Genomic DNA, 57,671 nt, shown 5'->3' with positions numbered 1-57,671 from the left:
ACAAAATCTTTTAAGTTTGCTGGAATTCATGAAAAAGATGAGCTGCTAATAAAAATGATTGAAGGCATAAAAAAGCATTATAGCTATGTTGATTTTGTTAAAGAATATATTTCAAATAATTATATGCATAAAATACTTTTAAGTGATTTGGCATCAGTGTTACATGTATCGAGACCATATTTGAGTACACTTTTTAAAAATGAAGTAGGTTGTACTTTCCCAGAATACTTATCTCAGTTTAGGTTAAATAGAGCAAAGGAAATCTTAGAAAAAGAAAATATTCAAATAAGCGAAATTGCCCATATTGTAGGATATAGTGATTATGCTCATTTTAGTAAATCCTTTAAAAAACAAACAGGTTTATCTCCTAAAGAATATAGAGAAAAGAATAAAACGGTTACAAATATTACAAAATAACATGAACATATTACAAGATAACATGTATATTTTAATTTGTTAGTTGTATTATCAAGTTAAAGTAAAGAAAAAAATTATTAAGGAGGTTAACTATGAAGACAATTGCAATCGCAGGAACTTTTGATTCTAAAGGTGAAGAATTCAGCTATGTTAAAGACATAATTGAAGGTTTAGGGTTAAAAACTTTTATGATTCACACAGGGGTTTTTGAACCTAAGTTTACACCAGATGTATCTAATGATGAAGTGGTAAAATCCGTAGGTGGTGACATTGAAGAAATTGTAGCAAAAAAAGATAGAGCATTAGCTACAGATATTTTGTCAAGAGGAATGGAAAAGCTATTACCAAAGCTTTATTCAGAAGGAAAATTTGATGGAATTATTTCCTTTGGGGGAAGTGGTGGTACTTCAATCGTTACTCCTGGAATGAGAGCACTTCCAATAGGGGTACCAAAGGTTATGGTATCTACCGTTGCAGCTGGAGATATATCTATGTATGTAGGAACTAGTGATATAGTTATGTATCCATCTATTGTTGACGTAGCAGGATTAAATTCTATTTCAACAAAAATTTTTACTAATGCTGCTTTTGCTATAGCTGGCATGGTAAAATTTGAAAGCAAAATTGATTTAAATAAAAAACCTTTAATTGCTGCAACTATGTTTGGCGTTACTACTCCTTGTATAAATAAATCTAGAGAATATTTAGAAAAGCTTGGATATGAGGTTTTAATATTCCATGCCACAGGAACTGGCGGAAAAGCTATGGAAAGCTTAATAAGGGATGGTTATATAGAAGGTGTTTTAGATATTACAACAACGGAATGGTGTGATCAACTGTTTGGAGGGAATATGGCAGCAGGAGAAGATAGACTTGAAGCAGCTGTACTTAATAAAATACCTCAAATTGTTTCAGTTGGAGCATTAGATATGGTTAATTTTGGCCCCATATCATCTGTTCCAAGTAAATATGCAGGACGTAATTTTTATAAACACAATCCAACGGTTACATTAATGCGTACTACAATAGAAGAAAATAGACAATTGGGTTTAATCATTGCTGAGAAGTTAAATATGGCTCAAAGAAAAACGGCTCTATTACTTCCACTAAAAGGAGTTTCTCTTTTAGATTCAGAAGGTCAACAATTCTATGGGGTTGAAGAAGATGCCATGTTATTTAAAACATTAAAAGAAAATATAACTAATCCATTAGTAGAGATTATAGAAATAAATTCAAATATTAATGATGAAGAATTTTCTATTACTGCAGGAGAAAAATTAGTTCAATTATTAAATGAAAAATAGTTAGGAGGAATTTTAAATGTCAAAATCACGTAGTGAAATTCTAAATAAATTAAAAGATGAAATTAAATCAGGAAAAGTAATTTTAGGAGCAGGTGCTGGAGCAGGCATTTCTGCTAAAAGTGCTGAAGCTGGTGGAGTTGATTTAATTATAATATACAACTCCGGAAAATATAGAATGGCAGGAAGAGGATCTCTTGCTGGGTTATTATCCTATGGTGATGCTAACCAAATCGTAGTTGAAATGGGAAGTGAAGTGCTACCTGTTGTTAAAGATACTCCTGTATTAGCAGGGGTTTGTGGAACAGATCCATTTAGAGTAATGGAACCATTTCTAAAACAACTTAAAGAACAGGGCTTTGCAGGAGTACAAAACTTCCCAACCGTTGGGCTTATTGATGGGGTTTTTAGACAAAACCTTGAGGAAACAGGAATGGGATATGGTTTAGAAGTAGAAATGATTAGAAAAGCTCATGAATTAGATTTAGTAACTTCACCATATGTATTTGATAAAGAACAAGCTATTGAAATGGCAAAGGCAGGAGCAGATATATTAGTAGCTCATATGGGGTTAACTACAAAAGGAACTATTGGTGCTAAAACAGCGCTTACATTAGATGATTGTGTTGTAAAAGTACAAGAGATATGTGATGCTGGTAAGTCAGTAAATCCAGATATTATAATTTTATGTCATGGTGGCCCAATAGCAGAGCCAGAGGATGCTCAATATATAATATCAAAAACTCATGGTGTTGAAGGTTTCTTTGGAGCATCAAGTATAGAAAGATTTGCTACTGAGGTTGGTATAAAAAATCAAACTGAAGCATTTAAAAATATTAAGAAATAAATACAGAAAAAGCGATAGGACATTAAACCTTTCGCTTTTTTTGTATTTAATATTAATTAACTACTTAAATTTTAGATTCATTAATTAACTGTCATTAAATTTATCATATAAATTTTACCATAATTAGCCCCTCAATTGATAATTTATACTAAGAATTTCTTATGATGTTTTGTTCTTTTAGCAGCTATGACGAAAATTAATTTTTATACTTTAGATAATTTGTGAAATATTTATCTAGTTTTAAGAAATCTTATAATTATACCACCAAATGCAATTATAGTTAAATTTAAGAGTGATGATTATTTATAAATATTGTATTATATAATAAAATTTAACGAAGAATTAAAGAAAAACTGCTTGTAAATAAAAAAATATCACCAATATTTGCTTGATAATAGCATAAAGTTGCATTATATGCTATCATTATTTATAATAATACAAAAAATAATTTAAAATCTAAGTGATATATTTCTAAAATTATAACAGAACTAGTTAAAAAATTAATAATTAATTTTAAAGAATAAATTAAATTTATATTAATTACTTAATTTATGTTATAATAAATTATCATGAAAAGGAGGGAGAGATTTTGAGAAAAGCAAAGATATATTTAGTAATAATTAATATAATTCTTTTAATAACAATAAAAACCTTAAATTTAGACTTATTTGAAATTAAACACAAAATTTCTTCCTTGAATATTAAAAATATAATCGATTTATATAGAGAAAATTCCTACCTACCATCTAAGAGTAAAGTTATTCCATATAAACTTAACAATTTAAAAATTAATTTATTAAAGCTTAAAAGAAATGATATTCCATATAGACATAAAAATATAGAATTTATTATCAAGGAAGAAAATCATTATATAGAAAATTGTGAATTATTATACAATCATTTAACATTTTTTCAGAATAATTTAAATAGATACAATATTACCCACCTATTTAGTCCACTTATTTTACTTTTAGATCATAGGAATAAAATTAGAAATCTATTAAAAAATAAATTTAACGGGAGTAATTATAAAGAAATGTATCTAATTTAAACTATAAAAGTAAGCGGGAGGTATTAATCCAATGATTACAGAACAAAATTATCAACTGTGGATAATAAAAAGAACATTATCGATTGCCTTAATACTATCCATGTTAATTTTTATTATAGTTTCAAATCCAAAGGAATATATATATGGCTTACTTTTTAGTACATGCATTACGGTTTTAAACTTTAGACTTATGTGCATTAGCATAGAAAGGTCTTTATATATGGCACAGAAAAAAATAAAATTTTTTACATTAGGAAATTATGCCATGAGAACCTTCATTTATGGTGTTGTCATATTTATTTCGTATATAGCAGATTATTTAAATTTTTATACTGCTATACTGGGTTTATTTTCTGTAAAGATAACTATAATTTTTAGTGTCTTTTATAAGAAGGGTTTGTTTAAAATTATAAAAAAACAATAAAGTTTATATAATTAAATATTTTGAGCGGTAGTGTCAAAATGATATAGATTCACCGTAATATTAGGAGGTGAATAGCGTGAATGTGAACATAAATTTCCTATTGTTCGGCAAGGAAATATGTTTAAATGGTAGTGCTATAAATTCTTGGATAATAGTGATACTGTTATCTATATTTTCAATTATTGTTGGTAGAAAGATAAAAAATACAAAGATTGATGAGAAGCCAAGTTCCATAGTTACTATTGCAGAGTTTTTTGTAGAGACCGTTGAATCACTAGTAAAAAATACTATGGGTGAAAATAGAGTGGGTTTTGCCCCTTATATAGGGACAATAAGTTTATTTTTAGTATTCGCTAATTTGCTTGGCCTTTTAGGCTTAGAGGCTCCCACAGCTGATTACAGTATAGTTTTGGCCTTGGCAATGATTACTTTTATGTTGATACATTTAAACAGTATAAATAGCAATGGCATAAAGGATTATTTAAAAAGTTTTATGGAGCCTACGCCAATAATGTTACCCATTAATTTAATAAGTGAAATGGTAATACCAATTGCATTATCTTTTAGATTATTTGGAAACATGATAAGCGGTACTATAATAATATCTCTAGTTTTTAGTGCATTAAATAGTATATCCATGATTACTATACCTTTTATAGCACCGTTTTTAAACATATATTTTGATGTTTTTGTAGGCATTGTTCAGACATTTATATTTGTAATGCTTACTATGGTGTTTATAAGCAATAAAGTTAAAAGAACTAAGTAAATATTAAAATGAAGAATTGATTATTTAAGGAGGAATATAGATATGCAAGGAATTTCAAGTGAAGCATTTGTATTAGGTTGCTCAGCGATAGGAGCAGGTATAGCTGTATTGGCAGCTTTTGGACCAGGATTAGGACAAGGATATGCGGCAGGTAAAGCAGCGGNNAGCGGTTGCAGAAACAAGTGGAATTTATGGGTTAATCGTAGCTATTATTTTGTTAATTGTACGTCCTTTATTACAAGCATTATAAAATATAAGGCGAAGTATAATGTATTTTATCAATGCTCGTGTATGGGTATGTTACTTTATTCATACTTATGCACAGAAAGGAGTGCTTAATTTATGAATTTTCAAATAAATATTATGCCAGACTGGCCTATTTTCATATCTCAGTTGATTTCAACGGCGGTTCTATTTCTTGTAGTTAGGCATTTTTTATTTAAACCAGTTTCCGATATGGTTAATGCTAGAAAAAACAAAATTGAAAATGATATCCTTGAGGCTGAAGTTCAAGCTAAGGAAGCTAATGTTTTAAAAAATCAATATGAGCAAAAAATAGAGGAATCGAAAAACGAATCAAGAACAATTATAGCTTTAGCTAAACAAAGAGAAGATAAAATAAAGCAGGAAGTTCTTGAAGAGGCAAAGATTGAAGTTGATGGTATGTTTATAAAAGCTAAAGAAAGTATTGACAGGGAGAAAGAAAAAACTATGGCAGGTTTGAAACATGACATAGTGGAGATGGCCATGTTAGTAGCCTCAGCAGCCATTGATAAAAATTTAGACGAAGATACTCACCAAGAAATGATAAACAAGTTTATCGATGAGGTAGGTGAAGTGGAATGGACAGAGTAACTTATAAAAAATATCATGAAGTTTTAAATGAGTTAATGTTTGATGAAGATAAACTTGATGGATTTAGAGATGAGCTTAAAGTTATATCAGATGAGATAAAAAAAGAACCGCAATTTCAAATTATACTTGAACATCCAGAGCTTTCAAAAGAGGATAAAAAAGATATGTTAACTTCTGTTTTTAAGGAGAATGTGTCTNNACTATTTTAATAGAATTGGTAAGGATTTTGATGATAAGGTAAATGATAAATATGGAGTTATTGAAGCTGTGGTTTATACTGTACTCCTCATAAATGATGATAGTATGAAAAAACTTAAAGAAATTTTAACCAAAAAGCTTCGAAAAAGAGTTATTCTCTCCAATAAAGTTGATAAGTCTATAGTTGGTGGAGTTGTTCTTAAAGTAGGAGATAAACTCATTGACGTAAGTGTTAAAGGAAGACTAGAGGATATTCATAGGTCTATAAACAATTAAATTATGATAGGAGAATAAACTTAATGAATTCTAGAAAAGATGAAATTAGCTCCATCATAAAGGAGCAAATTGAGAAGTATGAAAAGAAACTAAACTTAACTGAAGTAGACTATGATCTTAAATCTTGTGAAATAAATGCATTAAAAATAAATTCAATAATAAAAGAACAAATTAAAAAATATGAAAAACAACTTAATGTGTTAGATATAGGTACTGTTGTTCAAATTGGAGACGGCATTGCAAGAATTCATGGATTAGAAAAATGTATGGCTTCAGAATTATTAGAATTTCCCAATCAAGTATATGGTATGGTTCTCAATCTTGAAGAAGATAATGTAGGTTGTGTACTATTAGGACCTAGCGAAAATATAAGAGAAGGAGATATAGTAAAAAGAACGGGAAGAATTGTAGAAGTCCCAGTAGGAGATGCATTGGTAGGACGAGTAGTTAATGCTCTTGGCGAGCCAATAGATGGTAAAGGAACTATTAATACGGACAAGTTTAGACCTATTGAAGCGGAGGCGTCTGGAGTTATTGAAAGAAAATCTGTAACTGTACCTTTGCAAACAGGAATAAAGGCTATCGATTCTATAATTCCTATTGGTAGAGGCCAAAGAGAGCTTATTATAGGTGACAGACAAACTGGGAAAACTGCATTGGCAATAGATACAATTATAAATCAAAAAGATCAGGATGTTATATGTATTTATGTGGTCATTGGACAAAAGAGATCTACGGTAGCTCAATTGATAGATACTTTGGAAAAGAATGGAGCTATGGAATATACAATTATAGTATCTGCTACAGCAAGTGAGGTAGATGCAATGCAATATATAGCCCCTTATTCAGGAGTGTCTATAGCAGAAGAATTCATGTACAATGGGAAGGACGTGTTGATTGTATATGATGATTTATCAAAACATGCAGTTGCCTATCGTACCATGTCTCTTCTTTTGAGAAGACCACCAGGACGTGAAGCATATCCAGGGGACGTATTTTATTTGCATTCCAGGTTACTTGAAAGGGCGGCAAGGCTTAATGATGAAAATGGTGGAGGATCTATAACGGCATTGCCAATAGTAGAAACTCTTGCAGGAGATATCTCAGCCTATATTCCAACAAATATAATATCTATAACAGATGGCCAAATATTTTTAGAGCAGGAATTGTTTTCCTCAGGACAAAGACCAGCAGTGAATTCTGGATTGTCAGTATCAAGAGTAGGTGGTGCTGCTCAAACTAAGGCTATGAAAGGGGTATCTAGTGGACTCAAGCTTGAACTTGCGCAATATAGGGAACTTCTATCCTTTGCACAGTTTGGATCGGAGCTTGATAAGGAAACCCAAAAAACATTGTCATATGGTGAGAGGATAATGGAAATATTAAAGCAGCCTCAGTATTGTCCTATGTCAATGGAAAGACAAGTAATGATTCTATATGTGGTATGTAATAAATACATTAATCATATTCCTATAGAAAAAATTAAGGTTTTTGAAAAGGAATTTTTAGAATTTATGAAAAATAATTATTCACATCTAGAGAAAGAAATAGCTAGTGCTAAAAGGCTTAGTGAAGAAATAGAGTCTGAGCTTATAAAAGCTATAGAGGAATTTTTGGGGCTCTTCAAATGAAAGTGATGTAAGAAGAGAGGTGGAAGTATGGCTCAAGGGATGAAAGAAATTAAAAGAATGATAAAAAGTGTGAATAGCACAAAAGAAATAACCAGAGCAATGGAGCTTGTTTCATCATCTAAACTTAGACAGGCTAGAGAGCGCTTAGAGAGATTAGAGTCATATCAAAAAATCGTGCTTAAAAGTATTAATGGACTTCTTCCATCTGTAGCTAAGCTAGCTGATTCCGAGGATGGAAAAAGAGAAGCAAAATGCAAGCTATTTATTGTAATAACTTCTGATAAAGGTCTGGCAGGTGGATATAATAATAATGTGTTAAAGCTTACTGAAAATATTATTGAAGATAAGGAGCATGCATTAGTTATACCTATAGGCCAAAAAGGTATAGACTATTTTACTAGAAATAACTATAAAATAGTAGAAAGTTTTGACCTTATATCAGAGAATCCACAATTCACAGATGCAGTTACTATAGGCAATCTTGCTATAGATTTATATAAAAAGCACCAAGCATACGAGATAAATTTGGTATATACTACTTTTAAAAATGTATTATCTCAAATACCTACTTTAGTAAGACTATTCCCAGTAGAGACTGTGGAATCTGAAAATGCTAATAAAAATATTCAGATAGAATGCGAACCATCGCCAGAAGCGGTGCTAGATTATTTGATTTCTAAATTTATTCATATTTCTATATATGGTGCTTTGGTTGAATCTTCTGTTAGCGAACAAGGAGCAAGAAGGGTATCTATGGAGTCAGCAACTAACAATGCTGAAGAAATGATAGCTGATCTTGAATTAAAATATAATCGAGCTCGACAAGCCTCAATAACTAGAGAAATAACAGAAATTGTAGGTGGTGCAGAAGCTCTTAAATAAATAAGCAGAGGAGGAGATCGGATGTTAGAAAAGAACACGGGCAAAGTAGTTCAGGTTATTGGACCTGTGTTAGATATAAGATTTAATAAGGATAATGTGCCTAAGCTTTTAAATATTATTGAAATAAAAGATGATAATAATAAAGTATTAGCAGAAGTGGCTCAGCATATAGGTGAAGATACAGTGAGATGCATTGCCATGTCTTCAACTGATGGGCTTATAAGAGGTATGGAAGCAATAGATACAAAGGCGCCAATCAAAGTTCCAGTGGGTGATGTAACTTTAGGAAGACTTTTTAATGTACTTGGAGAAACCATCGATAAGAGTGGTGAATTAATTGCTGATGAATATATGCCTATCCATAGAGGGGCACCGCTGCTTGAAGAACAACAAACAGCTACTGAAATATTTGAAACTGGAATAAAGGTTATCGATTTAATGACCCCTTATGCGAAAGGTGGTAAAATTGGTCTTTTCGGTGGAGCGGGAGTTGGAAAGACAGTTTTGATTCAAGAACTTATTAACAACATTGCAAAAGAGCATGGAGGGTTATCTGTATTTACTGGTGTTGGAGAAAGAACCAGAGAAGGTAATGATCTTTATCATGAGATGAAAGATTCAGGAGTTATAGATAAAACTGCCTTGGTATTTGGTCAGATGAATGAACCACCAGGAGCAAGAATGAGAGTTGCACTAACAGGACTTACTATGGCAGAATATTTTAGAGATAAGAAAGGGCAAGATGTTCTACTATTTATAGATAATATCTTTAGATTTACTCAGGCTGGATCTGAGGTATCAGCACTTCTGGGACGTATTCCAAGCGCTGTTGGTTATCAACCTACTTTGGCAACAGAAATGGGACAGTTACAGGAAAGAATTGCATCTACAAAAACAGGTTCCATTACTTCTGTTCAAGCAGTTTATGTACCAGCAGATGACTTAACAGATCCAGCTCCAGCAACAACATTTTCTCATTTAGATGCAACTACTGTTCTCTCACGTACGATTTCAGGACTAGGAATATATCCAGCAGTAGATCCTTTAGATTCGACATCTAGAATTTTAGATCCTCTAATTGTTGGAGAAGAACACTATAATGTAGCTCGTGAAGTGCAAAGAATTCTTCAAAGGTACAAGGAGCTACAGTATGTTATGGCAGTATTAGGGATGGATGAGTTATCAGAATCGGACAAATCAACCATAGCTCGAGCTAGGAGAATTCAACGGTTCCTATCCCAACCATTTAGCGTAGCAGAGCAATTTACAGGAATACCTGGAGAATATGTACCTTTAAAGGAAACAATAAGAGGATTTAAGGAGATACTTGAAGGAAAGCATGATGATCTTCCAGAAGCAGCATTTTTATTTGTAGGTACCATAGACCAAGCTATAGAAAAAGCTAAAAAAATAAAAAATTAGGAGGATTTAAATGTCTTTATTTTCACTAAAAGTAATAACTTCTAATGGGATTTTTTTTGACGAAGATGTAAATATGGTTATATTAAGATGTGTAGATGGAGATCTTGGAATATTAAAAGGTCATGCTCCATTAATATCTCTTATAGGTATCGGAAAACTAAGGATTAAGCAGAATGGAAAGTTTAAAGAAGCAGCTATTGCTGGCGGGTATGTGGAAGTAAATAAAGAAAATGTATTAATAGTTTGCGATGCTGTTGAATGGCCGAATGAGATAGATATAGAGAGAGCTAAAAAAGCAAAAGAAAGAGCTGAAGAGCGATTAAGAAATCCTGAGGGAATTGATATCGAAAGGGCAAAAGTAGCTTTGAAAAAGGCTAAAAATCGAATTAATATAGCAGGGATTCAATAAAATTAAGACCACCCTTAATAAGGGTGGTCTTAATTTTTATATTTGCCGCAAGCTTTAAGGAAGTCTTCCTTCATACATTATGGATAGTTCTCCATAAACTTTACCCAATTTCTAAGTGGTAAACTCCACTTTTTTGTAGCTTCAAAAGTTGCTAAGTACAATGCTTTAAGCAAATAAGTGTCACCTGGAAATACACTTCGCTGACGATTAAATCTACAATAAATACTATTAAGGCTTTCAATAGCATTAGTTGTGTATATAAACTTGCGTACATCAGCAGGAAACTTAAATATAGAGTTTATAACATTTCAATTAACTGACCAGCTTTTCATTAGTTACGCTCCAGTTCATCTTTTTATATATTATACATTAGCATTATAATGCATGTAAGTCATAGGTAATTCAACCTAATAATTTAATTATTTTATAAAATTATTGTACTTATTATAATGATTGATGTTCCTATTTTCGGATAAACTGGAGCTTTTTTTATTTCGATAGTACTTTATATTTTAAATTTATTTATTTCTTCATTCATCACTTTAGTCATTTCGCTTAATCTCTCCGCAGTTACAGATACATCTTTTGAACGATTATGCATTTCCTCTGATGATGCACCTATCTCTTCTGAAGATGCACTTATTTCTTCTGAAATAGCTGAACTTTCTTCCATCTTAGATAAAACATTATCTTTTTCTTCATTTATAGAATATGCTGAATTATTAACATTTTGTATTTTAGGAACAACATTTTCAATTGCGTCTATTATGTCTTTAAATACATGTATTGTTTCTTTTACTATTTCAGATTGGCTATCTAATTCTCCTTTCATCTTTCCAGTGCTGTCTATAATATCTTTTTTATCTTTAGCTATATTTTCTACCAGTTTATTTATACTTTCAGAAGAATCTCTACTTGTTTCTGCTAACTTTCTTATTTCATCTGCTACCACAGCAAATCCTTTTCCTGATTCTCCTGCTCTTGCTGCTTCAATTGCTGCATTTAGTGCTAAGAGATTAGTTTGATCTGAAACACTATTTATTAAATCTGTCATCTCACTTATTCGGTCTATGTTATAATCAAGTTTAGATATTAAATCTAAAGAATCTTTAAAAAATTCTCCTACATTTTTCACTGATACCATCATGTTTTCCATCTTTTTATTGCTATCATTAGCCATAAAATTTATGTTGACGGAATTTTCATTTATTGAGGATAACTCATTTACAACTACATCAAGACTTTCTCCAAAACTTGATAAAATCGAAGTTGCTTTTACAAGTTCTCCTGCTTGGTTTGAAATTCCTATAGCCACTTCCTGTATGGCATTTGATACCTCATTTGAGGATCCAGTCATTTCTTCTGAAGCTGATAATAACTTTTCTCCCTCTTGTGAAACCACTTCAGAACTTTCTTTTACCTTTGATAGCATAGATTTTATAGAACCCTGCATCTTATCTAATGATTTTATAATATCTCCAATTTCATCTTTCAATTTAAAATATTTTTCTTCTATTGGAATTGTAAAATTTCCTCTTCCCATTTCTTTTATATATTCAGCTGCATATTTAATAGGGCTTGATATTTTGTTTGCTATAAGTATGCATACGAATGCTGCAATTATAGCAAATATAATAGTAGAAATTAAGATCATAATCCCTATGCTATTTGCAGATTTTACAAGTTCTGCTTTTTCTACAAAGGATATATAGTACCATCCTAATTTTTCATTGGATGATTTTTTTACATTTATTAAGTATTCCTTACCATCATCCATTTTTGTAGTAAAATTATTATTAGTATATGTTGACAGGTCATCCAGCTTTTCCACATTAAGTTCTTTTATACTTTTAGAAACAAGACTTTCATCCTCGCCATTAGCTACTATTGTACCCTCTTTATCTGTTACAATAAGATAGCCATCTTGGCCTATTCGTATATTCTTACTCATTTCAGATAATTTTTTTAAATTTATGTCCAGAGCTATGACCCCTTTGAATTTTGAATTTGTATCCTTAATTGGGCTTATAGCCGACATTACCATAGAACCAGATGATGTTTTATATACATCTGTAAATGAAATCTCATCCTTATTTTTTTTACCTTCATTGTACCAATCTCTAGTTCTAGGGTCATATCCTTTTTTTCTTGATATCGCTGGATACTGCATATATCCGCCATTATCCTCTGAAGATATAGAAACAGTTTCTACTCCATCATGAGTTTTTGTAAAATTTTCAAATTTTTTATAGGCAGAAGCTTCAAAACTTCCATTTTTAAGAGGAGTCATAGGTATTTCATCAGATTCATACTTTTTATTAACATACGAAGTTATCTGATTCTCTAAATTATTTAGTTCTTTAGAAAACATATTTATATTTTCTTCAAAAGACATAATATAATTATTAAAGCTAATATCCACCTGAGTTATTTGCTTTTCTATAGATTGGATATAATCCTCTTTGGTTTGACTTTGCACTTTGTTGTAGATTATAGAACCTAGTAAACCTAAAAACACTAAAATTAAAGACAGAAAAGAAATTATAAGCTTGTTTTTTATACTAAAAATTTTTTTCATATGTTCATACCCCACATATAATAAATTTAGGTTGATAAAGGTAACCTATAACCCTTTATTACCTGTATATTTATACAGGTGATTTCTGTATAATAACTATATTAGATAGAGTGATGTCGAACCCTCCATGAGGGATGGATATCGTTATTGAAAGACTGAAGCCTCTGTCTGATAAGCAGTTTATGAATAAGTTGGATGCCGGGTCAACTTGAGTACCTCGAATATACAATAAGGCAGTAACGTTTATCAGTACAGTGGAATCTATATAAAAAATATTTTAATTGTAGGTGATGTTTATGTTTTATCTAGGTATTGATATTGCAAAAGCACTCATGTTGCTTCTCTTATGGATGAAAAGCTAAGATTATATTCAAAGCACATTCGTTCTATAATACTTCTGAAGGTGCTCAGACTCTTTCAAAAAAATTGCACCATATTCATCTGAACTTGAAATTGGATCGGAAGCTACTGGTCATTACTGGCTATCTATTTATTCCTTTCTCTTTACATATTTCGTATATTTACCCTTAAAGGTATTATCGGACGTAAATTTTAAAAATATAGTCTATAGATGAGCATTTTCTTCAAAAAAATAATAGGCCAGTATGTTAGTTTATTTCCTATCATACTGCGTTGTCAGAAGCCGCCAATAGCTCCACTATGAATAGAACTTGACGCTTTGTCTGATATGAAATAATTATTATTTTCCAGATGCCTAACTATCTGATATTATAAGAATATAGAAACATTTAATGGAGGTATTTATTATGAGAATATTATTTGTGCAGTACCCAAAATGTACTACTTGTATTAAAGCTAAAAAGTGGTTAGTTGAAAATAATGTGGATTTTGAAGATAGACATATAGTTGAAAATAATCCTACAAAAGAAGAATTAAAGGCATGGTTACATAAAAGTGGCTTGCCTATAAATAAATTTTTCAATAGTAGTGGAAAGTTATATAAAGAGATGAATCTTAAAGATAAAGTCAAAACTTCTAGTGAAGAAGATCTTTTAGATATATTATCTTCCAATGGAATGATTGTAAAAAGACCAATAGTTGTAGGAGAAGATTTTGTTTTAGTAGGATTTAAAGAAGAACAGTGGGCAGAGAAACTTAAATAATTAGAAAATTATTAGAGCATTGGAGAAATCTAATGCTCTAATTTATTTATTAACTTTTAATATATAAAAAGTTTTATGGAAAAATTTCACTTTATTATTGTAAAGTAAATTCCATTAAAAATATAATTTATAAGGGAATTATAAAGTTTTATAAATTTTATCTGAATATAGTTTATAATTGGAAACGTAGGAGGGACCTTTCTATGAAAGAAAAGATATTAATTGTTGAAGATGATGAGGAAATAGCTTTATGTATAAAAGAGTATGTTGAAAATAATGGTTATAGAACTCTTTGGGCATCTACAGGAAAAGAGGGATATGAGGAATTTAAAAGAGGTAAATTTCAACTACTAATAATAGATATTATGATGCCTGAAATGGATGGACTAACTCTTTGTAAGAATATAAGGCTTACCAGCGATATACCTATAATTATTCTTAGTGCGAAAAGTGAAGATTATGATAAAGTGAAGGGATTAAATTTAGGAGCTGATGATTATGTAACCAAGCCTTTTAGTTTGATTGAACTTCAAGCAAGAATAGAATCTAATTTAAGAAGATATAAGAGATACAATGGCATAAATGAAGATAATAATCTTTTAAAATACAAAAATGGACTTAGTATAAATAAAGAAGATAAATACGTGGAAATTGAAGGTATTAATGTACATTTAACTTCTAAAGAACTTGAATTATTTATTTTAATGGCACAAAATCCAAAGAGATCTTTTAGCAAAAAGGAACTTTATGAAATCATATGGGGAGAAGAAGGGATAGATGGAAATAATACTGTAACTGTCCATGTAAAGCAAATTAGAGATAAATTAAAGGATAATCTTAAAAAGCCAAAGTTTATTGAGACTGTATGGGGAACTGGGTATAGATTTGTAGGAGAAAAATTAATATGAGAATAAAAAAGTGGCTTACCCTATCATATATAACGGTGATGCTTATCCCTATATTAACTGGTATGATGCTTTTTCACTGGATGAAAAGTTACAATAAACAGACAGAAATAGATGATTATATCAATAATATAAAAAAGTTTGAAAAATACGATAAGTTATTAAGCAATAAAGAATTTTATACTTATCCTCTTAATGAAGTAGATTTCATTGATGAAGAGGATAGAAATAGTACTAAGATAGTTATATATGATAAAAATGGAATTAGATTATATTCGTCTATTAATGAGAGTGTATTATATTCAACTTCTAAAGAACAGCTTTATTCAAACCTCTATGAAATAAAACATGGATTTAGAGCAGATACCTTGAAAAAGCCTGTTTTTGATAGAGGAAATATAATTGGATTCTATGAAGTAACAATATTAAGAACCAAGATAATTCAAGGGGTGAATAGTGGTACTATTGTAGTGATTAGTATAGTTAGTATTGTCTTTATAGCAGTTTTAATATGGATGATTAAATTAATGAACAGGAAGTTTAATAAACCACTTCTTTTGCTAATAGAGTCCATAAAGGATTTTGCAAAAGGAGAAGAAACTTGTATAAATTATAAATCAAAGGATGAAATTGGGGAACTTATAAATCATTTTAATGATATGAAGAAGAAAATTAAAGAAAAGGATTATGAAATAGAAAGAGAGCAAAAATCAAAGGAATATATGATAGCAGCAATTTCCCATGATTTAAAAACACCATTAACATCAATAAGAGCTTATACCGAATTAATCACTTCTCAGGCGGAAGAAACCAGCAAAAGATATGCTCTTAGCATATTGAGTAAATGCGACTATATGAGTAATATGTTAGAAGATTTATTGATGTATACAATACTTTCTTCAAATTATATTATGGATTTTGTTAATGTAGATGGAGAAGAGTTTTTTCAGATGCTTCTTTCAGGTTATGAGGAAGTTTGTGAAAAAAGTAATATAAATTATAAAACGGAGATAAAGGTTAAAGGAAATTATAAGGTTGATGTTAAGCAGATGGTAAGAGTAGTTGATAATTTAATGAGTAATGCTATTAAATATACAGCCGAAGGAAAATCAATCCATATGGGAGCTTTTTCAGAAGAGTTTTCACTTTCAGATTGGATATGTGAAGAAGAAGAAAATAAACTTAGTGAATTTAGAAAAAATACTGTAGTTATATTAATTAAAAATCAGGGAGAAGAAATACCAAAAGAAGATATAGATAGAATTTTAGAACCTTTTTATAAGGTTGATAATTCAAGAAATAAAAAGGTTGGAACTGGTCTTGGATTGAGCATAGTAAATTTAATTATTAATAAGCATAATGGAGAAATATTGATTTCATCAAGTAAAGAAAAAGGTACATTAATAGCTTGTTTTATAGCAAGGGAAAGAGGAGAATTATAATGAGGAAAAAAAGACTTATTTTTATAACTATGAGTGTATTATTAAGCGTAACTGCAATTTCAGGTTGTGGAACAAAAAATAGCATTTTACCAGAAACAATAGTATCTTATGCAATGGAGTCAGAAAACAATTTTAAATCCTATTATGGAGAATCAAAAATTCGAGTATATGACAAGGACAATAAAATTGTAGAAGAAAATATTATGAAAGAATGGCAAGATATTTCTAAAGATAAAATAAGAGTTAGAATTGAGTCATATTCTAGTAATAATGAAATTGAAAGCATATCTACAAATGATGGAAATATTGTAATGTTATATAATATTAAAGAGAAAAAAGCATCAACTATGAAAAGTTTAGATGATTCAGATATGCCTATAAGATCTCAGAGAGAACAAACTAAAATATTTTTAGAAAATATAAAGAAAAGTCACAATATAAGTACTGTTGGGGAAGAAAAGATAAATGGCATGGATACTTATCATATAAAGGCAGTACCTAAAGAAAAAAATAGTATATTTGCAGATCAGGATATATGGATAGAAAAGAAAAACTGGTTTGTAGTTAAGAGTATATCCCATGATGCAGATTCAAAAGTTGAGATTGAATATACAAAGATTGACTTTTCAACTAAATTTGAGGATGAAATATTTACACAAAAAGTTCCAGAAGATGTGAAAGTAGAAAGTATTGATAGTGCTGGGCCAAAGATCAAAACTATCACATTAAAAGAAGTAAAAGGGTTTCTAGGAAAGCAATTTTTATATTTTCCTGAATCATCATCTTATAAAATTAGAGATATTAAACTTTTACAGTATGAAAGTCAATGGGCAGATGATGAAATAACTATTGATTATGAAAAAGATGGTAAACCTTATTTTAATATGACTGTTAGAAAAAATAATAAAAATTATTCAAATGATGAAGAAATTGCTGTTAACGATGAAATTATTATAAGAGGTAAAAAAGGATTCATATTTAACGCTGGCATATCTATTATTGGTTGGTCAGAAGGAGATGTGATGTATAATATAATTCCTTCTGAAGAAATTGAAGATGTAAAAGCCTTTATAAAAGAATTAGATAAAATGGAAAATTTCAATATCTAGTCAACCATCGATAGGAAATGCAGCGAAGCATGGTATATGTAAAAAGGAAGATGAAACTATATATCTATCTGTTAAAAGGAGAAAAGAACTAATTTATATTGTAGTAAGGGATAGAGAAGTGGGAACATCAGCTTACAAAGTTGAAAGTTTAAAAAATGATGAAGAAGCTCATAAATTGATAATGTAAGCATATTCTCATGTGAGACAAAAGATTAGATTGGTTAGCTATTACAATAATTTAAATAAATTATTAAAAGAGGAGCTTGATATAGAGCCAAAGGAGTAAACTAAGAAACTTTGTAAAACTTTATAAATGAATTTATAGCGGAGAATTAAAATTCTCTGCTTTTTTTGTCTGTGATAAATTTGTGAAGGTCAAATATTGACATAAAAATAATGAGTTAAAATCTGGGAATATGAAGCTTTTCTTCATATTAGGATGATTTAATTCATATTAATTAATGTTAATGTCTTAATTACTTTTAGAGAGGTTTGGGTTATTAAGGTATCAATGCATGATCTAATTTACAAGGAGGAGGAAGATGAAACAGAAAAAAATTTCTATAATTGCAATGGTGATCATCTTGTTTTTTCAGCTTTCAATTATTGCACCTGCAATTGAGATCAAAGCAGTAGAAATTGCAAACCCATTTCAATTTATTACAGGCATAAGCCTCACAGATGCAAAAGGAGAACCTATTGACAGCCAGTCTAATCCAATTAGTAGAAATGCAGAGATTAAATTGAATTATACTTTTACAATCCCAGATGGAGTATCAGTAAAACAAGATGACACTTATACCATGCAGATACCAAAGGAAATACAGATATTAGATGAAATGTCTTTTTCACTTAATGCTGAAAATGGCGAATCTATAGGAACATGCACTATAGGTACTGATGGAAAAGTTAATATTGTTTTTAATGATTGCCCAGAAGAACACCCAGATATTTCAGGAGATTTTTATGTGCAAGCTCGTTTTAATGAGGAGCAAATAGGAGATAAAAATCCTGTACCAATTACTTTTCATCTTGGAGGATCTAACGATTCTGCTACTATAGAGGTGAATTTTGAGCAACCTGTAAATCCAGATATTCCTGTTGATAAAGAAGGAATTGATAATCCACCTATTACACCTGGAACTAACACTAATGAAGAAGAACCTACAAAGGTATTTCAGTTTATTACTGGTATAAGTCTTACAGATGAAAAGGGAGATCCCATTGATAAAGATTGTAAGCCAATTAACAAAAATTCAGTAGTTAGATTAAATTATGCTTTTGCAATACCAAATGAAGTACAGGTAAAAAAAGGTGACATCTATACCATGGAGATACCAAAGGAAATAGAGATATTATATGAAATGTCTTTTTCTCTTAATGATGAAGATGGTGAATCCCTTGGTACATGTACTATAGGCACTGATAAAAAAGTTACTATTGTTTTTACCGATTACGCAGAGCGTCATTCAAATGTATCAGGATATTTTTATGTAGAAACTCATTTTGATGAGAAAGAAATAGGAGATGGAAATCCTGTAACAATTACTTTTGACCTTGGAGGAACTGGTGATCCTGTTACTATAGAGGTGAATTTTGAACAACCTCAAACTCCAGAAGCTTCTATTTATAAAGAAGGATACTATGATGCATCTAAAAATGAAATCACATGGAAAGTAATAATTAATCCAGAAAATGTAAAGATCAATAATGCACAGATTATTGATGATATACAAGAAGGTCAAGAATTTGTAGCAAATTCTGTTAAAGTTAACGGTAGGGATGCATATGGTGCAAATTATAGCTATGATACAGGAAACAGCAAATTAGTATACAATTTCCCTGATGTTATTAATACTGAGCAGATAATAACATTTAAAACTAAGGTTATAGATCCAAAGGTCTTTGAATCTGAAGGAAACAGAACCTACCAATATAATAAAGCAACTTTGAATCACGATGGAGTTAGTATAGAGTCAAATGAAGCTTCAGTGGAAATCTATACAGATTATATAAGAAAAAATGGAAACTATGATGCAACAACAAAAAAGATAAATTGGATTATTTATGTGAATAATAATGCTCAATACATTCTAAATGCAGTGGTTACAGATGATATACCTGAAGGACTTACATTGACTAAAGGGTCTGTAAAGTTAGACGGAGTTGAAATCACTAATTATACAATGGAAGGTCAAAAATTCACATATAGTTTTCCAACTGCAATTAATGAACCACACCAAATCACATTTTCAACAGATGTAACTGACCCAGGAGCATATAATTCTAACAACTCACAACAATATAGAAATACAGTTACTTTGACAGGGACTGGAGTTCCAAGTAATGCTTCAGATAGTAAAGGAGTAGGCGTTCCAAGTAGTATTATAAGAAAAGAAGGGGTAGGGTATAATGCTGCTACAGGAGAAATTACCTGGAGAATCATTATAAATAGCAATAAGACTGCAATTGATAATGCAATAGTTAAAGATGAGATCAGATTAGGTCAAGAATATGTGGAAGGATCAGCAAAAATTGATAATGGAGCAGATGCAAATGGCTTCAACTATATAAAAGCAGATCAAAATGATAAAGAAAAAGCTGGAACTCTCACATATAAGTTTAATAAACGAATTAATGATACCTATACGATTACTTTTAGAACAAAGGTAACTGATCCTAAAGTATTTGCAGGAAATGCAAATAAGGACTATTACAATGTTGCTATATTGACTGGTGATAATATACCACCTTCAAATCATCAAGGAACTCAAAGAGTTCAAAGTCAAGTAATTAACAAAGCAAGTGCAGATTTTGATTATACAACTAGAGAAATAACTTGGAGAATTGTAGTTAATAAGAACAAAATGATTCTTTCAAATGCTCATGTTATAGATGTCATAAGTGAGGGACAAGAATTTGTTGATGATTCTGTTACGATAAATGGAGATAATGCTAATAACGAAAACTATAGTTATGACAAGAAGACTAATACATTAAGATACAATTTTCCTCCTAAGATTGATTCACAGCAAGTAATTACTTTTAAGACAAAAATTAAAGATCTTTCAGAGTTTGCAACCAATGGTGAAAAGCAGTACCAAAATACTGCAACTTTAATTGATGATTTAGTGCCAGGAGGTGTAGAAAGTACTGGAACTGCCAAGATAAAAAACACCATAATTGGGAAAAATGCAAATTACACATTAGGAAAGTCTTACATTGATTGGGAAGTAACCATCAATTCAAATAAGATTCTAATGAAGGATGTTTCTATAACAGATATACTTCAAGAAGGATTAGAATTAGATACTACTTCAGTAAAACTATATAAACAAATTTTGAAACCAGATGGAACTCTTATAAAAGGTGATGAAGTTGCACTGATTGAAAATAGTGTAAAGTATGATTTTGCAACAAGAGAATTTATCTTTACATTACCTAATTTAACTAGTGAAGCATATCTATTAACTTTCAGAACGGATGTTACAGATAAATCAAAATCACCATTTACAAATTCTGTTTCTCTTTCAGGAACAGGAATAACTCAATCTTCAACTTCATTAGGAGTAGTTGTTTCATTCCAAGGATCCGGTGGTGGTGGTACTGGAACAACTGGAAGTATTAAGGTTATAAAGGTAGATGGCAAAGATTCAACGAAAAAACTTCAAGGTGCAGTTTTTGAATTATTTGATTTATATCAGAATGTCATAAGGACTTCAGCCATAACAGGAGAAAATGGTGAAATTGTATTTGATAAGCTTAAATTTGATATTGACTACTATGTGAGGGAAAAAACTCCTCCAACAGGATATAAGTTAAGTAATGAATTATATAAATTCCAACTTAAAAATAGTAATGATAAAAAGGAAATAACCTATAATTATAAAAATGATAAGATTACTGGCGTAATAGAATTCTACAAGATAGGGGAAGAAAAAAATCCACTTAAAGGTGCAGAATTCAAACTCTATAAGGATACTGATAAAAACTTTGAGAATCCTTTAGATATGGCAACCAGTGATGAAAATGGATGTGTTCAATTTAAAAATATAGAGTATGGAAGCTACAATATAAAGGAAACAAAAGCACCTACTGGTTATAATCTTTCTACTGAGATTATAACTGCAACTATTGATAAAGATGGATCTACAATACAGGGAAATCCATATGAAATTTCTAATAGAAAAATTAGAGGCAGTGTAGAGTTTTATAAAGTAGGAGAATCTGGAGCTCCGCTTAAAGGTGCAGAATTCAAACTCTATAATGATACTGATAAGAATTTTGAAAATCCTTTAGATACGGCAACAAGTGATGAAAATGGATGTGTTCAATTTAAAAATGTAGAGTATGGAAGCTACAATATAAAGGAAACAAAAGCACCTACTGGTTATAATCTTTCTACTGAGATTATAACTGCAATTATTGATAAAGATGGATCTACAATACAGGGAAATCCATATGAAATTTCTAATAGAAAAATTAGAGGAAGTATAGAGTTTTATAAAGTAGGAGAATCAGGAGCTCCACTTAAAGGTGCAGAATTCAAACTTTACAATAGTATGGATAAAAAGTTTGAAAAACCTTTAGATACTGTGGTTAGTGATGAAAAAGGTCATGTCCAATTTAAGAATGTAGAATATGGAGATTACAATATAAAAGAAACAAAAGCACCTTCTGGATATAGTACTTCAACTAAAGTTATTACTGCAACTATTCATGAAGATGGAGTTATAGTTCATGCAGAACCATATAAATTCTCTAATACAAAGATTCCAAACAATCCAGGGAATGTGGATGACCCAAGGATAAAGGATGATACAAAAATTAGAGGAACAATAGAATTTTATAAAGCAGGAGAACATGGAAATATGCTTAAAGGTGCAGAATTTAAGCTTTATAAGGATAGTGATAGAGACTTTAAAAATCCTTTAGATACTGCAACCAGTGATGGAAGCGGACGTGTTCAATTTAGGGGCGTAGAGTATGGTGATTATAAGATAAGAGAGACAAAGGCACCTGCTGGATATAGCATTTCTACTCAAGTTATTACTGCAACTATCAATAAAGATGGAGTTACAGTACATGCATCTCCATATACAGTTTTAAATATAGTGATTAAAGGAAGAATAGAGCTTTATAAGGTTGGAGAAGATGGAAGTATGCTTGAGGGTGCAGAATTTAAGCTTTATAAATATACTGATAGAGAGTTTGAAAATCCTTTAGATACTGCAACTAGTGATGTAAAAGGACGTGTTCAATTTAATAATGTAGACTATGGAAGTTATACAGTAAAGGAAACAAAAGCACCAAAAGGATACAGTATTTCAGATAAGGAAATTTTTGTTGATGTAGCTGAGTATGAAAAAACCTATGAGTTAGGAAATATTAAAAATGACAAAATCAAATCAGTTATTAAGATCAAAAAGCTAGATCAGCAAGGTAGAGCCCTTCAGGGAGCGGAATTTACACTATATGATTCTAAAGGTAAGGCAGTAAATACTTCCCTATCAGGAGCAGATGGAGTTGTACTATTTAAAGATGTTATATATGGAAACTATAAAGTTATAGAGACAAAGGCTCCTAAAGGATATATGGCATCACAGGATAAAATAGAAGTATTTGTTGATAAGAATGGTGCAACTTATGCTTATGAGTTTAAAAATAGTGAAATCAGAGGAACAATTGAAATTAAAAAGACTGATATAAATGGCAATTCATTGCAAGGAGCAGAGTTCACATTATATGACAAGGCAGGAAAAGAGGTAGCTGTAACAGTAGGTGATAAGAACGGAATTGCAATGTTTAGGAATGTCAGCTATGGAGCTTATACCATTAAGGAAACAAAGGCACCTAAGGGATATAACTTAAATGATGAGATTTTAAAGATTTCAATTGATTCTACAAAGATACAGAGACTTGTTGTACAGAATGAACATGAAGCTGTTTTTATAGAAGACACTTCAAATCTTTCTCGAACTGGAGATCTTCCTCAAACTGGAGGCAGAATAAGTAATAGAATTTTAATGTTTATAGGAAGTATATCAATTCTTATGGGAATTGGATTTATATTTAAAAGAAAAGAAAATTAGACTAGCTAATTTTAATAAAGTATGTTTTAAAGTTACATTACTTTACAAATAATCAAAAATAGAATGAACCAAACACTAAATCCTATAGAAACTAATTGTAGTTTAAACAAATAATTAGAAAGGATGTGTTTGGTTCTATTTTATTTATTAGATGTTTTTAAGAGTTTTTTATAATCTATAAAAAATAAAAAGATTCAAAATAATTATTGACATTAACGTTGCGTAAAGGTGTAAAGTAGTGTTGTGAGGAGGTGGAGGTATGGAATATACAGTGCAAAAACTAGGTAGGTTAGCAGGTATTAGTACTAGAACACTTAGGTATTATGATGAAATAGGAATTCTTAAGCCGGCAAGAATCAATTCATCAGGATATAGAATTTATGGTAAAGAAGAAGTTGATAGATTACAACAAATATTGTTTTATAGAGAATTAGGTGTAAGTTTAGACAGTATAAAAAATATAATCACTTCACCTTCCTTTGATGAAATAGCTGCACTTAGAGAACATCGAGAAAAACTCCTAGAAAAAAGAAAACAGTTAGATTTGTTAATAACTAATGTGGATAAAACCATAAGCTTAACAGAAGGGGGGATTAAAATGAGTGATCAGGAAAAATTTGAAGGGTTTAAACAAAAAATGATTGATGATAATGAAAAAAAGTATGGTAAAGAAATTCGAAAAAAATATGGAAATGATGTAATTGATAAATCCAATAAAATGATCAAAGGCATGACTGAGGAACAATATAAACAGTGGGAAGAACTAGGTGAAACTGTGATTGATACACTAAAAGCAGCCTTTAAAGCTGGTGATCCAGCAGGTGAGCTTGCACAAAAAGCAGCAGATTTGCACCGTCAATGGCTAAATTATTCTTGGGATCATTATACTAAAGAAGCACATGCAGGTCTTGCACAAATGTATGTTAATGATGAAAGATTCACAGCATATTACGATAAAGATCAGCCAGGAACAGCAGCGTTTTTACGAGATGCAATTCTTATTTATACAGGTATGAAGGAATAGGGTTTACAATATAAAAGAAAAAGCGATTGGTTAAAGCCAGCCGCTTTTCTTTATGGTAAAAATTGTAAAAAAACTTCATGGCAATGGTTATAATGCTGAAAATCTTGAAAAAGATGTGCTTTTAGCTTCATATAAAAAATGTAGCAGGGTTAGTAATAGAATTAAAAGTAGCTAAAAGGAAATAATAAAAAAGAAAAAACATTTGGGGAGGACAGTTATATGGAAAAACTTAAAGATGCCATTGAGAGAATAAAGATACTTCAATGTCCAACAGGTGATGTAGAAAACAGAGTTACAGGAATACTTGAGGACTATGGAGTGGCAAATAAAAAAGAAATAACCGTAAATAGAAATGAAGAGCTAGATAGTATTGGTGCACAAGCCTATAGTGTACAAATTGGTGGAAATAAGGAATCTGTTGTGGTCTTAGCAAGATCAGGAAAAGATGATTATGTAGCTGAGGTTGTAGATGTTTATATGAATTAATTTATAAAAATATCTAAAGGTAGTGCAGCATAGGCATTCTCGTTTCTTTAATAAATAAGCAATAAGATTTATCAAAGAAAGTAAATAAAAGATTAAAGATACACCAATAATTGGATAAAAATTAAGTTGTTTAGTAGAGGAGGTATCATTGTGGAAAAAGATAAAGTTAAAGATAGTTTTATGGAAGTATCTATTGAAAAACATGAAACAGCTGCTTGGGCTGATATTCATAAAACTAAACCAGTTTCTAGAGTTACTGTACCTAGCGAAAGAAGTGTAAAAAATGCTAAAGAATATGTAGATGGAAATGAGAAATAAATAATTGCTTCAAATTAAAAATTAAGTTATAACGAAGCAATAAAAAAAGTCTAACTTTTGAGTCACAGTACACAAGGTTAGACTTTTTAAAAATTTTAAGTTTTTAATATTGCATTTCTGCTAATCTTCTATAGATATCATATCTCTCACGAGCATGAGTTTCTGATAGTCTAAACAGCTCTTCTGCATTATCAGGGAAAGTTTTCGTTAAAGATGAGTAACGTATTTCGCCAGTGATAAAGTCTCTATAAGATTCTTTAGGCTCCTTAGAATCTAATACAAATGGATTTTTACCTTCATTTTTTAGTAAAGGATTATATCTGTACAGATGCCAATATCCGGATTCTACTGCTTTTCTTTCTTCTGCTATACTAGTTCCCATTCCAGTTTTAATTCCATGGCTTATACAAGGTGCATAAGCAATAATTAATGATGGTCCCTTATAAGCTTCAGCTTCCGTAATAGCTTTAATAGTGTGATTCATATTAGCACCCATAGATATTTGAGTTACATAAACATCTCCATAGCTCATAGCCATTAATCCAAGGTCTTTCTTTCTTAATTTTTTGCCCGCCGCGGCAAATTTAGCTATTGCACTAGTAGGAGTTGCCTTTGAGGACTGTCCTCCCGTATTTGAATATATTTCTGTATCCATTACAAATATATTTACGTCATCACCTAAAGACAATACATGATCTAATCCGCCGTATCCTATATCATATGCCCAGCCATCTCCACCAATTAACCAGTGAGATTTCTTAATTAAATAGTCCTTTTTATTCATTATTTCTTTTAATAAATTAATTTCTTTAAAGTTTTCCTTATTTATAGCTTCTAATATTTTTGTAGTAGCTACTTTTGAAATATCAGCATCATCAATTCCCTCTAACCATTCCGTAAAGGCTTCCTTTAGTTCAGTGCTAATTTCCATTGTTAATGCTTCTTTCATTAGGTCAGCCAATCGTTCTCTCATTTGTTTAACAGCTAGGAACATTCCATATCCATATTCAGCATTATCTTCAAATAATGAATTACCCCAAGAAGGTCCTTTGCCAGCAGCATTTGTAGTATAAGCCATAGATGGTGCGCTAGCTCCCCAAATAGAAGAACAACCTGTAGCATTAGCAATCATCATTCTATCTCCATAAAGTTGAGTTAATAGTTTTATGTAAGGGGTTTCACCACATCCAGGACAAGCACCGTGGAATTCTAATAATGGTTTTGCAAATTGACTTCCTTTTAATGTATGTAAGCTCATTAAACCTTCTTTAGTAGTAATATTATTAATAGCAAATTCAAAGTTTTCACTTTGTTCTTTAATTTGTTCTTCAGCAGGTTTCATTATTAAAGCTTTACCTGGAGCAGGACATATATCTGCACAGTTACTACAGCCAGTACAATCAAGTGGACTTATTTGAATACGATAATGTAAATCTTCAAAGCCTTTACCTAGTGGTTTTTTAGTTACCAAGGTATCTGGTGCCTTTTCTTTTTCTTCATCATTTAGTAAACAAGCTCTTATTACAGCGTGAGGACAAACGTAAGAGCATTGATTACATTGAATACATTTATCAATTTGCCATTCAGGAATCATAACAGCAATACCACGTTTTTCATAAGCTGTTACACCTGGAGGATAAGATCCATCTTCCATACCATTAAAGGCACTGACAGGAAGCTCATCACCTTCATGCCTTGCCATAGGTCTTTCGATTTTTTCAATAAATTCAGGTACTTCTTTTTTAGCTATATTTGTATCCGTGGAATTTGCCCAATTTGTAGGAACGTTGATTTTATGAATTGCTGTTACACCACTATTAATAGCTGCTTTATTTGCTTCTACTATATCTTGACCTTTTTTACCATAAACATTTTCAACAGATTCTTTTAAATATTCTAGTGCTTGTTCTATAGGTATAATATTAGCTAATTTAAAGAATGCAGATTGCATTATCATATTGATTCTAGAGCCTAATCCTAATTCTTCTGCTATAGAAATAGCATCGATTATATAGAATTGAATGTTGTTTTCTGCAATGTATTTTTTTACTGAAGCAGGAAGTTTATCATCTAATTCAGTTTCACTCCAAGGACAGTTTAATACAAAAGTTCCATTTTTCTTTAAACCTTTTAATACATCTATGCTGTATAAAAAGGATTTATTATGACAAGCCACATAGTCTGCTTCATAGACTAGATATGGAGATTTTATTGGTTTGCTACCGAATCTTAAGTGAGATACAGTACTTCCACCAGATTTTTTACTGTCGTAGGAGAAGTAAGCTTGTGAATAGAGATCTGTATTATCACCAATAATTTTAATTGCAGTTTTATTAGCACCAACTGTTCCATCAGACCCTAAGCCATAAAATTTACATCTTATAGTTCCTTCAGGAGTAGTTTCAATTATATCTTCTTCAGGTAAGGAAGTATTAGTAACATCATCTACAATTCCTATAGTAAACCTATCTTTTGGCTCAGTATTTTTAAGATTATTAAATACAGCTAAAATCTGTGATGGCCTGGTGTCCTTAGAAGCTAAACCATATCTTCCGCCAACTATAATAGGTTTATTTGGGTGATTATAAAATAATTTTAATACATCTAAATATAATGGTTCACCTACAGAACCAGGTTCTTTAGTACGATCTAGTACAGCAATTTTTTTAACTGATTTAGGAAGAACTTTAAAGAAATAATCAGGAGAAAATGGTCTATATAGATGTACTTTAAGAACACCTACTTTTTCACCTTTTTTCATTAAATAATCTATAGTTTCTTCTATAGTATCGCAAACAGAACCCATTGCAATAATTATATGCTCTGCATTAGGATCTCCATAGTAATCAAAAGGGTGATATATTCTTCCAGTGATTTTTTCAATCTCTCTCATATAGTTCTCTACTATATCAGGAGTTGCATCATAAAATTTATTTGCAGCTTCTCTTTGTTGAAAGTAGATATCAGGATTTTGAGCTGTTCCTTTAACGGAGGGATGCTCAGGATTTAAAGAACTATCTCTAAAACTTTGTATTGCGTCATAGTCAACAATTTTTGCAATATCATCATAATCTATAACTTCAATCTTTTGATATTCATGAGATGTTCTAAAGCCATCAAAGAAGTGTAAGAAAGGTATTCTTGCTTTAATAGCAGATAAATGAGCAACATTGGCTAAATCCATAACTTCTTGAACATTTGATGAAGCTAAAAGAGCAAATCCTGTTTGTCTTGTAGCCATAACATCTTGATGATCTCCAAAAATTGATAGAGCATGAGTAGCAATTGCACGAGCACTTACATGAAATACTCCAGGCAATAGCTCTCCAGCAATTTTATACATATTAGGAACCATTAAAAGTAATCCTTGAGAAGCAGTATATGTAGTTGTCAGTGCACCAGCCACTAAAGATCCGTGAACAGCACCAGCAGCACCAGCTTCTGATTGCATTTCAACAATCTTAACTGGTTGCCCAAAGATATTTTTTTTACCATGAGCAGACCACTCATCTACCCCTTCAGCCATGGGAGTAGAAGGTGTTATTGGATAAATAGCTGCAACTTCAGTAAAAGCATAAGAAGCTTCAGCAGCAGCTTGATTTCCATCCATGGTTTTCATTTGCTTTGGCATATTGAATTCCTCCTTATTATAATTTAAATAACCCACATTCTTCACTAGTATTTACTAGCAACTAACATTGAATTCATAAATAACACAAATTAATTAATGTTATTCTTTAAAGTGATTTTTTCATAATAATTAGTTAGAATAAAATTAGTAGTTAATAGAATAAAGATCATAGAAAAAGAAATCTATAGTTAGTGAAAGGATAAATAATATGAATCTTAAGTTAGAAGCAAGTATTATGAATAAATCTGAACTTAAAGAGTGTACCAATCTTATGGTGAAAGTTTTTAGCAGTGAACCATGGTTTGACAAGTGGGAGTCAATAGAACATGCAGCTAATTATTTAAAAGAATTTATGGACAATCCTGTATTTATTGGATTTGTGATTAGAAAAAATGACAATATAGTAGGTGCTTGTTTTGGACATACAAGAAGTTGGTATGAAGGTAAAGAATATTATATAGATGAATACTTTATAGATAATGATTTACAAAGCGGTGGTGTGGGGTCAAAATTAATGAACTATATTAAAGAATATGTGGCATCAAAAAGTATTCACTGTATTACGCTGATTACAAAAAAAGATGTTCTAGCTCGTAAATTTTATGAAAAGCATGGCTTTAAATGCAATGAAGATAATATCTTTATGTATAACATTTTTTAGTATAATAAGCATTGAAAATTTGATTAGGAATGATGCTATTGTTGATATAGTTGTGTGAAATGATGATAAAGAAATAATTATAAGTAAAAATATGTTAATAAATACAATAATGGTATAATATTTATGTAAAATGATGCATGTTATGAAATTAGGATTACTAATACAATCTTTTTGTTTGGAAGGAGAATGGGGATTGTTAGAGATAAAGAAAGCAAACAGTGATGATGCTCAATTAATTACTGACATAAAAATAAAATCATACAATAAAGAAATTAATACTTATTTAGGAAGGAATGGAGGCCCTCAAGGATATAATGAGGTGGAGTCTCAAATTTATATTATTAAAAATTTTATTGCTTATAAAATTGAATTAGATAATCAAATTATAGGGGCATTATTTCTTATCCCTTTAGGTGATAATAAGATGAGATTTGAAGATTTTGTAATAGAACCATCATTTCAAGGAAAAGGCTACGGTTATAGAGTAATGGAACTGATTGAAAAAACATATCCAGATATTAATGAATGGCAACTTTCTACACCTGTATTCAGTGTAGGTAATCAACATTTATATGAAAAATTTGGTTATATAGAAGTTTCAAGAAATGAAGATGAAATTGAATATATAAAGAAAATTCAATTGTAAGCAATGTTCTTTAATTAAAAGCTAGTCCAAGTTTGAGTTAAAACTTGGACTAGCTGTATTTAGTGTGTATATATCAACAACTTAGCCTAACAGAGCCTATTTATAAAATCAAAAGAAGCGATAAACGTCGATTCTTTTTTCAAGGATACATATATGTACATAAGGGACGGTTCATAATTATAATCAATTTACTCTTTATCCTGGAAGAAGGTTACAAATTTATTATGAAAAATAATATGTTATATATATTGAATGGCTAGACTATGAAGAGGTTAAGGTGAAAAATATTAAGAAGTATTCAAAATAACAAGGGTTATTATCTTCACCAAATTTTAAAAAATATGTTATAGTATTTGTAATTGAACATTTAGAGCTAATAAATATAATTAAATAATTATGTTTATTAGAATCAATAACTTATGAGGATAACAGTATGGAGGATTTGTATGTGGGGTAACATAGTAAGGCAAAGAAGCAGAATGGTTAATAGGATAAATATAGGCAGACGAAAAAGAAGAAAAAAAACTAACATGTTTGGAAAAATACTTTTTTTAGCTATGCTGATATTTATTTCATATATATCAATAAATTATTTTATTAAAGAGGATAATATCACTTTAAGTGATTCAGAAATAAGTCTTTATATAAATGCAGCTGATGATGTAAGTAGGGGAAAACTTCAAGTTAATTGGAAATACTTAGCTGCTATTGATGGAGTTAGATATAAAAAAGATTTTTCAAAAGCTAATACTGAAAATTTAAAAGAATTAGGTGAAAATTTTTTAGAGAAAGACGGTGCAAGTAATAAAAAAGATACCTATAAACTTATAAATTTGGAAGATATGTTAAATAAGTTATCTTTTAATAAAAAAGAAAAAGAAAAAGTGCATAAATATTTATCTGAGTTAGAACTTACAGGATTAGCAAGTGATAATTTAAGAAAAGATTCTCAATATAGGGCTTTTGTTGAGGAACTTTCTCCTAAAGCCATTGAATTATATAATAAGCACGGAATTCTTCCTTCTATAACAATAGGTCAAGCTATATTAGAATCTGGTTGGGGAAAATCGGATTTAAGTGTTAAAGCAAATAACTTATTTGGGATAAAAGCTGATAGTAGCTGGAAGGGGGAAAGCGTAAGTATGACTACATCAGAATATTATAATGAGGTTATACAAGATAAATTTAGACGGTATAAAAATAAAACAGATTCTTTAGATGACTATGGCAAGTTTCTTGTTGAAAATGATAGATATAAGAAAAACGGACTTTTTGAGGCCACTCAATATATTGGACAAGCTAAAGCGCTTGAGAATGCTGGATACAGTACTAAGCAAGATGAGAATGGAAATAACATATATTCTAATTTATTGATTAATGTAATAAAAGAAAATGATTTACAGCTTATTGATAATGTGGTACAAAGCCAAAAATAATTATTAAAGAAGTATTATTAAAGAAGTAGACAAGATTTCTTTAGTTAAAAAAATTATATAAGGGACGGTTCATAATTATATTCTAAATGATATTATAATATTTTATAAGAATAAAAATGAATCGTCCCTTATATATTAAAAGTGTGGCCCATGGTAGTATTTATGGTATCCAAATAGGTACTATATTACATAATAGTGTCTACTTGATAAAAAATATATAACTGTTAATCTAGTTATATAAGGATACTTATGATAGGAGGTTTATATAATGGAATATTTTGAAGTCATTAAAGAAAGACACAGTGTGAGGTCTTATAAATCTAATGAGGTTGAGCAGGAAAAGCTAGACATGATCTTGGAAGCTGCAAGGTTAGCACCTACCGCTGTGAATTGGCAGGCATTTAAAATTATTGTTATATCTACCAAAGGAAGAGAAGAAGAATTGAAAAAAATATATAAAACAGATTGGTTTGTTGAAGCACCATTAATTCTTGGCGTTTGTTCAATTCCTGAAAAATGTTGGTCAAGAAGAGATGGAAAAAGTTATAGTGATGTAGATGCTGCTATTGTAATGGATCATATAATATTAGCAGCTACGGACTTAGGGCTTGGAACTTGCTGGATTGGTGCATTTGACCCTCAAGCTGCAAGAGATATATTAGAGCTTAATCCTTCGTGGGAACCTATAGCATTTACACCTATAGGATATGCTAAGGAAACAACTTTTAAAAGGGTAAGAAAGTCTATAGAAGATATTGTTGTCTATAAATAATATAGCTAAATCTCAGTATAGGAGTGAGCAATTATATTGGGAACCTTATTTGATGAAACCATGATTAATAAAATGAAAATTAAAAATAGAATTATTCGTTCAGCAATATATATCTTGCAATAAATGCTTTAAAACGACGGGAAATAGATGTATATTTAATCTTTAAAAAAGTTTGAAATCCCCGCTAATTACTGTGGGGATTTGTCATCTTTAACATTTTCACATAAGTGGTCAATATACTCATTTGCCCAATCACACATTAACTGTAATATTGGTACTACACTTTTTCCTAAATCAGAAAGAGAATATTCTACTTTAGGAGGAACTTGTGCATATGCTTTTCTTATTATAAAACCATCATTTTCTAAATCTCTTAATTGCTGCGTTAACATTTTTTGTGTAACTTTAGGTAAAAGCCTTTTAAGCTCACCAAATCTTAATGTTTCTTTTGATAAATGCCATAAAATTAATGATTTCCACTTTCCACCGATTAAATCAATTGTCAATTCCATTGAACATTGATATTCTTTATTTTTTATTTTAACCACAATAAACACCCCTATCTATGGCAGATTGCTAATAGTATCAAATTTAACGCTACTAAACTTAAAGATATGTACTTCCTAAAATATACATTATTATTATATCATGAGAATACAGCAGAGTTAGTATAATAATATTTTAAATAAAGATAATATTGACTTGTGCATCTTAATGCATATATAATAAGAATATGATGAATGATAAAAATTTAAAATGTAATACGGATTGTATAAAAGACATTGAAGAAATCTTTGATAATGAACTGTTTAAAGTATTATCAGAACCTATTAGGTGTGAGATAATCAAATATTTAGCTATTAATGGAGAAAGTGACATAAGCACTATTGCTGGCAATTTTGTTCAAGATCGTTCAGTAATATCTAGACATTTAAATCAAATATACAAGTTAAATTTACTTACTATGAGAAAAGAGGAGAGAAGGACAATTTATAATTTAAATGCTTTAGAGCTTTTAAATAAGTTTGAATTAACCACTGAAAAAATTAGGCTGTTAATAGAAGATTGTAACCCATAGAACTTCAGTGGGTAATTTTCTTGCTACATATGTGCATATGTGCACACTATACCATTTAGGAGGAGTATTATGGCGACAATTTTTTATTTTTCAGGTACTGGAAACTCATTAAACATGGCGAGGAAAATTGCAGAGAAATTGGATGGAAAGTTAATGCCTATAGTAAAGGCAATGGATATTGAGGAATTTAACGACGAGGTCATAGGTATTGTAGTACCTATTTATTGCATGGATATTCCTAATATTGTAAGAGAATTCTTAGAAAAAGTTAAATTCTCAAAGGGAAGTTATATTTTTCAGGTTGTTACCTGTGGTGGTGCGGAAGGCATAGCTTTTAATACTACGAAGAAAATTCTTGAGCAAAAAGGTTTAAAGCTATCCTATGGCTTTACAGCTATTCTTCCAGATAATAGTATAGCTCTACCTACAAAAGAAGAAAAGAAAATAGAATTTCTTAAAAATGAAGAAGATTATATAAATAGCATTATATTAGCTGTAGAAGAAAGAGTTAATAACTCAAATGAGCTCAAAGAAACGATTAAGAATTTGTTCATGAGCAAAGTGCTAAAAAAAGGATTTAATTTTATTTATAAAATTGATAATAAGACTATAGATAAATCAAAGTGTGTAAAATGTGGAATTTGTGAAAAAGTTTGTCCGCTTTCTAATATTTATAAAGAAGGAGAGAATTTCATCATAGGAAATCACTGTGAAAATTGTTTCGCCTGTGCTCAATGGTGTCCAAAGAAAGCAGTTTCCATTGGAAGGCTTAATGTAAACGACAAAACACAGTATACTCATAAAAATATCACTGCCCAAGATATTAGTAATCAAAAAAATGAATATATAGTATAAAAAAGGTTATATGAAGATAATGGTAATTAAATAAGTTTTAATTACAGTTACTCAATATAGCTAGACTATAGTTAGTATAGAAATAATAATATAAAGTAATGTTAAAATAATAAGCTTAAATAAAGAATTCACCGCAAATTTGTGGTGAATTTTTCATTGTTTAAAGTAAATAAATTGCTTACATAAATAGCTTGTTTCTATATATTTACTTAAAGGGTTAAAGTTGTAACTGCAAACATCGAAATATTTAGTATAAAGGTTACTCTTTTCCTAGATAAGCAGTATAAAAAACCATTTTATATTAGTTAATACTAGATTGTAATTTATGATAAAAAAGTCCAATTTTAAAGGCTTTTATATTTATGTATAAACTCTAAATCTAACTAATGAAATTTATTTAGGAGGGTATTATGGAAATAATTTTTGAATATGAGGAAAAGGAATACTTAGCTATTAACACAATATCCGTAATAGGAGATTTTAATAATTATGATCCTATTAAAGGGCAGATGTTAAATGAAAATAATAAATGGAGTTTTAAATGTGTTCTTCCACCAGGTGAACATTATTATAAATTTTTTATTAATGGAGAATTAAGACTTAATGATCCAACAGCTAATGTATATTTACCAGATGATAATGAGGAACTTTGGTCAGTAATTATAATTAATGAACAAGATCAACGACTTTATAATAACACTCAGTACACAACCCATATAGAGAAATACAATATAACTTCTAACATTCATGAAAAAGAATTTGTCGCTAATAAGAAGAATTTTAATATGATACTAGATAAAAAAATAGTGGCAAGATTCCAATTTACTAATGTCACAGGACTACACGCGGTAACAACAGCATGGTATACACCAAAAGGAGAGCTATTTCAAATTACAGAAAATAACTTATTTACATCACAAGAAAATAACGATCCAATAATGATGTGGTTTTGGATGGATTTAGAAGATGAGACATGCAAGTATCATTATGGAACTTGGACAATGAAATTATTCATAGATGGAGAGTTTATTTTAGAAGATCAATTTAATTTACTGGAGGCAAATTCATATTCATCACAAGGGCAACTGACCTATTAGTTAAATTTAATATAAAGTGAGTTATTTATAATATTATGCTGATGCCAATGGTTAAAGACTTTAGTAATACTACGGAAATTGTGCCTACGGAGAAAAAAACAACTAAAAGTTCTGTAGGTAAATTCTTTAAATCAATGTCAGAATCGCTTTCTGTAGCTGCAAATACTGTAAAAAATGTAACAACATCAGTAGCAAATAATGTTAAGAAAACAGCAGTGTCTATAAGTGAAAGTGTTAAAAACACAGCAACTTCAGTTTCAAAAATTGTTAGAGAAACATCAAATGCAGTAAGCGAAAATATAAAAAAGGTTTCTGAATCAGTAACTAATAAAATAACAAAAACTGCCTCACAAATAGCTAGTACAGTTAAACAAGTTACAACCACTGCGCCGGGATTAAAACAAGCAGCTGAAGAGGTTAAGAATTCTGTTACAGCTATCATTAATACGACAGTAAAAACAACAGTATCTGTAAGTGAAGATGTTGTGAATGTAGCAGGTAAAGTTGAACTTTCAGTAGCTAGTATCAAAGCTGTAACAAGTGATCCTAATAGTGGAATTATAAAAAAAGCAGTAGAAACTGTAGGTATTATAAAGATTGGAATAGATTCTGTAAAAGAGCCTATAAAGAAAATACCAAATACTATTTCAACAGCTTATAAAGATATTGAAAAAAATTATGAAAATACTGTAAATAATATTAAAGATTCAATGTCTACTATTAGCACAATTAAAAAAGATATAGTATCAGTTAGCAAAGAGGTAATTTCTACTGCAAAAACTATAGCGACTGAAGTAAAAGAGACAAGTATAAGTATATCTAATACTTTAAAACAGTCTGCATCTGATATCAAAGATACAGTTAGCAAAGGTGTTAACGAAGTGACGCAGGCAGCAAAAGAAGGTTATACAGATTGCAAAAATGAAATTAATGAATCAATAGGTGGTATAAAAAATAATGGTGGAATTAATTCAGTATTAGCTTAAAAATAAATAGTTTAAATTATTTGTAGATAAAAGAAATATATATATTGTTAACTAACTTCCCTTAATATTGTTAACTAACTTCCCTTAATAGGGACGGTTCATAATATATTCTATAAATTATATTACTTTATAAGAATAAAAATGAACCATCCCTTTAATTTATTGTTTAGGACATAACTGATACCATTTATTTTCCATTGTAGGTGGAGTATAGGCTTTCATTTTATCTATCAATGATTCAGGATTATCTGCAACTAAAATAAGCTTCATATTTGACTTATTCATAAAGCCTTCATTATAGGTCTTTTCAAGCATATTTAAAAGAGGATCAAAGAAATTTGAAATATTTAATATACCAATAGGCTTTTTATGAATACCAAGTTGGGCCCAACTTAGTATTTCAAAAAATTCTTCGAAGGTACCAAGACCACCTGGAAGAGCTATAAAACCATCAGAAAGATCAGACATAGTTTGTTTTCTTTGATGCATATTTTCAACTTCAATAAGTTTGGTTAAATTTCGATGAACCATTTCGCCAGAAAAAAGAGCTTTAGGCATAACTCCTATAGCCTTTCCGTTATTTTCTAAAACTTCACTTGATACTTCACCCATAAGTCCTATTTTTGAACCACCATATACCAATTCAATTTCATTTTCTACTAATATTTTCCCCAATAATCTAGCACTTTCTTTGTATTCAGGGCGTAAGCCTAAGTTAGAGCCAGAATAAACGCATATTCTCTTCATTGATATTACCTCCAGTATTTTTAGTTAAAATTTATAATGTTAAAAGATTATCTTGATTATTGCTCATAGGTTATTAGCTAAGAGACAAATATTAATTATAATTAATGAGTTTGAATAATATAAACACCTAAAACTAATACAATAATTCCTAAAATTCTTAATGGATTTATTGTATGAATTGGATTACCAAGCAATCCAAAATGATCAAATATGACAGCAAGAATTATTTGGCCACATATAACAAGGCTAAACATATTAGCAAATCCAATTTTAGGAGAAGTAAATATGTTAGTAAATATATAAAATGCTCCTAATAATCCTCCTGTAAACATCCACCAACTTGTATTTTTAATGTTAATAAAATTTTGTTGTGAACTGGAGCCACTTAATACAGTAAAGGAGAATATTATAATAAGTGCTATAGTTCCTGCAGCAAAGCTAATAAGAGATGAAAGTATAGGACTTCCTATTTTTGACCGAAGTTCTGCATTTATACCTGCCTGTAATGTCAAGGCGAAACCTGATATTAGCGCTAGAAAGTAATATATAAATCTCACAGCATAACCTCCATATCTTTATTATTTGATTAATTTTATAAATTAATTATAATTAATTTGTAGATATAAATAAAATTGATATTTAATATAGGCGGTATACTAAAATTTTATATGTATATTAATCTTGAACTTTATAGAATTTTTTACATCACAGCTAAGTTAGGTAGTATATCTAAGGCGGCAAGAGAACTTTTTACATCCCAGCCAGCTGTTAGCCATTCTATAAAATTGTTAGAAGAAAAATTAGGAGGACAAGTATTCTATAGAACTCCAAAAGGAGTTTCGCTTACAATAGAGGGTGAAGTTTTATTCAAATATATAGAGCAGGGCTATGGGTTTATGCAGACAGCAGAAAGAAAGTTTATGGAGCTTAAAAACCTTAATTTAGGTCAATTAAGAATAGCAGTTTGTAGTACAGTATGCAAATATCACTTAATGAATTATCTAGAAAAATATAAGGAAGAGTTTCCTAATATAAAAATTTATATTACAGATAAGTCTACAAGTAAAATAGTTGAATTGTTAGAATCAGGAGAAATAGATCTTGGAATTATAAATATGAATATCAATAAAAAAGATTCACTTAATATTATAAAAACATTTAAAACACAAGATTGTTTCGTAGTAGGTGAAAAATATAAGCATATTTGTAAAAAACAAATAACTTTAAAGGAACTTACGAATAATTATCCTATTATTTTACTAGAAGATGGTGGCAATTCAAGAGACTATATTGATAAATATTTTAGCTCGAATTCTTTAGTTGCATCGCCAGAGATAGAGTTAAGCAACATGGAATTATTGATTGAATTTGCAAGAAGAGGCTTAGGGGTTTCTTGTGTTATAAAGGATTATATTCAAAATGAGTTAGAAGAAAAACAACTATATGAAGTGCCTGTTAAAGAAAAAATCCCTGAAAGAAATTTAGGAATAGTAACTAAAAAAGATATTTCTACATCCACCGCAGCAGAGAAATTTATTGGGCTTATAAATGACTTACACTAAGGGACGGTTCATTTTTACTCTTATATAATATTCTATATAAGAGTAAAAATGAGCCCTCCATTCAATATTAATAATATATTTTTGTGTTATAGCTACAGAAATCAATATAGCTATTTTATATTTTAGAATAGGAGGAAATTAAAATAAGAGGGGCGATACTTGGAGAGTGTACTTATATGGACGAAATTTTTTTAGCATTTAATAATATGCAATTGAATTATAATTGGCTAATTACAGATTATGAATGCAGCGATTATCCAGATGAAATGATGCCTTATAATAAGGAGTATGTTTGGATTTCTGGAAGGGATTTACGGAGAATTGTATGTGAAAATGAAATACAATTTATATGGGGAGTTTTTTCTGCCTTCTCTAAGGATGTTACCTTGAATGATGTTTTGAAGTACTATTTGCCGTATGCAGATGGAAATCCTGATTTTTGCGTTTAAAATATTAATATGCAACATCCTCTTGCCGAAATAGAAATAGTACCTTGGGATTCATCGCTTGTTTTGTTCATATCAAAGCATGATGAAATTGTAGAATCATTTCTTAACTATTTTCCATATGCTGAAGACTTAATAACACATAATAGTAGAGAATAAAAACATCTAATCAGCTAAGTTTCGATTAAGGGACGGTTCATTAAAATATCATATCCAAACTTTCTAATTATCATATGATAATTTTGTTTAAGGCTTTAAGGAATGGCAATAATTATAAAAAATATGATGATTGGAGGAGTTAAGGTGGCTAGAGTAGCTAGAGTATTAAGTGAAAATGGAATATATCATATTATGACTAGAAGTTTTCCTGATAAACCTTTATTTTACGATGATGAAGATAAAGAAAAAATGCTTCAGATCTTAAAAAAATTGCAGATTGAAGAAAACTTTAAAGTTTATGTTTATTGTTTAATGGATACTCATACCCATTTTTTGATAGATATTAATGGTGGAGATTTAAGTAAAATGATGAAAAAATTCAACTTAAGATATGGAGGATATCTTAGGAAGTGTAAGAAACATAAAGGACCGGTATTTAGAGATAGATATAAAAGCAAACCTATAAATAGTGATGCATACTTAATAGAAGTTTCTAAATATATACATAGAAATCCAGTAGATATAAAAGAATACAAAGAAAAGCCAGAAGAATATACATATTCAAGTTTATCATTATATCTGGGTCTAGAAAAAAATAGATTTAATCTTTGTAATGAAGAATATATAATGAGCTTTTTTGGCAGGAGAAAAAGAAGAGCAAGAGAGAATTACTATAAAACTATGTTTAATGTAGAAAAGGAAAAGCTTAAAGAAATGGAATTTGAAAATGATAAATCAGAATACAGAAGCGAGAAAGTTATTTTACTTAGAAATTGTTCGGAAAGGGAAATAGGCAACTTTGTCTGTGAGAAGACAGGCATTGGGCATGTAGAGTTAAAATTAAAACATAGAAGAAAAAGTAGGGAAGCAAAGGCTATATATGTAGTGTTTTTAACTCAGTTTGGTGGTAAAAGTCAAAAAGAGATATGTAAAACATTAGAAAATATAACACAATCTAATGTATCTGTGCTTTGCAAATACGGAGTAGAACTAATAATTAAAGATAGGTTTTATCAAACTATGTTAGATGAATTAGTAGAAGTTAATCTTCAGAAAATAGCATGTTAATATAAAAAAATATTTTTATATAGTATATTATTATGGTTACGAGAAATAGGACAAGCCTAGAATATTATGATAAAACTTTGATGAAGCCTAAGGTAATAACAAATCTAAATATATGTGATTAATTAAAATAAGCAAGAATTTTAATTTCTATCTAAGGGACGGTTCATAATTATACTCTAAATTAAGCTTTTAATTTTAGAAATAAAAATGAACCGTCCCTTAGATATTAATATGCATAATCCTGAAGATGTTTTAAAAATATCTGATAAAACATTATTTTGGGGAAAAAATGATTATTTAGTAGGATAAACAAAAATATAATCACAGAAGAAAATATTAAAAATATTTTGATGTGACTTCAAAAATAGTATCAGCGCCTCATGAAAATGAAATAACAGCAACTAGTATAGCTATAAAATAATAACTTTATTTTATAATTATGATTTGGCACAAAAAAGCTATGGGTAGAAATTTATAGCTTTTTAGAAAAATTAATATTAAATTTTTTTATATTAATTAGGTTTATACAATTGAAATTATGAAGATAAAATAAAGGCTTATTTTTAATAGTGAGCTTTTATTTATAGTTAATATCTAATGCATGGAAATTAGATGATGTGAATAAATAGATAAGTGATAGTTTGTATTTCATATAGTGATAGTGGGTATATTATAGTTTATATAGTATTAATTTTATAATGAGAAGAGTTAAAATAAAAGTATATAAACATTTATATAATGCTTTATATTACATAAATAGAGGAGAGATTATAATTGGAAGGTGGTCTTGGATCTAGTAATATTATTTTTCAAATTATTCTTGTGGTAATATTAACTTTAATAAATGCATTTTTTTCTTCTGCAGAAATGGCAATAGTATCTATGAATAAAAATAGAATTAAAATATTAGCAGAAGAAGGAAATAAGAAAGCACAATTGCTAGAAAAATTAAATGAAGAGCCCAGCAAATTATTAGCAACGATACAGGTAGGCATTACATTAGCAGGATTTTTCTCAAGTGCTTCTGCCGCTATAGGAATATCTAGTTATTTAAGGAGATATTTATCGCAATTTAATATTCCGTACGTTAATCAAATATCATTAATATCAACTACAATAATAATAGCATATTTAACTTTAGTTTTTGGAGAATTGTATCCAAAAAGAATTGCATTACAAAAATCAGAAACAATTGCAATGCTTTCTATAAAGCCTATATTAATTGTTTCAAAAATCACTGCACCATTTGTAAAACTACTTTCCTTATCGACAAATGTGCTTGTAAAACTGTCAGGATTGAGTACAGAAGATTTGGATGAAAAGATATCAAGAGAGGAACTAAAATCATTAGTTCATGTAGGAAGAGAACATGGTGTTTTTAACGAAACAGAAAGTGAAATGATAAATAGCATCATTGAATTTGATGACACGTTAGCTAAAGAGGTAATGAAACCTAGAACAGAAACATTCTTGTTGAATATAAATACTCCTATAATGGAAGCTTTAGATAAATTATTAAAAGAAAATTATTCAAGAGTACCTGTATATGAAGAAAATCCAGATAATATTATAGGTATTCTATATATGAGAGATATGCTTGCGGAAGCAAAAATAAAAGGGTTTGAAAATATAGAAATAAGGCCAATACTTCGTAAGCCATATTTTGTAATAGAAAACAAGCCTATTGATGATTTGTTTAAGGAATTGCAGGCAAAAAAAATTCATATGGCTGTTTTAATTGATGAATATGGCGGATTTTCAGGTATAGTAACAATAGAAGATTTAATTGAGGAAGTTATGGGAGAAATCAATGATGAGTATGATGAATTAGAATTACTTATTGAAAAAATAGATGACAATACGTTTCTTATCAATGGGCTTCTTTCTCTAAATGATTTTAATAGTTATTTTGATGTAGATCTTGAATGTGAGGATTTTGACACAATTGGTGGATTTTTATTAAATATAATAGGTGGCATACCTGAAACAGATGAAGAAAAATTAGTTGAGTATGAAAATTTATCATTTAAAGTAGAAGAAGTTCTTGATAAACGTATAAGTAAAATAAAAATGTATATAGAAAGATAATTACTATGCATTTATTTTTAGTTAATGAGGTTCGCAAATTTTCGTATATTAAAATCTTCTAATAAGAATGTGAGTTCTGAAAAGTTTTAGTGATAAGTATAAAAAAATCTTTTTATTAAATTATAAATAAAATTGCTTTTATTATATAAATTTATTTATAGTTATTATTCAATGGATGTAGAATGTGTAATGAAAATAAAGATTAAACACAGTTAGAGCCCTAATTTTATAAGGGCTCTTTGTATAAATGAATTTATATGTTTATTTCTCTTCTGGGTATCTTAAATTTTATTGCTCTTTCTATTTCCTCTAAGGTCTTTTCATTTTTTGGATCTATAAATAGACAAGTGTATCCTTCTTCACCAGCTCTTCCAGTTCTACCAATACGGTGTATATAACCTTCAGCATTTTCTGGAATATCATAATTATATATATGAGTAACTCCACTCACATCTAATCCTCTAGCTGCAACATCTGTAGCTATTAAGTACTGAATATCTGCATTTCGAAAAGATTTCATTATTCTTTCACGTTTTGATTGAATTAAATCACCATGTAACTTTTCACATTTAAATCCACGTCTATGAAGTGCTATTTCAAGATCATCAGCCCTTCGCTTAGTTCTGCAAAATATGATAGCCATAAATGGATTATCTTCTTTTAAAACTGCACATAGTGCATCTTGTTTTTTTCTATCTGTGGTTTCTACTACAAATTGTTTAATGTTATTAAGTGTAACTGTTTCTTTTCTTATAGCAACCATTAAAGGATCATTCATATACCTATAGGCCAATTTTTTAACTTGAGAATCCATAGTTGCAGAAAAACAAAGGGTTTGGCGCTTTTTAGGGGTTTCCTTTATGATAGCTTCAACTTCATTTTTGAATCCCATAAATAGCATCTGATCTGCTTCATCTAATACCAAGGTTTTCAATTTGCTAAGATTTACTGTTTTTCTTTTAATATGATCTAAAAGTCTACCAGGAGTTGCAATGATTAGATGGATATTTCCTTTTAATTTCTTAAGTTGTGCTCCTATATCTTTTCCGCCATATGCTGCTAAAATATTTATATCTTTAGCAGCTTTAAGCTTCATGGCTTCCTCAGTTATTTGAATAGCTAGTTCTCTTGTAGGAGACACAATCAAGGCTTGAACTGCATCTATATTAGGCGATATATTTTCAAAGATAGGAAGTAGAAAAGCAAGGGTTTTCCCTGTACCAGTTTGCGCTTCTGCTATAACATCTCTACCTTCTTTAATAAATGCAATGCTTTCTTCTTGAATTGCTGTTGGCTTATTAATGCCTGAATTTTTTAATACAGTTATTATATTTTCACTGATTCCTAAATTTTTAAAACTCATTATTTTTTTACCTTTCATCATTAAGTTATATTTTTATTTATTTAAATCAATTAATAGTATCATATTACTAAAATTAATACTAATAAAAATTATATTATTATTAGTATTAATCCGTATAGCAAATTTCATGTAAGACTAATAAAAAATAAGAAGTTATGTAAAACCATTATTTTTAACATAACTTTTTTATATTTCCTAGAGATTTCAGAAATTAAATGGTATTATAGCATTTTATAAGAATAAAAATGAACCGTCTCTTAAATTTAAATTAAAAATAATGGATGACATAACGGTGTCAGTCATTGTTATTTATAATGAATTTAAAGGATATATTTATTGATTATTTCTTAAAAGTTTCTTAGGATTAGGTTAGATAAAAAATATAGGGAGGAATAAGAATGCTTATAGACAGCCATGCACATTTATATTCAGAAAGATTCGATAGAGATAGAGATAAAATTATTAGAGATTTGAAGGATGATGGTATTGAACTAGTAATATTACCAGGAGCGTCCATTGAAAGTTCAATTGAGGCAGTTTCACTGGCAGCCGAATATGACAATTTATATGCTACTATTGGTGTTCATCCGAATAATTCAGATGAAATGGATTGTGATTCAATTGAAACTTTAAGAAATTTAGCAGGACATAGTAAAGTAATAGCTATAGGTGAATGCGGATTGGATTATCATTATAAAAATTATCAGAAAGAAGTTCAAAAGAAATGGTTTATAGAGCAAATAAGGTTGGCAAAGGAATTGGCATTGCCTGTAGTAGTTCATGATCGTGATGCAAATATTGACACTTATAATATTTTAAAGAAGGAACAGGACGGTAATTTAACTGGAGTACTACATTGTTACTCTGGAGATCTAGAACTTGCAAAAAAATATATTGATATGGGATTTTATATATCTATAGCAGGTCCTGTTACTTATAGAAGTGCTAAAAAACTTCAAGAGGTAGCAAAAGAGATACCTCTTGAATATTTGTTAATTGAAACAGATTCACCTTATTTAACACCTTCAGATCTTGGTCGAAAAAGAAATCAGCCTTCTTACGTAAGATATGTTGCAGGTACAATTGCGCAATTAAGAAAAATACCTTTTGAAAAAGTAGAGATTCAAACAAATAAAAATACGAAGAAAATTTTTAAAATTGATATTTAAAATAATATATTTTTGGAAAATTGGGGACGGTTCATTAAAAATATGAGGTAAGTATTTAAATATTTATTATGAACCGTTCTTTAAACATTAAGTATAATATATAATACAAGCATTTAAAATGAACCGTCCCTTAAAATATAATTTACACACTTTTATTTCACTATTTTTAGATTCTATCTTTATTTAATTATGCCAAAGGAAAATTGCAAAAAATCATTTATTATAACAAAAGGTTTTCTCAACCGTAGATAAGAAAATCTAATTATTCAGATTAATTTTAATCTAATTTTTTTAGTGCTTCATCAAAGTCCTTTATAATGTCTTCAATATCTTCAATTCCTACAGAAATTCTTATTAAATCCGATGTAACCCCTGAAGCTAACTGTTCTTTTTCATTAAGCTGCCTATGAGTTGTACTTGCTGGGTGGATTACTGTAGTTCTAGCATCTCCTAAATGCACCACTAGAGTGGCCAATTTTAAATTTCTAATAAACTGCTTTCCAGCCTCAATTCCTCCTTTCACTCCAAAGGTTAAAATACCACTAGCTCCTTTAGGTAAATATTTTTTAGCTAAAAGATAACTATCATGACTTTCAAGAAGAGGATACTTTACCCAATTGACCTTCTCATGTTTTTCTAAGAATTCTCCTAATTTTAAAGCATTATAGCTGTGTCTTTCCATTCTTAAATGAAGAGTTTCAACTCCTAGATTAAGTAAGAATGCATTAAAAGGGCTGGTGCATGGTCCTAAATCTCTTAATAATTGAACACGAGCTTTTACTATATAGGCGGCATTTTGAAAAGTTTCCGCATACTTAATTCCATGATAGCTTGAATCTGACTCTGTAAAGTCATTATATTTTCCATTTTCCCAGTTGAAATTTCCTCCATCTACTATAATTCCTCCTATGCTAGTTGCATGGCCATCAATATATTTTGTTGTGGAATGAATAACTATATTTGCTCCATGTTTAAGAGGATTACATAAATATGGTGTTGCTAGGGTGTTGTCCACAATAAATGGTACCCCTCTTTTCTTCGCAACTTTAGAGAACTTTTCAAAGTCCAATATATTTAATCCTGGATTTCCTATAGTTTCTCCAAAGATTGCTCTAGTGCTGTCATTAAAGCAATTAAGTAGTTCCTCTTCACTAGAATCAGGATTCACAAAGGTTACATTAATTCCAAACCTTTTTAAGGTCGTCGAGAATAGTGAAAATGTGCCGCCATAAAGTGTTGAGGCAGCCACAATATGATCACCATTTTTACAAACATTTAGTATAGATAGTACTACTGCACTCTGCCCTGATGCTACTGAAAGAGCACCAACTCCACCTTCCAATTCATTAATTTTTTCTTCAAAGGCGGCTACAGTTGGATTACTTATTCTTGAATACATATGCCCTTCTGCCTTTAAATTAAATAATGCAGCTACTTCATCTGGATCATCATACTTATATGTTGTGCTCTGGTATATTGGTAAAATTCTTGGTTCTCCTGATTTTGGACTGTATCCTCCTTGGACACATATTGTTCCCTTGTTAAGATTCAAATTATTTCTCATTATATTTTCTCCCCCTAAATCTATTTATAATGAATTTAATACATTATCAGTTTAATAATGTAATTTATTAAGCATTTTTAAAAATAAAAAAACTGCTCAAATCTTTCGATAAGAAGCAGTTATATGTCTAATAAACAGACTATTAATTTAAATAGTCCACTTCGCTTCTTATCTTTCAGGATATTTCCTGCAGGAATTAGCACATTTCTAGTTTAACGATTTAAACTAGCTGTTGCCGGGTTTCATCGGGCCAGTCCCTCAACCACTCTTGATAAGATTAATCTTTTATTTAATTTTAAAGTTAATTTTATACACATTTATAGAACTTGTCAAGAGAAAATTTTATAAATCATTAATATTATTTTCTCAATATATATTTATATATTAGAGGCGGTTAATTAAAAATATGATATAGGTATTTTAATATTTATTATGAACCGTCACTTAAACATTAAGGATAATATATAAAATACAAGTATTTAAAATGAACCGTCCCTAGAAAAATTCTAAAAGTAAATTATTTAAAATATTGTAATAAATTGTAGGGACAAGTATAATTAAAGGACATTTATTAAATGCAACAATATAAAAAGATGAATTATACAGAATTTATTAAATGAAAGGGGAGCTGTATAGATGTCTACAATAACTAATAGATTTATGATTGATATGTTTGGGAGATTTGATGAGGTTAGATATAACCGTGATTTAAGAGAAGGATTTCTTGGGGTACAAGCTTGTCAATATGAAAGTGAGGAGAAAATATTTAATTTACTTGAGGTGCTTCAAAGCGATAATCTTAAATTAGGAATACATTTTCCACTAAGAGCAAATCAATGGAGATTTAGAGATCCTCAATACTTATCAAAAGATGAAAAACAACGTATGGAATCATTTGAATTTATTGATAAAGAGTTTAAATTTGCAAGTAAATTTAATCCAAATTATGTACTTTTACATTATCCTAAGCCAGTAATTTTAGATGATAGGGTGGATTGGACAAATTGGAGGTTTGCAGATAAATCAGAGTACTATTATGAGTCAGAATATTCTTATAATGGATTTGAAGAAAGAAGTAGAGATTTTTTTAAATGGATATCAAATAAAGCTAAGGAATCAAATATTTCAGTGATATTAGAGTTAGATGCTGTAAATTCATATATTTATAATACAAATCTATTAGAAGAATTATTGAAGCAGTATAGCAATATAAAGCTTTGTTTAGATATAGGTAGACTTCATCTTCAAGAAAAACTCGATAATAATTTTGATTCCTATGGATTCGTGAAAAGATTTGTAAAATATGCAGAAGTAATACACTTATGGAATGTAAAAGTTTCAACTAATCTAGAATATAGTCACTTTCCTATTTTACCTTGTCAAAAACCTTACGAAGGATGGGCAGATATAGAAAGATATATGAAAATAGTTAAGGAGAATAATAATACCTGTAAATTTGTATTTGAACATTGTTCAGATAAGATAACTGATGAAGAATTAGAAGAATGTTATAAATGGATAGAAAGTTTATTAATGTAGTATTGAAAAGGAGTGATAAAATGTTTAAGTTATTAGAAAAGCTATCATTAAGTGACAATGAAAAATATGGACAAAAAGCATGTGTTTTAGGAGAACTAAAAAATAATAAATTTAAAGTGCCAGAAGGTTTTGCGATATCTAATGAGGTATTCATTGAATATTTAAGATATAATAACATTCCCTTTCAAATGGAGCAATGTTTAGCTAATAACGATAAAATATCACAACTTATACTTAAGGGAAATTTCCCAATAAATATAGAAAATAAATTAGAAGAATTATTTAATAATATTAGTAAAAATAAACTAAATGCAAAATACGTAGTTCGATCTTCTTCATTGTGTGAAGATAGTAAGATGCACAGCATGGCTGGAATGTTTGAGTCATTTATAGAATTAAATTCCTTTGAAGATGTAAGAATGGCTATAAAAAAGTGTTATTTATCAGCTTTCACTAATGAGGTATTAGCTTACATTATAAAAAATAACCTTAAAATTGAGCTTTTAAAGATGGGAATAATAGTACAAGAATTTATAGTCGGTGATTATTCAGGAGTAAACTTTTCTGTAGAGACAATAGATATGAATGAAAATTTTATGCATATCAATGCAGTAAATAGTATATGTGATGATTTTGTAAGTGGAAAAATACCTTCTAGTTTGTATTCTATAAGAAAAAAAGATGGTTCAATAGTAGAGAAAAAAATACCGGAAAATACTAATATATTGCCTTTAGAATATATAGAAAATTTATATGAAACTACTTTAAATATAGAAAAATTTATGAAAGAAAAAGTAGATGTTGAATGGACTATAACTGAAGGAGAATTATATGTACTTCAAGTAAGGCCTATTACTACTTTTAGAATAAAAGAATTTCCCATAAACTGGAGTAACCCAGAGGATGAAAAATATACTTGGTTTCTTGAAGATGATAAGCCTTTTTTTCCATTAATGTGCGAACTAATGGAACATGAAGTTTGTGGGTTTAAAGAGAATGCATATTCTGTAGGTCATGAATTTGGGTATCCTGTTATTATTCTACAAAATGGGTATTCATATTATAGAGATAAAGAAGTAAGTAATGCAGAGGAGAAAAGAAGTTTATTTAAATATGAAGTAGATGAATTAACTAAATGTGAAAAAAATATTTTTGAAGATATTTTTTTGCCTAAAATGTTGAAATTAACAAGTTCACTTGATTCCTATGTAAGAGATGATATTTTGCCTAGAGAAGTAAGTAAATTTTTAGATAAAAGTTTAGAATATATGAATTTTACTGCTAAAAATCATTGGAAAGCTGCTTATGGATGCGAATATGTAAAAGAATTTGAAGGCTACTGCAGGGAGATTATTAAAGATTTAAGTCAAGAGGATTTTTATGATTTAGTATTTGAGAAAAGTTTATTGGCTAGAGAAAGAGAGTATTACATATTAATGGCTTCAATTATTAACTCAAAGGATAAAGTTAAAAAGCTATTTGATGAAGTTAGATACGATGAAATTATATATGAGCACCTGAAAATTATTCCTGAAGCTAAGGAAATTTTAGTGTTAATGGATGATTATGTAAAAGAGTATGGCATGTTACAGCTTGATTGCAATACAATAAGCACACGAATAGAACCATCTATAATGGAAAAGCCTTCAACGGTATTAAATTATGTTAGAGGATATCTTGGAGTAGATTCAAGTACTTATATAGAGTCCATTAATAAAAGTCAGCAAAATAAACAATTGGTTAAAAACTTATTTTTAGAAAAATTAGCTGAAGATGAAAAAGAAGATTTCTTAAAAAAGCTCATGTTAGCAGAAAAATCTTACCTATCAAGAGATAATCATCATTGTTATTTTGAACGAAAATCTAATGTATATTTAAGTTTAGCCATATCATCTGCTTCAAAAATATTGAAAGACAATAATCTAATAGTTGATAAAGAAGATATATACTTCTTAAAATTAGATGAAATTAAGTCAGGGTTGCTATACAACTCAAATTTTGTCCATGTAATAGAAGAGAGAAAGAATATATATGAGAAACAAAAACAACTATTACCACCTGAATATATAGGAAAAGAGCCTACTTCACAGAAAGATTTTGATAATAAAGAGGTAGCTTTAGATGAGGGTACTAATTCTATATTAAAAGGCATTCCAGGCCTAAGGAAAAAAGTTATAGGAAAAGTATGTTTAGGTATACCTAATTTAATTAATGAAGATTGTATATTAGTAATACCTTATACCCGTTGTGGGGATATTTTTCCTGTATTAGATAAAGTAAAAGGTGTAATAGTAGAACAGGGCTCACCTTTTGAGCATTTGGGAATTATATTAAGAGAAGTTAATATTCCATGTATATATAATGTAGAAAATGCATGTAAAATATTAAATAATAGTGATGAGGTAGAACTTGATGGTATTAAGGGAGAAATAGTTATTAGGAATAGAAAAGAGAATGCATAATATAAATTTTCCTAATTGAAATTTAACTGATACGCTATTTTAATTTTGATAAAAGGTTAAAACTCCACAACAATAATCTGTGGAGTTTTTTAAAAATAAATTTCATCCTAAATAGAACTTAACCTGTAGTTAAGTTTTATTTATTATATTCAACTACACATCCATTGGTATTTTAAATGCTGCAATGTATACTTAATAGATAAGATCTTATAATACATTTAATGGAGCGTATGAATATGGAAAGATTACAAATTGGTGAAGTGATATGTAAATTAAGAAAAGGAAGAGCTATTACGCAAGAGCAACTAGCTAATTTTATAGGAGTTTCTATGGCTGCTGTTTCAAAATGGGAAAATGGGGTTTCATATCCGGATATAACGCTGTTACCAGTATTAGCAAAGTTTTTTAATGTAACTATAGATAAATTATTAAACTTTGAAATTGAACTATCCGATGAAGAAGTTAAAAAAATCTTTAGTGAATGTGAGAAGCTTTTTAATAGTGCAGACAATTTTGATTTAGCTATTGAAAAAAGTAAAAACTATATTTTAGAATATCCAAGTAGTTATTATTTAAAAGATAAAATAGCTCATTTATTTTTTGCTTATTCATGGAAAGCTAATGATGAAGAAAAAACTATGGATATGCTGACATATATTATTAAATTATTTGAAGATGTAGCGTCAAATTGTACAGATACTGAGCTTGTAGAATGTGCATTATTTGCATTGGGTGCCTTGTATTCACAAGTTGATGAAGATGATAAGGCAATAGATTCTTTAAATAAAATCCATAAAAGCCAATGTGATCCCAATGATATACTTGCAACCATATATATTAAACAAAATAAATTTAAAGAAGCTAGAAACTTGCTTCAAAGCAAATTACATAAATATATTTATGAGATACCTCTTATTTGTATGAATTTGGCCACTTCATATGGAAGATATGAAAAAGATTTTGATATGGTAGAAAGATATCATAAGCTAGCAATAGATTTTAAAAAAGTATTATCCCCTGATGGAGATGGGACTTTAAAATTATGGATGGAATATTTTTATTTGGCAAGAACATACTTACAAGCTAATAAAAATAGTAAAGCTATAGAAACCTTAAAAATAATGGTAGACTGCATAAAGAAAGATGATGTTAATGACTTTGGAAATCTAAATAATATTTGGTGCTTTAATGAAATTGAACGTAAAGAAAAACCATTAACAATGAACTTATATGAAAATATTTTTAAAATACTTGAAGATTCAGTTTTTGATCCAATCAGAGAGTGTAAAGAATTTATTGGCATATTAACAGATTTAAAGGATTTAGAAGTTAAGTCTTTAGCTAAAAAATAAAAAATTAATACTATTGTAATTAATTCTAATAATAGTTTAATTTAATAATATACTAAAGCATTATTCTATGCTATAATCTCTTTATATCATAAAATATTCTCGTATATCATCGGAAATAAGGTCCGAAAGTTTCTACCTGCTAACCGAAAATTAGCAGACTACGGGGTTGAGTTGTTTTAGTAAAGATATTGATTTCTATTATTAAAATTGACGCACCTCAAATATGTATTTGAGGTGTTTTTATTTTTCCCTAAATATAATGAGAAATTTTAAAAAAATTATTAAATATTCTATGACATAATTTTCAATATTATTTTGTGAAAGATACATAGATGTACGAGAACATATGATAAATATATTTTTAGGGGGATTACAACAGTGGAAGAAAATATGCAAAATCTTTGTAATGATGAGTTGCTTTATGGAATTGATGATACTCCTAGCATAAGTACGCAAATATTATTAGGACTTCAAAATATATTTGCTGCCTTTGGAGGAATTATAGCAGTACCTTTAGTAATATCAAGTGCATTAGGATTTGATGGAGCAGTTGCTACTGCAATTTTAAGTGCATCTATTTTAGCAGCTGGTATAGCTACAATAATACAATCTAAGGGAATAGGTCCTGTAGGGTCAAAAATGCCTTGCATAATGGGAACTGATTTTACCTTTGTTGCTCCAGCAATTGCTATTGGATCAGTTGCAGGACTACCGGCTATAATTGGAGCAACTATTTTGGGAGCCATAGTAGAAATTATTTTAAGTTATTTTATTAAACCACTAATGAAACTATTTCCACCACTAGTTACAGGAACAGTAGTATGTTTAATAGGCTTAACATTATTACCAGTATCTGTTGATTGGGCAGCAGGTGGAGTAGGTGCTGCTGATTATGGAAGTTTAATTAATGTTTCAATAGCTATGTTTGTAATGTTTATAACTTTACTCTTAAACAGATATGGTAATGCTATAGTGAGCAGTGCATCAATATTAATAGGAATGGTTATAGGTTATATTATATGTATTCCATTAAATATGGTAGATTTTACTTTAGTAAAAGAAGCAAGCTGGTTTGCACTACCTAACATATTTGAATATGGTGTAGATTTTAATTTGAAATATGTATTACCTTTTATTCCAGCTTATTTTGTTGCAACTATAGGAAGTGTTGGATGTCTAGTGTCTATTTGTGAAGTTTCAAAGGTTAAAGCTGATGAGAAAATTATTGGACGAGGTGTATTAGCAGATGCTATTGGTAGCTCATTGGCAGGAGTTGTTGGTGCTTTCCCAAATACAGTTTTCAGCCAAAATGTTGGATTAATTCCATTGACAAGAAATGCAAGCCGTTCAGTAGCTACAATGGCAGGAGTACTTTTAGTAGCATTAGGATTTTTCCCAAAGTTTGCAGCGTTAATTAATATTATGCCACAGCCAGTACTTGGCGGTGTTGGAATAGTTATGTTTGGTACCATAGCTGCAGCAGGAATTAAGACTTTAAGTAGAGTTGAAATAAATAATAGAAATTTATTGATAATAGCAACATCAATAGGATTAGGATTAGGGGTTACTTTCCGCCCAGAGTTTATTGCTCAATTGCCAGAAGCAGTAAAGATGATTTTTTCATCAGGAATATCAACCGGTACAATTGTGGCGCTTATTTTAAATAAAATATTAAGGGAAGAGAAAATGAATGAAGGAAGTGCTGTAGATGGAAAAGCTGCATAAGAAAATACTAGAAGAAGGTATGGCATTAAATAGCACTGTTTTAAAAGTGGATTCATTTTTAAATCATGGTGTAGATCCAAAACTTATGTATGAGATAGGAACTTATTTTAAAAACTATTTTAAAGATAAGGGAATAACTAAGGTGTTTACTATAGAAAGTTCAGGTATTGCACCAGCAGTGATGGCTGCTATGCAGATGGATTTACAGATGGTAACTTTAAAAAAGCAAACTTCTAAAATCTTAAAAGGTGAAGTTTATCAAACTACAGTTCATTCTTTTACTAAAGGACTAGATTATGAATTAACACTTTCTAAGAAGTACATAAATGAGAATGATAACATACTTATAATAGATGACTTTCTAGCAAATGGAGAAGTTGCTTTAGGTGCAGCGAGGTTAGTTGAAGCTAGTGGAGCTAAGGTTGGTGGAATAGGAGTAGTTATAGAAAAATCCTTTCAACCAGGAAGAGACATGCTAATAGAAAAAGGATACGATGTTTATTCTCTTGCTAGAATTAAGAAATTAGATAAGGATTTAATTGAATTTGTAGAAGAATAAAACAAATTTACAAAATGACTTAGAAAAATTTGGGGGCTATTACATATAGAAAATAAGCTATATCTTGAGTAAAATCAATGATATAGCTTTATTTTTTATAAGAAACAATTGTTTTATTCAATAAGAGCTAGGTTGCTACCATCTAAATTCATTTTATATAATTTATTCTGGCTATCTTCATAAGAAACGAACCAAATTTCGTTATTAATAATATTTATTTGATAAGATTGAAGATTGTTAAGTTCTTTATTATTTAGGTCAATTATATATAAATAAAAATCTTCATAAAATTCGCCATCACAATACACTAATCCATAATTATTTATATTGCCATAATTTAAATTCATATGTAATATCCCCCAAAAATCTATTTTATTTAATAGTACCACATAAAATTTAAAATAGGAATTTGTTTTAAAATCAGTATTATCATATAATGTCTATATGGATAATTTTGTTAAAGAGGTGATAATTATGATAAAGAATAAATATATGCTTAAGGAAACTTTAAAAGAAATAAAATCAACATTTCAAAATAATATAAATATAAAAATATACATACTTATTAAGTAGAAATTTTACTTTTAAATTTATTTTATAGATAGGGCAGGTGAATAAGATGAATATCGAAATAGTTTTTAATGAATTTCCAGTTTTGGAATCGGAAAATTTAGTATTAAAAAAGATTGAGGCCAGTAATCTAGAAGAATTATATACAATTTACAGCAACGAAAAGGTATTTAAATATTGTGGAATTATACCAAAGAAGAATATTAAAACTATAAGTAATATGATTACTCATTTTGAAAGAGATTATAATAAGAAAGATAGAATTAAATGGGGTATATTTTTAAAAAATCAGGGCGATATATTAGTTGGAATCATTGAAGCCATGGATTTTAAACCAAAGGTAGATATGGTAACAATAGGATATTTTTTATCAGAAGCATATTGGGGAAATAGTATTGCATCTGAAGCTCTTAGAATATTAATAAAATTTTTATTTGAGGAAGTTAATATTAATAGAATCCAAGCAGAAGTCATGCCAGAAAATGAAGCCTCAAAGAAAGTACTTTTAAAGAATGGATTTATAAAAGAAGGATTACTAAGACAGGCTACTTTATGGTCTGGCAAGGGCATAGTTGATTTGGAGATATATAGCATTCTAAAAGAAGATTATAAGAAGCAACTTGTACTTATTTTATAGTTATTATTTTAGATATCACCAAAAGAAAAAACTGCAAATGAATTTATAGAAACTTATTTACAGTTTCTGTGTAGTTCAATATTAATTAATACATAGAGAAGAAGATATATGAAAAATTAAACAAATCTGCCTTTGGGTGAACAGTAGTACTTTAAATTTCACAAAGGTGGATTTTAGTTACTTTTTGAATATATTTTAATTAATAATTTTTTAAATATGACATGATGACGTCATATAAGATTATTTATAATTAAAGAACATATATAAATATCTTAATGGATAAGGGGGAAAAATTATGTCTAGTAAGTGGGAACGTATTCTTAATAGCATTAAATTAAATGCAGGGGAAGATACCTACAAAAATATAGTGGAGGCATATGGTGAATTACCTTTAAAATCATCACCTACTAAGCAAGCAAAATATGTTAAAAGTATATTAAATGATATTGAAAATAATATCGGAGAAAATATAGTAGAAAAAGTAATGAAACCCTGTGGACATTTATGCATTTCAAATAGAACAATCAATGAAGCAAAAAAATTATTTGAAAGAGCTGAAAATGTTGAAAAGTTTTTAGATTTAATGAATGAAAAACATATAGGTGGTGGAGAACTTCACATAGATAATGGAAATATAATTGGAATTTATAATAAGTGCTATTGTGGAATGGCTAAAAATGTGGAAGACATGCCACCTTCATATTGTAATTGCTCTGCAGGATGGTTTGAAAAATTATTTAGCTCAGTATTTAATAAAACAGTAAAAGTTACAAAGCTTCACACCATTTTAGAGGGATCAGATAAGTGTGTTTTTAAGATTGAGTTTTAAGGAGGATAATAATGATAAATAAGTTTGATTATAAAAAAGTATTTAAGGAGTTCTATAGTCAGCCTGCGAAGAAAGTATCAATTTTAGAAATGCCAAAGCTTAAATATTTAATGGTAAATGGCTGTGGGGATCCAAATACATCAAGGGAATACAAGGAGGCAGTTGAGGCATTATTCAGTCTGTCCTATACTATAAAATTTATGATTAAAAATAGTGATTTAAAGATAGATTATGGAGTAATGCCCCTAGAAAGTCTATGGTGGACTGATAATACAAATGATTTTTCTATGGATAATAAAAGTACGTGGGNNCGGTGCGGTATGATTATGCAGCCTGATATTGTTACAGAAGATTATATAGAAAAAGCTTTATATGAGGTAGAAAAAAAGAAGAAATTATCATCTCTTTCTAAAGTAGAGTATAAACACTATGAGGAAGGACTTATTGCGCAAACTATGCATGTGGGACCTTATGCAGATGAAAGTCCTACCGTAGAGAAGCTTCATAACTATATCAAAGAATGTGGATATGAATTAAGAGGATTACATCATGAAATATATTTAAATGATCCTAGACGATGTTTATCTAATAATATAAAAACTATAATTAGGCAACCTATAATGTTAAAGAGATAAGTGTTTTAATATTTTAACGTTAAAAGGTATGAAATTTAGAGCTATTATTCTAAGTTTCATACCTTTTTACTTTAATTATTAGATTTTATAAGGTATTTATAAAGGGATTTACTAGTGCATCTCATTTTACAGTATGTGCTATATGCTGTGAATTGAAGTTCAAAAATGAATAATTTAATTAAATTATTCATTTTTTATTGAATATAAATTTTGTACATTATTATTTTTTATGAATATAATAATATGAATGAATTTAGTGCCTATATAACTAACTATTCTTGAATTATTTGGCTTTGGGTTTTTAATGCCATGGTAGCTTCAGCAATTAATGCTTATATAATGAATAAATCGTATAAAGAAGTATTAGGCATAGTTACATTTTTTATGAGAGTTATAAGTTGATGTATAGTACTTTTAGATAATTCTCTAAGAGAGATTATAATAGAATATTTACCTGTTTATTTTATAGGTGTAA

Annotated in this window: 49 protein-coding genes, 2 pseudogenes and 2 riboswitches (1 of these 53 only partly in view); of the genes and pseudogenes, 42 read left to right on the top strand and 9 right to left on the bottom strand. The window is 29.4% G+C overall.

The genetic code is table 11. The features are described 5' to 3' along the window. The 13 genes and pseudogenes from B2W91_RS09870 to B2W91_RS09810 form a co-directional block, all read left to right on the top strand. Positions 1-417, top strand: the 3' end of a protein-coding gene (locus B2W91_RS09870; RefSeq protein WP_291580415.1) for a phosphoenolpyruvate hydrolase family protein. 795 nt of this gene lie to the left of the window's left edge; only the last 417 of its 1,212 coding nucleotides appear in the window; its start codon lies off the left edge, out of view; its stop codon occupies positions 415-417. A gap of 92 nt (positions 418-509) precedes the next feature. Continuing rightward, on the top strand, positions 510-1,721 hold the full coding sequence (locus B2W91_RS09865; protein WP_291580413.1) for a Tm-1-like ATP-binding domain-containing protein: 1,212 nt from the start codon (positions 510-512) through the stop codon (positions 1,719-1,721). A 16-nt stretch (positions 1,722-1,737) separates the two neighbouring features. Next, complete coding sequence (locus tag B2W91_RS09860) at positions 1,738-2,565, top strand: phosphoenolpyruvate hydrolase family protein (protein WP_291580412.1); 828 nt, start codon at positions 1,738-1,740, stop codon at positions 2,563-2,565. Positions 2,566-3,154: 589 nt separating this feature from the next. Next, complete coding sequence (locus tag B2W91_RS09855) at positions 3,155-3,616, top strand: hypothetical protein (protein WP_291580410.1); 462 nt, start codon at positions 3,155-3,157, stop codon at positions 3,614-3,616. 31 nt (positions 3,617-3,647) lie between these two features. Next, positions 3,648-4,040: an ATP synthase subunit I gene (locus B2W91_RS09850; protein WP_291580408.1), complete on the top strand. Its 393-nt coding sequence runs from the start codon at positions 3,648-3,650 to the stop codon at positions 4,038-4,040. A 76-nt stretch (positions 4,041-4,116) separates the two neighbouring features. Then, on the top strand, positions 4,117-4,809 hold the full coding sequence (gene atpB, locus B2W91_RS09845; protein ID WP_291580406.1) for a F0F1 ATP synthase subunit A: 693 nt from the start codon (positions 4,117-4,119) through the stop codon (positions 4,807-4,809). Between the two features lie 42 nt (positions 4,810-4,851). Next, positions 4,852-5,148, top strand: a complete 297-nt coding sequence (locus B2W91_RS09840) for an ATP synthase Fo subunit C (RefSeq protein ID WP_414633115.1) — start codon at positions 4,852-4,854, stop codon at positions 5,146-5,148. 3 nt (positions 5,149-5,151) lie between these two features. Beyond that, positions 5,152-5,664, top strand: a complete 513-nt coding sequence (gene atpF, locus B2W91_RS09835; protein WP_291580404.1) for a F0F1 ATP synthase subunit B — start codon at positions 5,152-5,154, stop codon at positions 5,662-5,664. Next, positions 5,652-6,138 (top strand): annotated as a pseudogene (gene atpH, locus B2W91_RS21030) (ATP synthase F1 subunit delta). The gene atpF and the pseudogene atpH overlap by 13 nt, the downstream one beginning before the upstream one ends. A gap of 23 nt (positions 6,139-6,161) precedes the next feature. Further along, positions 6,162-7,769 carry a F0F1 ATP synthase subunit alpha gene (gene atpA / locus B2W91_RS09825; RefSeq protein ID WP_291580400.1) on the top strand — a complete coding sequence of 536 codons (1,608 nt, stop codon included), beginning with the start codon at positions 6,162-6,164 and terminating at the stop codon, positions 7,767-7,769. 27 nt (positions 7,770-7,796) lie between these two features. After that, on the top strand, positions 7,797-8,651 hold the full coding sequence (gene atpG / locus B2W91_RS09820) for an ATP synthase F1 subunit gamma (RefSeq protein ID WP_291580398.1): 855 nt from the start codon (positions 7,797-7,799) through the stop codon (positions 8,649-8,651). A 21-nt stretch (positions 8,652-8,672) separates the two neighbouring features. After that, the gene (gene atpD, locus B2W91_RS09815) at positions 8,673-10,073 is read left to right on the top strand and encodes a F0F1 ATP synthase subunit beta (protein ID WP_291580396.1); all 1,401 of its coding nucleotides are present in this window, start codon (positions 8,673-8,675) and stop codon (positions 10,071-10,073) included. Positions 10,074-10,083: 10 nt separating this feature from the next. Continuing rightward, positions 10,084-10,482, top strand: a complete 399-nt coding sequence (locus B2W91_RS09810) for a F0F1 ATP synthase subunit epsilon (RefSeq protein ID WP_291580394.1) — start codon at positions 10,084-10,086, stop codon at positions 10,480-10,482. Between the two features lie 54 nt (positions 10,483-10,536). Here the strand turns inward: B2W91_RS09810 and B2W91_RS21120 are convergent. Together B2W91_RS21120 and B2W91_RS09800 are read right to left on the bottom strand one after the other, a co-directional pair. Further along, positions 10,537-10,814: pseudogene (locus B2W91_RS21120) on the bottom strand (transposase); the annotation flags it as partial. A gap of 173 nt (positions 10,815-10,987) precedes the next feature. Beyond that, positions 10,988-13,060 (bottom strand): methyl-accepting chemotaxis protein, encoded by a 2,073-nt coding sequence (locus B2W91_RS09800; RefSeq protein ID WP_291580392.1) that lies wholly within the window; start codon positions 13,058-13,060, stop codon positions 10,988-10,990. Positions 13,061-13,827: 767 nt separating this feature from the next. Between B2W91_RS09800 and B2W91_RS09795 the strand changes: the two genes are divergently transcribed. The 8 genes from B2W91_RS09795 (at position 13,828) to B2W91_RS09760 (ending at position 25,560) form a co-directional block, all read left to right on the top strand. Next, complete coding sequence (locus B2W91_RS09795; protein WP_291580390.1) at positions 13,828-14,184, top strand: arsenate reductase family protein; 357 nt, start codon at positions 13,828-13,830, stop codon at positions 14,182-14,184. A gap of 203 nt (positions 14,185-14,387) precedes the next feature. Continuing rightward, complete coding sequence (locus B2W91_RS09790) at positions 14,388-15,092, top strand: response regulator transcription factor (RefSeq protein ID WP_291580389.1); 705 nt, start codon at positions 14,388-14,390, stop codon at positions 15,090-15,092. Then, positions 15,089-16,531, top strand: a complete 1,443-nt coding sequence (locus B2W91_RS09785) for a sensor histidine kinase (protein ID WP_291580387.1) — start codon at positions 15,089-15,091, stop codon at positions 16,529-16,531. Before B2W91_RS09790 ends, B2W91_RS09785 begins: the two co-directional genes overlap by 4 nt. Then, complete coding sequence (locus tag B2W91_RS09780) at positions 16,531-17,640, top strand: LolA family protein (RefSeq protein WP_291580386.1); 1,110 nt, start codon at positions 16,531-16,533, stop codon at positions 17,638-17,640. The genes B2W91_RS09785 and B2W91_RS09780 overlap by 1 nt, the downstream gene beginning before the upstream one ends. 542 nt (positions 17,641-18,182) lie before the next feature. Next, positions 18,183-23,732, top strand: coding sequence for a SpaA isopeptide-forming pilin-related protein (locus B2W91_RS09775; RefSeq protein WP_291580385.1), 5,550 nt, complete (start codon positions 18,183-18,185; stop codon positions 23,730-23,732). A 259-nt stretch (positions 23,733-23,991) separates the two neighbouring features. Next, positions 23,992-24,756 (top strand): MerR family transcriptional regulator, encoded by a 765-nt coding sequence (locus B2W91_RS09770; protein WP_291580384.1) that lies wholly within the window; start codon positions 23,992-23,994, stop codon positions 24,754-24,756. 219 nt (positions 24,757-24,975) lie between these two features. After that, the gene (locus tag B2W91_RS09765; RefSeq protein WP_291580383.1) at positions 24,976-25,242 is read left to right on the top strand and encodes a hypothetical protein; all 267 of its coding nucleotides are present in this window, start codon (positions 24,976-24,978) and stop codon (positions 25,240-25,242) included. A gap of 150 nt (positions 25,243-25,392) precedes the next feature. Then, on the top strand, positions 25,393-25,560 hold the full coding sequence (locus tag B2W91_RS09760) for a DUF3787 domain-containing protein (RefSeq protein ID WP_291580382.1): 168 nt from the start codon (positions 25,393-25,395) through the stop codon (positions 25,558-25,560). Positions 25,561-25,663: 103 nt separating this feature from the next. Here B2W91_RS09760 and nifJ read toward each other — a convergent pair whose 3' ends face one another. Continuing rightward, positions 25,664-29,191 carry a pyruvate:ferredoxin (flavodoxin) oxidoreductase gene (gene nifJ / locus B2W91_RS09755; RefSeq protein ID WP_291580381.1) on the bottom strand — a complete coding sequence of 1,176 codons (3,528 nt, stop codon included), beginning with the start codon at positions 29,189-29,191 and terminating at the stop codon, positions 25,664-25,666. A gap of 208 nt (positions 29,192-29,399) precedes the next feature. Here nifJ and B2W91_RS09750 point away from each other — a divergent pair, with 208 nt between their 5' ends. From B2W91_RS09750 to B2W91_RS09735, 4 genes are all read left to right on the top strand, one after another. Continuing rightward, entirely contained in the window at positions 29,400-29,852 is a 453-nt protein-coding gene (locus B2W91_RS09750) for a GNAT family N-acetyltransferase (RefSeq protein WP_291580379.1), read from the top strand. Between the two features lie 193 nt (positions 29,853-30,045). Beyond that, the gene (locus tag B2W91_RS09745) at positions 30,046-30,498 is read left to right on the top strand and encodes a GNAT family N-acetyltransferase (RefSeq protein ID WP_291580378.1); all 453 of its coding nucleotides are present in this window, start codon (positions 30,046-30,048) and stop codon (positions 30,496-30,498) included. Between the two features lie 479 nt (positions 30,499-30,977). Next, positions 30,978-31,934, top strand: coding sequence for a glycoside hydrolase family 73 protein (locus B2W91_RS09740; RefSeq protein WP_414633116.1), 957 nt, complete (start codon positions 30,978-30,980; stop codon positions 31,932-31,934). A 268-nt stretch (positions 31,935-32,202) separates the two neighbouring features. After that, complete coding sequence (locus B2W91_RS09735; RefSeq protein ID WP_291580376.1) at positions 32,203-32,706, top strand: nitroreductase family protein; 504 nt, start codon at positions 32,203-32,205, stop codon at positions 32,704-32,706. Between the two features lie 188 nt (positions 32,707-32,894). Here B2W91_RS09735 and B2W91_RS09730 read toward each other — a convergent pair whose 3' ends face one another. Then, positions 32,895-33,218, bottom strand: a complete 324-nt coding sequence (locus tag B2W91_RS09730) for a winged helix-turn-helix transcriptional regulator (RefSeq protein WP_291580445.1) — start codon at positions 33,216-33,218, stop codon at positions 32,895-32,897. 224 nt (positions 33,219-33,442) lie between these two features. On the opposite strand from B2W91_RS09730, the gene B2W91_RS09725 reads away from it, so the two are divergent. From B2W91_RS09725 to B2W91_RS09710, 4 genes are all read left to right on the top strand, one after another. Continuing rightward, positions 33,443-33,784 (top strand): ArsR/SmtB family transcription factor, encoded by a 342-nt coding sequence (locus B2W91_RS09725; protein WP_291580375.1) that lies wholly within the window; start codon positions 33,443-33,445, stop codon positions 33,782-33,784. Positions 33,785-33,853: 69 nt separating this feature from the next. Continuing rightward, a complete protein-coding gene (locus B2W91_RS09720; RefSeq protein ID WP_291580373.1) occupies positions 33,854-34,639 on the top strand; it encodes an EFR1 family ferrodoxin in 786 nt (261 codons plus the stop codon). Positions 34,640-35,049: 410 nt separating this feature from the next. Beyond that, positions 35,050-35,736: a hypothetical protein gene (locus B2W91_RS09715; protein WP_291580372.1), complete on the top strand. Its 687-nt coding sequence runs from the start codon at positions 35,050-35,052 to the stop codon at positions 35,734-35,736. 35 nt (positions 35,737-35,771) lie between these two features. Then, on the top strand, positions 35,772-36,722 hold the full coding sequence (locus B2W91_RS09710; RefSeq protein WP_291580371.1) for a hypothetical protein: 951 nt from the start codon (positions 35,772-35,774) through the stop codon (positions 36,720-36,722). Between the two features lie 159 nt (positions 36,723-36,881). On the opposite strand, the gene B2W91_RS09705 is transcribed toward B2W91_RS09710, so the two are convergent. Both B2W91_RS09705 and B2W91_RS09700 read right to left on the bottom strand, forming a co-directional pair. Beyond that, on the bottom strand, positions 36,882-37,469 hold the full coding sequence (locus B2W91_RS09705; protein ID WP_291580370.1) for a TIGR00730 family Rossman fold protein: 588 nt from the start codon (positions 37,467-37,469) through the stop codon (positions 36,882-36,884). A 101-nt stretch (positions 37,470-37,570) separates the two neighbouring features. After that, a complete protein-coding gene (locus B2W91_RS09700) occupies positions 37,571-38,026 on the bottom strand; it encodes a DMT family transporter (RefSeq protein WP_291580369.1) in 456 nt (151 codons plus the stop codon). Positions 38,027-38,137: 111 nt separating this feature from the next. Here B2W91_RS09700 and B2W91_RS09695 point away from each other — a divergent pair, with 111 nt between their 5' ends. The 4 genes from B2W91_RS09695 (at position 38,138) to B2W91_RS09680 (ending at position 42,792) form a co-directional block, all read left to right on the top strand. Next, positions 38,138-39,031, top strand: coding sequence for a LysR family transcriptional regulator (locus B2W91_RS09695; protein WP_291580443.1), 894 nt, complete (start codon positions 38,138-38,140; stop codon positions 39,029-39,031). A 176-nt stretch (positions 39,032-39,207) separates the two neighbouring features. Then, on the top strand, positions 39,208-39,480 hold the full coding sequence (locus B2W91_RS09690; protein ID WP_291580368.1) for a hypothetical protein: 273 nt from the start codon (positions 39,208-39,210) through the stop codon (positions 39,478-39,480). Between the two features lie 300 nt (positions 39,481-39,780). Further along, the gene (locus B2W91_RS09685) at positions 39,781-40,704 is read left to right on the top strand and encodes a transposase (protein ID WP_291580367.1); all 924 of its coding nucleotides are present in this window, start codon (positions 39,781-39,783) and stop codon (positions 40,702-40,704) included. Between the two features lie 774 nt (positions 40,705-41,478). Further along, the gene (locus B2W91_RS09680; RefSeq protein ID WP_291580365.1) at positions 41,479-42,792 is read left to right on the top strand and encodes a hemolysin family protein; all 1,314 of its coding nucleotides are present in this window, start codon (positions 41,479-41,481) and stop codon (positions 42,790-42,792) included. Between the two features lie 253 nt (positions 42,793-43,045). On the opposite strand, the gene B2W91_RS09675 is transcribed toward B2W91_RS09680, so the two are convergent. Further along, positions 43,046-44,155, bottom strand: coding sequence for a DEAD/DEAH box helicase (locus B2W91_RS09675; protein WP_291580363.1), 1,110 nt, complete (start codon positions 44,153-44,155; stop codon positions 43,046-43,048). Positions 44,156-44,553: 398 nt separating this feature from the next. Here B2W91_RS09675 and B2W91_RS09670 point away from each other — a divergent pair, with 398 nt between their 5' ends. Continuing rightward, on the top strand, positions 44,554-45,324 hold the full coding sequence (locus B2W91_RS09670) for a TatD family hydrolase (protein WP_291580362.1): 771 nt from the start codon (positions 44,554-44,556) through the stop codon (positions 45,322-45,324). 277 nt (positions 45,325-45,601) lie between these two features. Here the strand turns inward: B2W91_RS09670 and B2W91_RS09665 are convergent, their stop codons facing one another. Beyond that, a complete protein-coding gene (locus B2W91_RS09665; RefSeq protein WP_291580361.1) occupies positions 45,602-46,888 on the bottom strand; it encodes an O-acetylhomoserine aminocarboxypropyltransferase/cysteine synthase family protein in 1,287 nt (428 codons plus the stop codon). Between the two features lie 165 nt (positions 46,889-47,053). Then, positions 47,054-47,166: riboswitch (SAM riboswitch) on the bottom strand. Positions 47,167-47,524: 358 nt separating this feature from the next. Between B2W91_RS09665 and B2W91_RS09660 the strand changes: the two genes are divergently transcribed. The 5 genes from B2W91_RS09660 (at position 47,525) to B2W91_RS09640 (ending at position 54,525) form a co-directional block, all read left to right on the top strand. Next, positions 47,525-48,427 carry a TIM barrel protein gene (locus tag B2W91_RS09660; RefSeq protein ID WP_291580359.1) on the top strand — a complete coding sequence of 301 codons (903 nt, stop codon included), beginning with the start codon at positions 47,525-47,527 and terminating at the stop codon, positions 48,425-48,427. A gap of 20 nt (positions 48,428-48,447) precedes the next feature. After that, complete coding sequence (locus tag B2W91_RS09655; protein ID WP_291580358.1) at positions 48,448-50,889, top strand: PEP/pyruvate-binding domain-containing protein; 2,442 nt, start codon at positions 48,448-48,450, stop codon at positions 50,887-50,889. Between the two features lie 236 nt (positions 50,890-51,125). Beyond that, positions 51,126-52,241, top strand: coding sequence for a helix-turn-helix domain-containing protein (locus B2W91_RS09650; protein ID WP_291580357.1), 1,116 nt, complete (start codon positions 51,126-51,128; stop codon positions 52,239-52,241). 79 nt (positions 52,242-52,320) lie between these two features. Then, positions 52,321-52,422: riboswitch (purine riboswitch) on the top strand. Between the two features lie 209 nt (positions 52,423-52,631). Further along, a complete protein-coding gene (locus B2W91_RS09645) occupies positions 52,632-53,966 on the top strand; it encodes a uracil-xanthine permease family protein (protein WP_291580441.1) in 1,335 nt (444 codons plus the stop codon). Further along, positions 53,950-54,525, top strand: a complete 576-nt coding sequence (locus B2W91_RS09640; protein ID WP_291580356.1) for a xanthine phosphoribosyltransferase — start codon at positions 53,950-53,952, stop codon at positions 54,523-54,525. The genes B2W91_RS09645 and B2W91_RS09640 overlap by 17 nt, the downstream gene beginning before the upstream one ends. Before the next feature lie 113 nt (positions 54,526-54,638). On the opposite strand, the gene B2W91_RS09635 is transcribed toward B2W91_RS09640, so the two are convergent. Further along, entirely contained in the window at positions 54,639-54,872 is a 234-nt protein-coding gene (locus tag B2W91_RS09635; protein ID WP_291580354.1) for a hypothetical protein, read from the bottom strand. Between the two features lie 272 nt (positions 54,873-55,144). On the opposite strand from B2W91_RS09635, the gene B2W91_RS09630 reads away from it, so the two are divergent. The 3 genes from B2W91_RS09630 to B2W91_RS09620 all read left to right on the top strand — a co-directional run bounded on the left by B2W91_RS09630 (position 55,145) and on the right by B2W91_RS09620 (position 57,196). After that, positions 55,145-55,732, top strand: a complete 588-nt coding sequence (locus B2W91_RS09630; protein ID WP_291580352.1) for a GNAT family N-acetyltransferase — start codon at positions 55,145-55,147, stop codon at positions 55,730-55,732. 295 nt (positions 55,733-56,027) lie between these two features. Further along, positions 56,028-56,561, top strand: coding sequence for a DUF6144 family protein (locus B2W91_RS09625; RefSeq protein ID WP_291580351.1), 534 nt, complete (start codon positions 56,028-56,030; stop codon positions 56,559-56,561). Between the two features lie 11 nt (positions 56,562-56,572). After that, positions 56,573-57,196 carry a GyrI-like domain-containing protein gene (locus tag B2W91_RS09620; RefSeq protein WP_291580350.1) on the top strand — a complete coding sequence of 208 codons (624 nt, stop codon included), beginning with the start codon at positions 56,573-56,575 and terminating at the stop codon, positions 57,194-57,196. Positions 57,197-57,671 lie beyond the last annotated feature (475 nt).

Source organism: Clostridium sp. UBA6640, assembly GCF_002455975.1.
GTDB lineage: Bacteria > Bacillota > Clostridia > Clostridiales > Clostridiaceae > Clostridium_J.
The sequence above is the reverse complement of the archived record's forward strand: the minus strand, read 5'-3'. Positions and strand labels throughout refer to the sequence as shown.

What these genes read in the sequence shown, in the direction of transcription:
- B2W91_RS09670 (WP_291580362.1), top strand. Translation starts at nt 44,554, where the DNA reads ATGCTTATAGACAGCCATGCACATTTATATTCAGAAAGATTCGATAGA.
- B2W91_RS09660 (WP_291580359.1), top strand. Translation starts at nt 47,525, where the DNA reads ATGTCTACAATAACTAATAGATTTATGATTGATATGTTTGGGAGATTT.
- B2W91_RS09645 (WP_291580441.1), top strand. Translation starts at nt 52,632, where the DNA reads ATGCAAAATCTTTGTAATGATGAGTTGCTTTATGGAATTGATGATACT.
- B2W91_RS09850 (WP_291580408.1), top strand. Translation starts at nt 3,648, where the DNA reads ATGATTACAGAACAAAATTATCAACTGTGGATAATAAAAAGAACATTA.
- B2W91_RS09795 (WP_291580390.1), top strand. Translation starts at nt 13,828, where the DNA reads ATGAGAATATTATTTGTGCAGTACCCAAAATGTACTACTTGTATTAAA.
- B2W91_RS09625 (WP_291580351.1), top strand. Translation starts at nt 56,028, where the DNA reads ATGTCTAGTAAGTGGGAACGTATTCTTAATAGCATTAAATTAAATGCA.
- B2W91_RS09705 (WP_291580370.1), bottom strand. Translation starts at nt 37,469, where the DNA reads ATGAAGAGAATATGCGTTTATTCTGGCTCTAACTTAGGCTTACGCCCT.
- B2W91_RS09790 (WP_291580389.1), top strand. Translation starts at nt 14,388, where the DNA reads ATGAAAGAAAAGATATTAATTGTTGAAGATGATGAGGAAATAGCTTTA.
- B2W91_RS09655 (WP_291580358.1), top strand. Translation starts at nt 48,448, where the DNA reads ATGTTTAAGTTATTAGAAAAGCTATCATTAAGTGACAATGAAAAATAT.
- B2W91_RS09785 (WP_291580387.1), top strand. Translation starts at nt 15,089, where the DNA reads ATGAGAATAAAAAAGTGGCTTACCCTATCATATATAACGGTGATGCTT.
- B2W91_RS09650 (WP_291580357.1), top strand. Translation starts at nt 51,126, where the DNA reads ATGGAAAGATTACAAATTGGTGAAGTGATATGTAAATTAAGAAAAGGA.
- B2W91_RS09865 (WP_291580413.1), top strand. Translation starts at nt 510, where the DNA reads ATGAAGACAATTGCAATCGCAGGAACTTTTGATTCTAAAGGTGAAGAA.
- B2W91_RS09725 (WP_291580375.1), top strand. Translation starts at nt 33,443, where the DNA reads ATGAATGATAAAAATTTAAAATGTAATACGGATTGTATAAAAGACATT.
- B2W91_RS09665 (WP_291580361.1), bottom strand. Translation starts at nt 46,888, where the DNA reads ATGAGAAATAATTTGAATCTTAACAAGGGAACAATATGTGTCCAAGGA.
- B2W91_RS09735 (WP_291580376.1), top strand. Translation starts at nt 32,203, where the DNA reads ATGGAATATTTTGAAGTCATTAAAGAAAGACACAGTGTGAGGTCTTAT.
- atpF (WP_291580404.1), top strand. Translation starts at nt 5,152, where the DNA reads ATGAATTTTCAAATAAATATTATGCCAGACTGGCCTATTTTCATATCT.
- B2W91_RS09710 (WP_291580371.1), top strand. Translation starts at nt 35,772, where the DNA reads ATGCTGATGCCAATGGTTAAAGACTTTAGTAATACTACGGAAATTGTG.
- B2W91_RS09800 (WP_291580392.1), bottom strand. Translation starts at nt 13,060, where the DNA reads ATGAAAAAAATTTTTAGTATAAAAAACAAGCTTATAATTTCTTTTCTG.
- B2W91_RS09780 (WP_291580386.1), top strand. Translation starts at nt 16,531, where the DNA reads ATGAGGAAAAAAAGACTTATTTTTATAACTATGAGTGTATTATTAAGC.
- B2W91_RS09690 (WP_291580368.1), top strand. Translation starts at nt 39,208, where the DNA reads ATGGACGAAATTTTTTTAGCATTTAATAATATGCAATTGAATTATAAT.
- B2W91_RS09770 (WP_291580384.1), top strand. Translation starts at nt 23,992, where the DNA reads ATGGAATATACAGTGCAAAAACTAGGTAGGTTAGCAGGTATTAGTACT.
- B2W91_RS09810 (WP_291580394.1), top strand. Translation starts at nt 10,084, where the DNA reads ATGTCTTTATTTTCACTAAAAGTAATAACTTCTAATGGGATTTTTTTT.
- atpA (WP_291580400.1), top strand. Translation starts at nt 6,162, where the DNA reads ATGAATTCTAGAAAAGATGAAATTAGCTCCATCATAAAGGAGCAAATT.
- B2W91_RS09860 (WP_291580412.1), top strand. Translation starts at nt 1,738, where the DNA reads ATGTCAAAATCACGTAGTGAAATTCTAAATAAATTAAAAGATGAAATT.
- B2W91_RS09675 (WP_291580363.1), bottom strand. Translation starts at nt 44,155, where the DNA reads ATGAGTTTTAAAAATTTAGGAATCAGTGAAAATATAATAACTGTATTA.
- nifJ (WP_291580381.1), bottom strand. Translation starts at nt 29,191, where the DNA reads ATGCCAAAGCAAATGAAAACCATGGATGGAAATCAAGCTGCTGCTGAA.
- B2W91_RS09635 (WP_291580354.1), bottom strand. Translation starts at nt 54,872, where the DNA reads ATGAATTTAAATTATGGCAATATAAATAATTATGGATTAGTGTATTGT.
- B2W91_RS09730 (WP_291580445.1), bottom strand. Translation starts at nt 33,218, where the DNA reads ATGGAATTGACAATTGATTTAATCGGTGGAAAGTGGAAATCATTAATT.
- B2W91_RS09740 (WP_414633116.1), top strand. Translation starts at nt 30,978, where the DNA reads ATGGTTAATAGGATAAATATAGGCAGACGAAAAAGAAGAAAAAAAACT.
- B2W91_RS09715 (WP_291580372.1), top strand. Translation starts at nt 35,050, where the DNA reads ATGGAAATAATTTTTGAATATGAGGAAAAGGAATACTTAGCTATTAAC.
- B2W91_RS09640 (WP_291580356.1), top strand. Translation starts at nt 53,950, where the DNA reads ATGGAAAAGCTGCATAAGAAAATACTAGAAGAAGGTATGGCATTAAAT.
- B2W91_RS09720 (WP_291580373.1), top strand. Translation starts at nt 33,854, where the DNA reads ATGGCGACAATTTTTTATTTTTCAGGTACTGGAAACTCATTAAACATG.
- atpD (WP_291580396.1), top strand. Translation starts at nt 8,673, where the DNA reads ATGTTAGAAAAGAACACGGGCAAAGTAGTTCAGGTTATTGGACCTGTG.
- B2W91_RS09630 (WP_291580352.1), top strand. Translation starts at nt 55,145, where the DNA reads ATGAATATCGAAATAGTTTTTAATGAATTTCCAGTTTTGGAATCGGAA.
- B2W91_RS09775 (WP_291580385.1), top strand. Translation starts at nt 18,183, where the DNA reads ATGAAACAGAAAAAAATTTCTATAATTGCAATGGTGATCATCTTGTTT.
- B2W91_RS09765 (WP_291580383.1), top strand. Translation starts at nt 24,976, where the DNA reads ATGGAAAAACTTAAAGATGCCATTGAGAGAATAAAGATACTTCAATGT.
- B2W91_RS09750 (WP_291580379.1), top strand. Translation starts at nt 29,400, where the DNA reads ATGAATCTTAAGTTAGAAGCAAGTATTATGAATAAATCTGAACTTAAA.
- B2W91_RS09695 (WP_291580443.1), top strand. Translation starts at nt 38,138, where the DNA reads ATGTATATTAATCTTGAACTTTATAGAATTTTTTACATCACAGCTAAG.
- atpG (WP_291580398.1), top strand. Translation starts at nt 7,797, where the DNA reads ATGGCTCAAGGGATGAAAGAAATTAAAAGAATGATAAAAAGTGTGAAT.